This is a genomic window from Limimaricola sp. AA108-03, assembly GCF_050847355.1.
Classification (GTDB): Bacteria; Pseudomonadota; Alphaproteobacteria; order Rhodobacterales; family Rhodobacteraceae; genus Limimaricola.
In genome coordinates this window covers 1-53,798 of record NZ_CP193763.1, presented here as the reverse complement: position 1 = coordinate 53,798, position 53,798 = coordinate 1, and the positions used below count along the sequence as shown (strand labels likewise).

General features: G+C 62.2%; 60 protein-coding genes and 7 pseudogenes (1 of these 67 running past the window's edge). 26 read left to right on the top strand and 41 right to left on the bottom strand.

The features are described 5' to 3' along the window. The 4 genes and pseudogenes from ACRAQ3_RS21435 to ACRAQ3_RS21420 form a co-directional block, all read right to left on the bottom strand. On the bottom strand, positions 1 to 752 hold the 5' portion of the coding sequence (locus ACRAQ3_RS21435) for a cation diffusion facilitator family transporter (protein WP_253331591.1). The gene continues 163 nt to the left of window position 1, outside the view; the window shows 752 of its 915 coding nt (coding positions 1-752); it begins with the start codon at positions 750 to 752; the stop codon falls past the left edge of the window. Continuing rightward, a pseudogene (locus ACRAQ3_RS21430) lies at positions 742 to 1,478 on the bottom strand (transglutaminase-like domain-containing protein). Before ACRAQ3_RS21430 ends, ACRAQ3_RS21435 begins: the two are co-directional and overlap by 11 nt. Before the next feature lie 105 nt (positions 1,479 to 1,583). After that, entirely contained in the window at positions 1,584 to 1,940 is a 357-nt protein-coding gene (locus ACRAQ3_RS21425) for a YnfA family protein (RefSeq protein WP_216823340.1), read from the bottom strand. Further along, positions 1,907 to 2,335 carry a MerR family transcriptional regulator gene (locus ACRAQ3_RS21420; protein WP_432257193.1) on the bottom strand — a complete coding sequence of 143 codons (429 nt, stop codon included), beginning with the start codon at positions 2,333 to 2,335 and terminating at the stop codon, positions 1,907 to 1,909. Before ACRAQ3_RS21420 ends, ACRAQ3_RS21425 begins: the two co-directional genes overlap by 34 nt. A 177-nt stretch (positions 2,336 to 2,512) precedes the next feature. On the opposite strand from ACRAQ3_RS21420, the gene ACRAQ3_RS21415 reads away from it, so the two are divergent. The 13 genes and pseudogenes from ACRAQ3_RS21415 to ACRAQ3_RS21355 all read left to right on the top strand — a co-directional run bounded on the left by ACRAQ3_RS21415 (position 2,513) and on the right by ACRAQ3_RS21355 (position 11,701). Then, positions 2,513 to 3,079: an SCO family protein gene (locus tag ACRAQ3_RS21415; protein ID WP_099278725.1), complete on the top strand. Its 567-nt coding sequence runs from the start codon at positions 2,513 to 2,515 to the stop codon at positions 3,077 to 3,079. Between the two features lie 5 nt (positions 3,080 to 3,084). Beyond that, positions 3,085 to 3,507, top strand: a complete 423-nt coding sequence (locus ACRAQ3_RS21410) for a disulfide bond formation protein B (RefSeq protein ID WP_099278724.1) — start codon at positions 3,085 to 3,087, stop codon at positions 3,505 to 3,507. After that, positions 3,504 to 4,163: a DsbA family protein gene (locus ACRAQ3_RS21405; RefSeq protein WP_099278723.1), complete on the top strand. Its 660-nt coding sequence runs from the start codon at positions 3,504 to 3,506 to the stop codon at positions 4,161 to 4,163. Before ACRAQ3_RS21410 ends, ACRAQ3_RS21405 begins: the two co-directional genes overlap by 4 nt. 28 nt (positions 4,164 to 4,191) lie before the next feature. Beyond that, positions 4,192 to 4,659 (top strand): copper chaperone PCu(A)C, encoded by a 468-nt coding sequence (locus tag ACRAQ3_RS21400; protein WP_099278722.1) that lies wholly within the window; start codon positions 4,192 to 4,194, stop codon positions 4,657 to 4,659. Beyond that, positions 4,659 to 5,285: an SCO family protein gene (locus tag ACRAQ3_RS21395; RefSeq protein WP_099278721.1), complete on the top strand. Its 627-nt coding sequence runs from the start codon at positions 4,659 to 4,661 to the stop codon at positions 5,283 to 5,285. The genes ACRAQ3_RS21400 and ACRAQ3_RS21395 overlap by 1 nt, the downstream gene beginning before the upstream one ends. A 1,094-nt stretch (positions 5,286 to 6,379) precedes the next feature. Next, positions 6,380 to 6,838: a DUF411 domain-containing protein gene (locus ACRAQ3_RS21390; RefSeq protein WP_099278720.1), complete on the top strand. Its 459-nt coding sequence runs from the start codon at positions 6,380 to 6,382 to the stop codon at positions 6,836 to 6,838. A gap of 22 nt (positions 6,839 to 6,860) precedes the next feature. Then, positions 6,861 to 7,643 (top strand): ZIP family metal transporter, encoded by a 783-nt coding sequence (locus ACRAQ3_RS21385; RefSeq protein WP_099278719.1) that lies wholly within the window; start codon positions 6,861 to 6,863, stop codon positions 7,641 to 7,643. Continuing rightward, on the top strand, positions 7,627 to 8,121 hold the full coding sequence (gene lspA, locus ACRAQ3_RS21380; RefSeq protein WP_173812390.1) for a signal peptidase II: 495 nt from the start codon (positions 7,627 to 7,629) through the stop codon (positions 8,119 to 8,121). The genes ACRAQ3_RS21385 and lspA (ACRAQ3_RS21380) overlap by 17 nt, the downstream gene beginning before the upstream one ends. Further along, on the top strand, positions 8,118 to 9,689 hold the full coding sequence (gene lnt, locus ACRAQ3_RS21375; protein ID WP_173812389.1) for an apolipoprotein N-acyltransferase: 1,572 nt from the start codon (positions 8,118 to 8,120) through the stop codon (positions 9,687 to 9,689). The genes lspA (ACRAQ3_RS21380) and lnt overlap by 4 nt, the downstream gene beginning before the upstream one ends. Beyond that, positions 9,689 to 9,856, top strand: coding sequence for a hypothetical protein (locus tag ACRAQ3_RS21370; protein WP_099278717.1), 168 nt, complete (start codon positions 9,689 to 9,691; stop codon positions 9,854 to 9,856). The genes lnt and ACRAQ3_RS21370 overlap by 1 nt, the downstream gene beginning before the upstream one ends. A gap of 24 nt (positions 9,857 to 9,880) precedes the next feature. After that, complete coding sequence (locus ACRAQ3_RS21365) at positions 9,881 to 10,198, top strand: penicillin acylase family protein (protein WP_254050203.1); 318 nt, start codon at positions 9,881 to 9,883, stop codon at positions 10,196 to 10,198. A 217-nt stretch (positions 10,199 to 10,415) separates the two neighbouring features. Continuing rightward, positions 10,416 to 10,694 (top strand): annotated as a pseudogene (locus ACRAQ3_RS21360) (hypothetical protein); the annotation flags it as partial. After that, positions 10,691 to 11,701, top strand: coding sequence for a sodium:calcium antiporter (locus tag ACRAQ3_RS21355; protein ID WP_432257192.1), 1,011 nt, complete (start codon positions 10,691 to 10,693; stop codon positions 11,699 to 11,701). The pseudogene ACRAQ3_RS21360 and the gene ACRAQ3_RS21355, both read left to right, overlap by 4 nt. 237 nt (positions 11,702 to 11,938) lie before the next feature. Here the strand turns inward: ACRAQ3_RS21355 and ACRAQ3_RS21350 are convergent, their stop codons facing one another. The 14 genes and pseudogenes from ACRAQ3_RS21350 to ACRAQ3_RS21285 form a co-directional block, all read right to left on the bottom strand. Further along, positions 11,939 to 13,285 (bottom strand): dihydrolipoyl dehydrogenase family protein, encoded by a 1,347-nt coding sequence (locus ACRAQ3_RS21350; RefSeq protein ID WP_099278752.1) that lies wholly within the window; start codon positions 13,283 to 13,285, stop codon positions 11,939 to 11,941. Positions 13,286 to 13,967: 682 nt separating this feature from the next. Beyond that, positions 13,968 to 14,774: a glucose 1-dehydrogenase gene (locus ACRAQ3_RS21345; protein WP_099278754.1), complete on the bottom strand. Its 807-nt coding sequence runs from the start codon at positions 14,772 to 14,774 to the stop codon at positions 13,968 to 13,970. Positions 14,775 to 15,031: 257 nt separating this feature from the next. Then, a complete protein-coding gene (gene merA, locus ACRAQ3_RS21340) occupies positions 15,032 to 16,456 on the bottom strand; it encodes a mercury(II) reductase (protein WP_432257191.1) in 1,425 nt (474 codons plus the stop codon). A gap of 3 nt (positions 16,457 to 16,459) precedes the next feature. Then, positions 16,460 to 16,600: a hypothetical protein gene (locus ACRAQ3_RS21335; protein WP_162620627.1), complete on the bottom strand. Its 141-nt coding sequence runs from the start codon at positions 16,598 to 16,600 to the stop codon at positions 16,460 to 16,462. Continuing rightward, complete coding sequence (gene merF / locus ACRAQ3_RS21330; protein ID WP_099278756.1) at positions 16,597 to 17,016, bottom strand: mercury resistance system transport protein MerF; 420 nt, start codon at positions 17,014 to 17,016, stop codon at positions 16,597 to 16,599. The genes ACRAQ3_RS21335 and merF (ACRAQ3_RS21330) overlap by 4 nt, the downstream gene beginning before the upstream one ends. After that, the gene (locus ACRAQ3_RS21325; RefSeq protein WP_254050207.1) at positions 17,013 to 17,330 is read right to left on the bottom strand and encodes a heavy-metal-associated domain-containing protein; all 318 of its coding nucleotides are present in this window, start codon (positions 17,328 to 17,330) and stop codon (positions 17,013 to 17,015) included. The genes merF (ACRAQ3_RS21330) and ACRAQ3_RS21325 overlap by 4 nt, the downstream gene beginning before the upstream one ends. A 12-nt stretch (positions 17,331 to 17,342) precedes the next feature. Further along, positions 17,343 to 17,732, bottom strand: a complete 390-nt coding sequence (locus ACRAQ3_RS21320) for a mercuric transporter MerT family protein (RefSeq protein WP_089885471.1) — start codon at positions 17,730 to 17,732, stop codon at positions 17,343 to 17,345. Between the two features lie 152 nt (positions 17,733 to 17,884). After that, positions 17,885 to 18,649, bottom strand: coding sequence for an IS21-like element helper ATPase IstB (istB, locus tag ACRAQ3_RS21315; RefSeq protein ID WP_432257189.1), 765 nt, complete (start codon positions 18,647 to 18,649; stop codon positions 17,885 to 17,887). After that, positions 18,646 to 20,171 (bottom strand): annotated as a pseudogene (gene istA, locus ACRAQ3_RS21310) (IS21 family transposase). The gene istB (ACRAQ3_RS21315) and the pseudogene istA (ACRAQ3_RS21310) overlap by 4 nt, the downstream one beginning before the upstream one ends. Before the next feature lie 343 nt (positions 20,172 to 20,514). Further along, positions 20,515 to 21,873, bottom strand: coding sequence for a c-type cytochrome (locus tag ACRAQ3_RS21305; protein WP_216823331.1), 1,359 nt, complete (start codon positions 21,871 to 21,873; stop codon positions 20,515 to 20,517). Positions 21,874 to 21,970: 97 nt separating this feature from the next. After that, complete coding sequence (locus ACRAQ3_RS21300) at positions 21,971 to 22,348, bottom strand: hypothetical protein (protein ID WP_099278611.1); 378 nt, start codon at positions 22,346 to 22,348, stop codon at positions 21,971 to 21,973. 7 nt (positions 22,349 to 22,355) lie between these two features. Beyond that, positions 22,356 to 24,902, bottom strand: coding sequence for a cytochrome c oxidase subunit I (gene ctaD / locus ACRAQ3_RS21295; RefSeq protein WP_099278610.1), 2,547 nt, complete (start codon positions 24,900 to 24,902; stop codon positions 22,356 to 22,358). Further along, complete coding sequence (gene coxB / locus ACRAQ3_RS21290) at positions 24,899 to 25,870, bottom strand: cytochrome c oxidase subunit II (RefSeq protein ID WP_216823329.1); 972 nt, start codon at positions 25,868 to 25,870, stop codon at positions 24,899 to 24,901. The genes ctaD and coxB overlap by 4 nt, the downstream gene beginning before the upstream one ends. Before the next feature lie 27 nt (positions 25,871 to 25,897). Further along, positions 25,898 to 26,677 carry a cytochrome c oxidase assembly protein gene (locus tag ACRAQ3_RS21285; protein WP_269398769.1) on the bottom strand — a complete coding sequence of 260 codons (780 nt, stop codon included), beginning with the start codon at positions 26,675 to 26,677 and terminating at the stop codon, positions 25,898 to 25,900. Between the two features lie 397 nt (positions 26,678 to 27,074). Here ACRAQ3_RS21285 and ACRAQ3_RS21280 point away from each other — a divergent pair, with 397 nt between their 5' ends. Then, positions 27,075 to 27,404 (top strand): hypothetical protein, encoded by a 330-nt coding sequence (locus ACRAQ3_RS21280; protein WP_432257190.1) that lies wholly within the window; start codon positions 27,075 to 27,077, stop codon positions 27,402 to 27,404. 17 nt (positions 27,405 to 27,421) lie between these two features. Here ACRAQ3_RS21280 and ACRAQ3_RS21275 read toward each other — a convergent pair. From ACRAQ3_RS21275 to ACRAQ3_RS21265, 3 genes are all read right to left on the bottom strand, one after another. Next, positions 27,422 to 28,548, bottom strand: a protein-coding gene (locus tag ACRAQ3_RS21275; protein WP_099278606.1) for an IS3 family transposase whose coding sequence is annotated in 2 segments (ribosomal slippage) — positions 27,422 to 28,284 and positions 28,284 to 28,548 — 1,128 coding nt in all. Because the reading frame shifts where the segments join, the coding sequence is not laid out codon by codon here. Between the two features lie 92 nt (positions 28,549 to 28,640). Beyond that, on the bottom strand, positions 28,641 to 29,159 hold the full coding sequence (locus tag ACRAQ3_RS21270; protein ID WP_099278605.1) for a type II toxin-antitoxin system YhaV family toxin: 519 nt from the start codon (positions 29,157 to 29,159) through the stop codon (positions 28,641 to 28,643). Further along, entirely contained in the window at positions 29,156 to 29,482 is a 327-nt protein-coding gene (locus ACRAQ3_RS21265) for a type II toxin-antitoxin system PrlF family antitoxin (RefSeq protein ID WP_099278604.1), read from the bottom strand. Before ACRAQ3_RS21265 ends, ACRAQ3_RS21270 begins: the two co-directional genes overlap by 4 nt. Before the next feature lie 222 nt (positions 29,483 to 29,704). Between ACRAQ3_RS21265 and ACRAQ3_RS21260 the strand changes: the two genes are divergently transcribed. Continuing rightward, complete coding sequence (locus tag ACRAQ3_RS21260; RefSeq protein WP_367869652.1) at positions 29,705 to 30,091, top strand: Rap1a/Tai family immunity protein; 387 nt, start codon at positions 29,705 to 29,707, stop codon at positions 30,089 to 30,091. Positions 30,092 to 30,137: 46 nt separating this feature from the next. On the opposite strand, the gene ACRAQ3_RS21255 is transcribed toward ACRAQ3_RS21260, so the two are convergent. After that, entirely contained in the window at positions 30,138 to 30,833 is a 696-nt protein-coding gene (locus tag ACRAQ3_RS21255) for a hypothetical protein (protein WP_099278603.1), read from the bottom strand. Between the two features lie 197 nt (positions 30,834 to 31,030). Then, a pseudogene (locus ACRAQ3_RS21250) lies at positions 31,031 to 31,222 on the bottom strand (transposase); the annotation flags it as partial. A gap of 243 nt (positions 31,223 to 31,465) precedes the next feature. Between ACRAQ3_RS21250 and ACRAQ3_RS21245 the strand changes: the two are divergent. The 3 genes and pseudogenes from ACRAQ3_RS21245 to ACRAQ3_RS21235 all read left to right on the top strand — a co-directional run. Then, positions 31,466 to 32,551 (top strand): annotated as a pseudogene (locus ACRAQ3_RS21245) (Mu transposase domain-containing protein); the annotation flags it as partial. Then, positions 32,548 to 33,312, top strand: a complete 765-nt coding sequence (istB, locus tag ACRAQ3_RS21240) for an IS21-like element helper ATPase IstB (RefSeq protein WP_432257189.1) — start codon at positions 32,548 to 32,550, stop codon at positions 33,310 to 33,312. The pseudogene ACRAQ3_RS21245 and the gene istB (ACRAQ3_RS21240), both read left to right, overlap by 4 nt. A gap of 74 nt (positions 33,313 to 33,386) precedes the next feature. Next, positions 33,387 to 34,043, top strand: a complete 657-nt coding sequence (locus tag ACRAQ3_RS21235; protein ID WP_432257188.1) for a hypothetical protein — start codon at positions 33,387 to 33,389, stop codon at positions 34,041 to 34,043. Here ACRAQ3_RS21235 and ACRAQ3_RS21230 read toward each other — a convergent pair. The 8 genes and pseudogenes from ACRAQ3_RS21230 to ACRAQ3_RS21195 all read right to left on the bottom strand — a co-directional run bounded on the left by ACRAQ3_RS21230 (position 34,004) and on the right by ACRAQ3_RS21195 (position 36,894). After that, entirely contained in the window at positions 34,004 to 34,624 is a 621-nt protein-coding gene (locus tag ACRAQ3_RS21230) for a L,D-transpeptidase (protein WP_173812398.1), read from the bottom strand. The genes ACRAQ3_RS21235 and ACRAQ3_RS21230 overlap by 40 nt on opposite strands. A gap of 116 nt (positions 34,625 to 34,740) precedes the next feature. Continuing rightward, on the bottom strand, positions 34,741 to 35,190 hold the full coding sequence (locus ACRAQ3_RS21225) for an ion channel (protein WP_099278780.1): 450 nt from the start codon (positions 35,188 to 35,190) through the stop codon (positions 34,741 to 34,743). Positions 35,191 to 35,227: 37 nt separating this feature from the next. Next, on the bottom strand, positions 35,228 to 35,416 hold the full coding sequence (locus tag ACRAQ3_RS21220; RefSeq protein ID WP_269398937.1) for a metal-sensing transcriptional repressor: 189 nt from the start codon (positions 35,414 to 35,416) through the stop codon (positions 35,228 to 35,230). After that, a pseudogene (locus ACRAQ3_RS21215) lies at positions 35,382 to 35,618 on the bottom strand (FAD-dependent oxidoreductase); the annotation flags it as partial. The pseudogene ACRAQ3_RS21215 and the gene ACRAQ3_RS21220, both read right to left, overlap by 35 nt. A gap of 3 nt (positions 35,619 to 35,621) precedes the next feature. Then, positions 35,622 to 35,762 (bottom strand): hypothetical protein, encoded by a 141-nt coding sequence (locus tag ACRAQ3_RS21210; RefSeq protein ID WP_162620627.1) that lies wholly within the window; start codon positions 35,760 to 35,762, stop codon positions 35,622 to 35,624. Next, positions 35,759 to 36,178, bottom strand: a complete 420-nt coding sequence (merF, locus tag ACRAQ3_RS21205) for a mercury resistance system transport protein MerF (protein ID WP_099278756.1) — start codon at positions 36,176 to 36,178, stop codon at positions 35,759 to 35,761. Before merF (ACRAQ3_RS21205) ends, ACRAQ3_RS21210 begins: the two co-directional genes overlap by 4 nt. Continuing rightward, positions 36,175 to 36,492 (bottom strand): heavy-metal-associated domain-containing protein, encoded by a 318-nt coding sequence (locus ACRAQ3_RS21200; protein ID WP_254050207.1) that lies wholly within the window; start codon positions 36,490 to 36,492, stop codon positions 36,175 to 36,177. The genes merF (ACRAQ3_RS21205) and ACRAQ3_RS21200 overlap by 4 nt, the downstream gene beginning before the upstream one ends. A 12-nt stretch (positions 36,493 to 36,504) precedes the next feature. After that, entirely contained in the window at positions 36,505 to 36,894 is a 390-nt protein-coding gene (locus ACRAQ3_RS21195) for a mercuric transporter MerT family protein (RefSeq protein ID WP_089885471.1), read from the bottom strand. A 72-nt stretch (positions 36,895 to 36,966) separates the two neighbouring features. Here ACRAQ3_RS21195 and ACRAQ3_RS21190 point away from each other — a divergent pair, with 72 nt between their 5' ends. Continuing rightward, positions 36,967 to 37,383 (top strand): MerR family transcriptional regulator, encoded by a 417-nt coding sequence (locus ACRAQ3_RS21190; RefSeq protein ID WP_173812399.1) that lies wholly within the window; start codon positions 36,967 to 36,969, stop codon positions 37,381 to 37,383. A gap of 132 nt (positions 37,384 to 37,515) precedes the next feature. On the opposite strand, the gene ACRAQ3_RS21185 is transcribed toward ACRAQ3_RS21190, so the two are convergent. The 4 genes from ACRAQ3_RS21185 to istA (ACRAQ3_RS21170) form a co-directional block, all read right to left on the bottom strand. Then, positions 37,516 to 40,068 carry an NAD-dependent epimerase/dehydratase family protein gene (locus ACRAQ3_RS21185; protein ID WP_432257187.1) on the bottom strand — a complete coding sequence of 851 codons (2,553 nt, stop codon included), beginning with the start codon at positions 40,066 to 40,068 and terminating at the stop codon, positions 37,516 to 37,518. A gap of 252 nt (positions 40,069 to 40,320) precedes the next feature. After that, a complete protein-coding gene (locus ACRAQ3_RS21180; RefSeq protein ID WP_254050197.1) occupies positions 40,321 to 40,800 on the bottom strand; it encodes a CBS domain-containing protein in 480 nt (159 codons plus the stop codon). 274 nt (positions 40,801 to 41,074) lie between these two features. Further along, positions 41,075 to 41,839, bottom strand: coding sequence for an IS21-like element helper ATPase IstB (istB, locus tag ACRAQ3_RS21175; RefSeq protein WP_432256760.1), 765 nt, complete (start codon positions 41,837 to 41,839; stop codon positions 41,075 to 41,077). Then, on the bottom strand, positions 41,836 to 43,323 hold the full coding sequence (istA, locus tag ACRAQ3_RS21170; RefSeq protein WP_432256761.1) for an IS21 family transposase: 1,488 nt from the start codon (positions 43,321 to 43,323) through the stop codon (positions 41,836 to 41,838). Before istA (ACRAQ3_RS21170) ends, istB (ACRAQ3_RS21175) begins: the two co-directional genes overlap by 4 nt. A 399-nt stretch (positions 43,324 to 43,722) precedes the next feature. On the opposite strand from istA (ACRAQ3_RS21170), the gene ACRAQ3_RS21165 reads away from it, so the two are divergent. The 5 genes from ACRAQ3_RS21165 to ACRAQ3_RS21145 all read left to right on the top strand — a co-directional run bounded on the left by ACRAQ3_RS21165 (position 43,723) and on the right by ACRAQ3_RS21145 (position 47,026). Then, positions 43,723 to 44,301, top strand: coding sequence for a DsbE family thiol:disulfide interchange protein (locus tag ACRAQ3_RS21165; protein WP_236737094.1), 579 nt, complete (start codon positions 43,723 to 43,725; stop codon positions 44,299 to 44,301). Further along, positions 44,298 to 44,819: a TlpA family protein disulfide reductase gene (locus tag ACRAQ3_RS21160; RefSeq protein WP_067631003.1), complete on the top strand. Its 522-nt coding sequence runs from the start codon at positions 44,298 to 44,300 to the stop codon at positions 44,817 to 44,819. Before ACRAQ3_RS21165 ends, ACRAQ3_RS21160 begins: the two co-directional genes overlap by 4 nt. Positions 44,820 to 44,934: 115 nt before the next feature. Further along, positions 44,935 to 45,636, top strand: coding sequence for a cytochrome c biogenesis CcdA family protein (locus ACRAQ3_RS21155; protein ID WP_348348220.1), 702 nt, complete (start codon positions 44,935 to 44,937; stop codon positions 45,634 to 45,636). A gap of 4 nt (positions 45,637 to 45,640) precedes the next feature. Further along, on the top strand, positions 45,641 to 46,255 hold the full coding sequence (locus ACRAQ3_RS21150; RefSeq protein WP_067631010.1) for a class I SAM-dependent methyltransferase: 615 nt from the start codon (positions 45,641 to 45,643) through the stop codon (positions 46,253 to 46,255). A 111-nt stretch (positions 46,256 to 46,366) separates the two neighbouring features. After that, positions 46,367 to 47,026 carry a cation diffusion facilitator family transporter gene (locus ACRAQ3_RS21145; protein WP_082849320.1) on the top strand — a complete coding sequence of 220 codons (660 nt, stop codon included), beginning with the start codon at positions 46,367 to 46,369 and terminating at the stop codon, positions 47,024 to 47,026. Here ACRAQ3_RS21145 and ACRAQ3_RS21140 read toward each other — a convergent pair. The 3 genes from ACRAQ3_RS21140 to ACRAQ3_RS21130 are packed head-to-tail and all read right to left on the bottom strand — an operon-like array spanning position 47,010 to position 49,618. Continuing rightward, a complete protein-coding gene (locus ACRAQ3_RS21140) occupies positions 47,010 to 48,263 on the bottom strand; it encodes a cytochrome P450 (RefSeq protein WP_035714442.1) in 1,254 nt (417 codons plus the stop codon). The two genes, ACRAQ3_RS21145 and ACRAQ3_RS21140, sit on opposite strands and share 17 nt — an antisense overlap. Positions 48,264 to 48,266: 3 nt before the next feature. Further along, the gene (gene lspA, locus ACRAQ3_RS21135; RefSeq protein ID WP_035714444.1) at positions 48,267 to 48,767 is read right to left on the bottom strand and encodes a signal peptidase II; all 501 of its coding nucleotides are present in this window, start codon (positions 48,765 to 48,767) and stop codon (positions 48,267 to 48,269) included. Continuing rightward, positions 48,764 to 49,618, bottom strand: a complete 855-nt coding sequence (locus ACRAQ3_RS21130; RefSeq protein ID WP_035714447.1) for a cation transporter — start codon at positions 49,616 to 49,618, stop codon at positions 48,764 to 48,766. Before ACRAQ3_RS21130 ends, lspA (ACRAQ3_RS21135) begins: the two co-directional genes overlap by 4 nt. A 56-nt stretch (positions 49,619 to 49,674) precedes the next feature. Between ACRAQ3_RS21130 and ACRAQ3_RS21125 the strand changes: the two genes are divergently transcribed. Together ACRAQ3_RS21125 and ACRAQ3_RS21120 are read left to right on the top strand one after the other, a co-directional pair. Continuing rightward, a complete protein-coding gene (locus ACRAQ3_RS21125; RefSeq protein WP_035714448.1) occupies positions 49,675 to 50,019 on the top strand; it encodes an ArsR/SmtB family transcription factor in 345 nt (114 codons plus the stop codon). Further along, positions 50,016 to 50,204, top strand: coding sequence for a multicopper oxidase domain-containing protein (locus ACRAQ3_RS21120; RefSeq protein WP_035746442.1), 189 nt, complete (start codon positions 50,016 to 50,018; stop codon positions 50,202 to 50,204). Before ACRAQ3_RS21125 ends, ACRAQ3_RS21120 begins: the two co-directional genes overlap by 4 nt. A 570-nt stretch (positions 50,205 to 50,774) precedes the next feature. Here ACRAQ3_RS21120 and ACRAQ3_RS21115 read toward each other — a convergent pair. The 3 genes and pseudogenes from ACRAQ3_RS21115 to ACRAQ3_RS21105 all read right to left on the bottom strand — a co-directional run. Beyond that, a pseudogene (locus ACRAQ3_RS21115) lies at positions 50,775 to 51,185 on the bottom strand (class 1 fructose-bisphosphatase); the annotation flags it as partial. Between the two features lie 154 nt (positions 51,186 to 51,339). Next, complete coding sequence (locus tag ACRAQ3_RS21110; RefSeq protein ID WP_099278738.1) at positions 51,340 to 52,332, bottom strand: ParB/RepB/Spo0J family partition protein; 993 nt, start codon at positions 52,330 to 52,332, stop codon at positions 51,340 to 51,342. Then, complete coding sequence (locus ACRAQ3_RS21105) at positions 52,332 to 53,744, bottom strand: ParA family protein (protein ID WP_099278739.1); 1,413 nt, start codon at positions 53,742 to 53,744, stop codon at positions 52,332 to 52,334. Before ACRAQ3_RS21105 ends, ACRAQ3_RS21110 begins: the two co-directional genes overlap by 1 nt. Between the last annotated feature and the right edge of the window lie 54 nt (positions 53,745 to 53,798).

Genomic DNA, 53,798 nt, shown 5'->3' with positions numbered 1-53,798 from the left:
TCGAGAGCGACCTCATGCTCCTGCATTTGCCAAAGATGCACGTGGTGGACATCCCGAACGCCATCGGCGTCCCGCATTGCCTGAACAACGGCGTCACTGTCGATATCAGGCGGACTGCCGAGCATCAGGGTCCGGATTGGCCCGCTAATTTCGGTCAGTGCCAAGTAAAGGATATAGAACGCGATGCCGATGGTGATGGCGGGGTCGACCCAGCGCAGGTCGTATAGGAGGATCAGCGTGCCACCGATGATGACAGCCACCGAGGCGAGCGCATCCGAAAGATTGTGCAGAAACAGTGCCCGGATGTTCACGCTGCCCTTCTGCATCGAATAGGTAAGGCCCGCGGTCAGTGCATCGATGACCAGAGCGATCCCGCCAAGGATGACGACCGTCCAACCGCGCACCTCGGGCGGATCGATCATCCGCATGCCGCCTTCATAGATCAGGTAGAAGCCGACGAGAATGAGCGTCGTGTAGTTGATGAGGGCGGCCACGATCTCGATCCGCCCATAGCCGAAGGTCATCGTCGAATCCGCGGGCCGACGCGCGATCTTGCGGGCGACGAAGGCGATGACGAGCGAGGCCATGTCCGAGAAGTTGTGCAGCGCATCCGCGATCAGCGCGAGACTGCCGGCGAATATGCCGCCGACGATCTGCGCCACGGTCAGCAGAGCATTGGCCCATATCGCTATGGAAACACGCCGATCCCCGGATTCGGGATCGAGATGCGCGTGGCTGTGGTCATGCGGCATGTCCATGCTCCTTCGGTAGACCTTTCCTCCGGGCACCCAGTCCAGGCACCGGAGGGACACCACCATTCCGGATCTTGCGCACCCGCGCGTTCATCCAATGGCGGATCGCATGGCGATACAGCTGCTCCTTGAAGGGGCCGATCGCCTGTTTTCGGTTCTCGAAAAAATCGTCGGGTGAAGCGAAGGTTCCGAGATCACGGGCAATCCCGGTCTTCTGGATGTAGGTATCCTCACCGGTCCACCCGACCTGCGGCGCGTCAAGGCGATCCGTGCCGACACCATAGCCGCACAGACTATCCCGGTCCGGGAAAGCGGCTTGGATCGCCTGAAGATATGGGCTGTCGAGAATGAACCCTTCGAGGTTCAGCCAATCACCATCCAGTTCGACCTCGACCCAGGAATGCAGTATTTCCGCCGGAGCCCACGGATAGGCCGCCTCCGGCACCACGCCGCGCTGAAGCGCCTTGTGTATCGTGAACCCATGCAGCCTGCATGGCACCCCACGCCGCGCAGGAGCGCCATCAACAGGGTGGCCTTGGTGTTGCACTGACCATGGCCGTCCCGCAGCACGTCGCTGGCCGAGATGTCATCCGCCCGGTTGTAGCCAAAGGGAATGTCGTTGCGCACGAAATCGTAGATGGCGCCAATCCGATCGGCTTGCGGCAAACGTGACCAGCCCCGCGCCTCGATCAGAGCGGCGATGGCTGGGACCTTGAAATCCAACATCGGGGTGGTTGCCGTCAGGCAGGGGGAAGTTTGCACGAACTCTCTCCACGAATCGTCGGGAAAAGAGATAGTCCCTACAGTGACTGTAGCTTCAAGCGTTTCCGCTTACGTGCCGCGTGGCGCCGCGAGAATGATCATTGCGCCCGTCAGACTCACCATCGTCCCGATAAGATCCCACCGATCCGGACGATGTCCTTCGGCCAGCCACATCCAGAGCACCGAGGCGGCGATGTAGACACCGCCATAGGCCGCGAAGGCACGCCCCGCCGAGGACGTCTCGACCTGTGCGAGCAGCCATCCGAACAGTGCCAATGAGACTATGCCGGGTAAGAGCCAAAGCGGCGAGGCGCCAAGCCGCCACCAGGCCCAGACGGCAAAGCATCCGGCGATCTCGGCGATCGCGGCCAGCGGATAGGCGATGACGGCGTTCAAGTGCCGATGCCCTCGTGGTCCGTCAGGCATTCCGAGTGATCGCGCAGCACTTCGAGCACGCGGCAATCCGCCGCTCGCCCGCCACTGCATTCCTCGATCATGCGTTCCAGCTCCAGCCGCAGCACCTCGAGCCGGGCCATGCGTTGTTCGACCTGCTTGAGCTGGCGCCGGGCAATGGCGTCCGCCTCCTCGCAGGACCGGGCGGGATGATCGCTGAGGTCGAGCAGTTCACGGATCGCATCGAGCGAGAAGCCAAGCTGCCGGGTATGACGGATGAAAGACAGGCGGTCGAGCTCGGCATTTCCATAGCGGCGCTGTCCACCATCGGTCCGCCCCGGTTCGGGCATCAGGCCGACCTGCTCGTAATAGCGGATGGTTTGCACCTTCGTGCCCGTCTTCTTCGCCAGATAACCGATCGCCAGCATATCCACCTCTCCGCCTTACCTACAGTGTGTGTAGAGTTAAGCGCTATGCCGCACAAGTTCCGGTGAAATATCCCTTGAATCTACAGTGGCTAGAGGAGCTAAACACGCAGCAAAGTTAGAATCGACAATGGGCGGAGCGACGTGAAGCTTTCAGGTCTTCGGCGGGTATTATGGGTCTTGGCGGGCGCGGCTGTGTTCGCTTTCATCTGGCTGTTGCTGTGGTGGGACTACCGCGCCGACCGCGCCCAGAACACTGACGATCCAGCGTTTGTCGCGGAGTTCGAGCTGACTGATCACCAAGGCATGATCCGTACCGAGGAGGATTTCGCGGGGCGCTGGATGTTGGTGTTCTTCGGGTTTGCCAACTGTCCCGATGTCTGTCCGACGACGCTCGCGGAAGTAGCTGCCGTCGTGGATGGTCTGGGCGAGGATGCCGAAAAAGTGCAACCGATCTTCATATCGATTGATCCCGAGCGGGATACTCCAATGGCTCTCGCCGACTTCGTTCCGCGCTTTGACTCGGGCATTATCGGGCTCACAGGCACATCAAAGCAGATCGCAGAGACAGCCGAGACCTTTCCAATTTATTTCGAGCGGATCGAGGAAGCCAGCGCGCCGGATGGTTATACAATGGGGCATACATCTCACCTGTTCCTTTTTGATCCACAGGCGGGCTTTGTGGACTCCTGGTCCTACGGCACCCCGGCCGAAGAGATCCTTGCCGATCTGAGAAAGAGGATCTGATCGCCATGACCCGACTTTCCGGAGAAACGGCTCTTGGCCTGGCGTGGATCATTGCGTTCACCTCATCTCTCGCCGTGCTCTTTGTCGGCGAAGTGCTCGGACAAGCGCCTTGCGTGCTCTGCTGGTTCCAACGAGCCTTCATGTTCCCCTTGGCCATCGTTCTGGGGCTCGGATTGTGGTGGCAGGACCCGCGCGTGGGCCGATACGGAGTCGCGTTGGCCTTGGGTGGTGCCGCCGTCGCGTTTTGGCATATGGGCCTCTATGTCGGCCTAATCCCCGAGCGTATCCAGCCTTGCATGGCGACCGGCCCCTCTTGCACTGACGATAACCAGCTGCTCTTCGGCATACCGATTCCACTGATGGCGCTTGTCGCCTTTGCGCTAATCGGGCTGCTATCAGCTCTTTCACTCAAGGAAAAGCAAACATGAATCGACGCGGCCTCCTTTTGTCCGTTCTCGGCATTGGTGCCGCAGGCTTCGGCGGCGCGGCCTGGTATGCCACCCGTCCCCAACCCGTGGCCGAGGCAGGACCCCTCGCACCTGAGGTGAACGACGTGCTGATCCGGCCCTATTCCCCGATCCTCGGACCTGAGACCGCGCCGGTCACGATCGTCGAATTCTTCGATCCAGCTTGCGAGGCCTGCCGCGCGTTCCATCCCGTAGTCAAGGATATCATGGCTGAACACGGAGATGCGGTGCGTGTCGTGATCCGATACACGCCTTTTCACGGTGAAGCTTCGGTGGAAGCGATCCGTGTGCTTGAAGCTGCGCGGATGCAGGACGTGTTCGAACCGGTGCTCGAAGCGGTCTTGCGAGAGCAGCCCCGGTGGGCATCCCATGGGACCCCTGCACCTGGCTTGATCCTTGAGATTGCTGCAAGCGGAGGTCTGGATGTCGAAGCAGCCCGGACACAAATGCTGGCCCCCGGTGTCGTGGCAGTGCTCAACCATGACCGCGCTGATGTCGAAACGGTTGGCGTGCGGCAAACGCCCACGTTCTTCGTGAACGCCAAGCCGCTAGACCCGTTCGGTGAGGCCGAACTGCGGCGACTGGTGGCTGCGGAAGTTACGGCCAGCCAAAGTTGATGCGCGGACAGATACAGGAAGAATTGTCATGAAAAAGCGACCATACGTCAAGGGATTGGCCGTTATTTTTATGCTCGCGGGCTTGTCGGCCCCGGCATTTTCCGGCTCGGAAGATGTGAATGTCGAGAACGCGTGGTCCCGCGCCTCCATCGGCGCGAGCCGTCCGGGTGCCGCCTATATGATCGTGCGCAACACGGGTGAAGACGCGGTCACGTTGACCGGGCTTACAACACCTTTGGCCATGATGCCCGAAATCCATGAGACGAAAACCAATGCCGATGGCGTAAGTTCAATGACGCCTGCTGGAGAGATCACGATTGAAGCGGGCGAAAGCCTAGCATTGGAGCCAGGCGGGCTACACGTCATGCTGATGAACTTGCAAAACCCGATGACCGAAGGCGAGACTTTCCCGCTGACACTGACCTTCTCGGACGGCGACGAAGTGACTGTCGACGTCCCGATCCTGGACATTGCCGCGCGCGGGCCGGAGGGCTGATGCAGCGTCGGCATTTGCTTCGATACGGTGCAGCGGGTGCAGGCGCTCTCGGACTGATGCTTGGTGTCGGATGGTGGCGCGTGGACGGACCCGGTGCCTCGAAACCAGCTGGCCAACGGCCCCTAGCCCTGTCGGCAATGGACTTCCGTCTGACCGATCATGAAGGCAATGAAGTGGGCCCAGACACCCTGATCGGCCGCCCGACCATGGTGTTCTTCGGGTTCACCTACTGTCCAGACGTCTGCCCAACGACTCTGTCGGATATCTCCGGCTGGCTTGACGATCTCGGAGACGCGGCCGCGCAGATGAACGTGGCCTTCATCACGGTCGATCCGGAGCGGGACACGGTCGAGGCCATGGCCGAATACGTCGGCTATTTTCATCCGGCCATCCGCGGCTGGACGGGGCCGGAAGACCAAATTGCCCGCGCTGCAGAAGGATTTCGTGCCTTATACGAGCGCGTTCCAACCAAGGGCGGGGGTTACACAATGAACCATACGGCAAGCGTGTTCCTGTTCGATGCCGAGGGTGAGCACGTCACCATGATCGACTATCACGAGCCACGAGAATTCGCAGTGCCGAAGATCCGGCGCGCACTGCCAGAGGACGTAGCGGGGGCAACATGAAGAAGCGAGCTGTTTTGAGGACCGTGGCGGTCGCAGGCGCATGTTCGGTGACTACCATCGCCATCTCTGGAGTTCTGTCGAAAGAACCGATGCCCCAGCAATTGCCGAAACAACGCTTTGGACCCCCGATCCGCTCTCGGTACCGCAACTTGTCGACCACGTTGTGACGCTGCCTAAAGCACCACAAGCCGATGGGGGGTGCCCAATTCGACCTATCACTCTATTGCAGCCTGCCTTCGCCGAAACCTCGTTGCCCGGGATAGAGCTGCCTTTAATCGTTTGGACGCATGAGATCGCGTCGGGCGAGATACTGGATGTGGTCCTAGCGGACGCTGGCATTCCTGCACCTGCCCGCGCAGAGATCGCCCTGGCACTTGGTGTGGAATATGATCCCCGCCGATTGCGCCCATGGCATGCGGTCGCCGTGATCTCAAAAGCGGAGGGGAACCCAAGGCGCGTGGAACTGGCCGTCGACGACGGGGTGCAGATCGAAACGATCCTGGGTAGGGATCTTGTCATCGGCGTATTGGGGCCAGACCCCGAGATGGTAATTTTCGCAAGCGAGGCAGTGATCGAAAGTTCTGCTCTCGATACGCTTGACAAGGCAAGCCCCCCTGCACGCTTCTCGGGCGACTTGGCGCGAATGCTGGGCGGTACGAGGATTTTCGAAGCGAACTCTCCGGCGGCGAGTTGCTGCGGTTCCTTTGGCACGAGGCGCAAGACAGGAACGCTTCATCGGCCGTCGCGGTGGGTATGGTCGGGTGGTTGGGATGGCGCATGGCTTCGACGCGCTTACAAGCCCTGCCCATCCCTGCGAGGTGCCGGACGATCACGAACAAGGGCAGCGCGTGATGGCCGGCCATGTGATCGGTCGCGTTGATGCGACCGCAACTGCAACCGGCCCAACCTGCCTTATGAAGTGTTCATGGACGGTCGTCCCACCGACCCGCTTTCAGGCGACCGGGTTACAGAGGCGGCCGAGCGTGAGACAGACGACACGACCGCACTTGAGCGACCGAGTGAGGCGCGCCCGCTCTTGGCTGAACGTCTCACCAGCGAACTTATGCAAACAACAACTCGAAAGGCTTTATTCTATGAAACGACTAGCTCCCGCCCTTGCGGTCGCGTTCGCTTTGCTGCCTGCGGCACAAGCTTTCGCCGAGGCGATCCCGATCGATGTCCGCAAAACCAGCGGCTGCGGGTGTTGCCTGTCCTGGATGAAGCACCTTGAGGAAAACGGCTTTGCGCCGAAGGGCGAGGACATGTTCGGGGGACTTCTCGTACGTTTCAAAGTCGACAATGGCGTGCCGCAGCGCATGGTGTCCTGCCATACGGCTTTGGTCGACGGTTACGTGATCGAAGGCCACGTACCGGCGTCCGACATCCAGCGTCTGTTGGACGAGCGCCCGGATGCAGTTGGGCTGGCGGTGCCAGGGATGCCCTATGGCTCGCCCGGCATGGGACCGGAAGACGATCGCGAGGCCTATGACGTGTTCCTGATCCGCGGCGACGGGTCGACCGAGGTCTTTAGCAGTTACTCGGCCTCTGACTGACGTATCGACGAGACCTCAGCGCATGGAAACTTCCTTCCCAATAGCCCTCGGCTTTCTTGGAAGCCTGGCCGCCGGATCGCTGACAGCCGTCGGGGCGGTCCCCGTTCTCTTTGGGCGCATCCCCTCCCGAGCCACGCGCGATCTTCTGCTTGGCTTCGCCGCAGGTGTCATGCTCGCAGCCTCGTTCTTCTCGCTGATCATCCCGGCTCTCGACGCAGCCGAAGGACAGTTCGACAACGGTGCACTCCCCGCGGCCATCGTTTGTGTTGCGATCCTGCTTGGCATGGGCGCGGTCGCTCTGATGAACGAAAGGCTGCCGCATGAACATTTCAAGACGGGGCGGGAAGGCCCCGACGCTGCTTCGCTGCGCCGTGTCTGGCTCTTCATTTTCGCGATCACGATCCACAATTTTCCCGAAGGTCTTGCCGTTGGTGTCGGGTTCGGCGCTGACGGTTTCTCTGGCGGCTTGCCGCTTGCGATCGGCATAGGGCTACAAAACGCTCCCGAGGGTCTCGCCGTAGCGGTCTCATTGCTTGGTGAAGGATATTCTAGGCGCCGCGCGTGGGGGATTGCCGCCCTGACAGGTCTTGTCGAGCCGGTAGGCGGGCTTCTTGGCGCTGGCATCATCAGCATCTCGCAGCCGCTGTTGCCTTGGGGCCTCGCCTTCGCTGCCGGGGCGATGCTCTACGTCATCAGTCACGAAATCATTCCGGAGACCCACCGTTCCGGCCATCAAAACAGGGCGACTTTCGGTCTCGCGGTCGGCCTCGTGATCATGTTGTTCCTCGATGTATGGCTGGGATGATGAGATGAAACAGTCCCTTTTCCAAGGTTTCATTGCGGCTGGAACTGCTTTTATTGTCGATCAGGTGACAAAAGCAATTGTCGTCGCCAATGCGGCAGATTTGAGCGCCGGAATTCCGGTCTTTCCCGGATTCAATCTCATCTACCTGCGCAACGATGGCGTAACATTCGGACTATTTGGTGGAGCGCCATGGTGGAGCCTTACGGCGTTGGCCCTCGTTATCTGCGGCTGGTTGACGGTCATGTGGGTGCGCACTGCCAACCCGGTTGAGGCTATCGCCTATGGTGCGATTATCGGTGGCGCGCTCGGCAACGTTATGGACCGCATCCAGTTTCGGGGTGTGACGGACTTCCTCGATTTCTACGTCAGATCCACGCATTGGCCCGCCTTCAACATGGCGGATGTTTTCGTGGTCGGCGGCGTGGGCCTGCTGCTGATAGCGCTTTGGTTGAGCGCCAAGTTTCAGAATGGCCCATGATTACGGGCTTGCCATCACTGACTGGTCGGGGCCGTTACATTCCCCTGCGGTCCGGGATTAGCTTTGCGGCGGGCGGTCTGACGGTTCTGGCCCTTCCACCGTTCTCATGGCTCATCGTTGTTCCGGTCGCCTTCTCAGCACTCTTTCTCGTGCTCCGGCAGGTTTCGACAACGCCTGCCTTCTTCATCGGCTGGGTCTTCGGAATGGGCCAGTTCGGGTTTGGAATTTCCTGGATCGCCGAGAGCTTTTACGTCGATACCGAGCGTTTCGGTGCCCTCGCGATCCCGGCAGTCGCGGGACTGTCCGCCGGACTGGCCATTTTCCCGGCTATTGCGGCGATGTTATTTGCCACCATCATGCAGCGCCGTACTGTCAGCGGCATTTCGGCAGGCCTTCTGCTTGCAACCTGCTGGGTTGCCGCAGAATGGCTGCGTGGTCATGTCCTGACGGGGTTTCCCTGGAACCTTGCCGCTTATGCCCTTCTCGATCATGCCGCCTTGCGCCAACCCGCTGCTTGGGTCGGAAGCTACGGTCTGAGCTTTCTCACAGTCTTCATCGGCATATTGCCGGGTGTTTTGCTTGTGGACGCGCCAAAAAAACGCGCGTTCGTTCTCGCACTCTTCGGCGTTGCGGTGACGGGTCTCGGGGGTGGCGGTGTGCTTCGATTGAGGCAGGACGTGCCGCCGACGGACATTGCTTTGCGCGTTGTGCAAGGCAATGTGCCTCAAGTCGAGAAGTGGGCGCCGGGCAGCCGAGAAAGCACGTTGGAAAAATACCTGCGCTTGTCCGCGCCACCCGGACGTTTTGATCTGCTGCTGTGGCCGGAAACGGCCTTTCCCGGTTTTTTGGACGAGGACGCTGCGGCGCGCACGCGGTTATCCACGGTTTTGCCAGACGACAGGATCCTTTTGACAGGTGTGCCTGACCGCCTAGAGGGCGATGGGGGAACCCGATATTTCAACACGGTTCAGGCCTATGACAGCAGCGGCGAAATTCTGACGGGATATGCAAAACATCATCTTGTTCCGTTCGGGGAATATGTGCCCCTGAGAGGCTGGCTGCCGATCGAGCGGCTGACCGAAGGTTTGGGCGATTTCACGCCAGGACCAGAGCCACGCACGCTGGCGATCCCGGGTGCTCCTCCGGTCGCGGTGGCAATCTGTTACGAGATCATTTTTCCGGGCCATGTGGTCGATGATCTTTTCCGTCCCGATTGGATATTCAACGCCACAAATGATGCCTGGTTCGGAACCAGCATCGGGCCCGAGCAACACCTTGCATCCGCACGCATGCGCGCGGTTGAGGAAGGTCTTCCCGTGGTCCGCGCGGCCAACACCGGGATATCCGCGATCATCGACGCCAACGGAGAGATCGTCGCGCGCCTCGACACCGGGCAAACAGGGGTCATAGATGCCAACCTGCCGACAGCGCTAGCGCCCACGCCTTACGCACGTTTCGGCGATTGGACGTCGCTGGCGCTCATCTGTGCGGCCTGGGCCCTGATCTTTGCCGTCAGATTGACCAAACGACGTTCGAATACAAAATACTCAAGATCGGAGGAATCGTGATGCTGGTGCTCGCAGGCTTTGTCGGAGGGGCGCTCTGGGATGGCTATCTGGCGCGACGGCGGGAAGGGAACCGCCTGGATATACTTCAATACGCGACAAGCTTCGGTATTGCTTTTGGTCTCATCGCTTTTTTCACCTCGGTGATTCTCTTGCGCATCACGTCCTGAGATTACTTTGGCACCGGCAACGAATTGAGACGACTGTTCAACATATTATTTCGCTCGTTCCTGGCGGTTTGCGCAGCAGGCTTGGTCGTTTCCGGTGTCGCCTACTTTCTGCTGCGCGCCTCCGTTCCTAAGTATGAGGAGGACTTTAGCGTTGAGGGTATAGAAGGCCCGGTCGATATCCTGCGGGATACTTCAGCCATACCGCACATTTCCGCAGGCTCCGCTGCGGAAGCCTATTTCGCGCTCGGCTTCATTTACACGCAAGATAGGCTTGGTCAGTTGTTGAAGACAAGGCGCGCAGCACAAGCCCTGTTGCCACTTGAGCAGATGGGCGAGATTTAATCTCCGCCATCCGATGCACTCGAAGTATATTCCGCCGGTGTCAACGCGCGGCTTGGGCTAGTGTTCGAAGGCGGGCGCGGCAGAGGCTCACCCGAACGATTGATCGCGGATGAGAGAATGATCACGGGGTCACGTCCGTCATGTGTGGATGTCCCATGCGACCGATGACACTTGAATTGTTTACCGCCTCGCCAAAGTCCAGCCTGACTGCATTGGCACCATGGCAGACATCCGTCAGAACATCGTCATCGCTCTCGGCCTGAAGCTGGTCTTTCTCGTGACCACGATCCTCGGGGTCACCGGTCTGTGGATTGCCATTCTCGCCGATACGGGCGCGACCGTCCTCGTGACTCTGAATGCGCTTCGGTTGCTGTTCTTTCGGCCGGACAAGGGGAGCGTCACTGTAGGCCGTCCTGATCGAGAGACATCCAGAACCGGCGGAACCGTTCGCGGCCCCGAGGGCGTTGCCTCCCGGGAAGCGCAGGACATGGTATGAGTAGCAATCTTCTGATCTGGATACCGGTGCTGTTGGCTGCCGTCTGGGCCGCGCATTGGGGCGCGGAGCATCTGGCGGAGCCTCTGAAGAAGCTGCGCAAGCAGTGGGGCTTCTCTGTGGCCGCCGGCGGCGCCTTCGTCGGCCTGGCCGCGGCCTCTCCTGAGATCGGCATCAACACCACGAGCGCCCTGCGCGGTGTCGGTGATATCGGTCTGGGCGCGCTGCTGGGGTCGAACGTGCTCGCCATTCCCCTGATGGTGGTGACGGCCTACGCCGCGACGCGCAGGAAGCGCATTGAGGGGCATGACAATCACGCCGAACACCGGCGGGCGCATCTCCTGGAGGTGGATCGCCGGGCCGTCACGATGCAGGCCCTGCCCTATTTGGGGATCATCGCGCTCTTTGCCCTGCTGACGCTGCCCGCGCCCTGGCGTGGCCTCCAGCCCCTCGACGGCTGGCTCCTGCTGCTGGGCTATCTTGCCTATGTCACGCAGGCCTTGTTGCGCGGACGCGGCGACAGCGAAGAGGTCGAGTGGAGTTCAAAGGAGAAGCGGCTGGCAGCGGCCGGTGTGGCGTCCCTGGCCATTGGCGCCTACTTCACCGTCTTCTCCACCGAGAAGATCGTGGCCGCGTTCGGGCTGTCCAAGATCATCGGCGGCCTCTTCATCACTGCTCCCGTGGCGGCACTGCCGGAAATTTTCGCGACCTGGTATGTCGCCCGCAGCGGCCAGGTCACGTCGGGCGTGACCAGCGTCATCGGCGATCATGCCGTGACCATGACCTTGGCCTTCATTCCGCTGACGATCGTCGGGATGACGATCGATGATTTCCAGCTGTTCTGGGTCACGCTGAGCTTCGTGGCCCTGATGCCCGCGCTTTACACCGCCTTCATCTGGTGGGGGCGCAAGGGCTTCCGGCTGTGGCAGGTCCTTGCTCTGCCGGTCATCTACGGGCTTTACCTTGTCCTTCTGGTGGTCTGGGTGCAGCCCTTCGGCACGGGCGGATGAGGCATTCATCGTCGCAAAAAACGAGCGGAGCACCTCGCGGCGCTCCACCTGTCTCGTCAGTAGAAGCCCAAACGGTGTTCTTGACGAGATCCGCAATCTCCCCTCTTGGCACGTCTTCCTCTTGTCGCAGCAGGAGCAGACCTTGCGATCACCGCCCTGTGGCGCTGAAAAATTAGTCCCACACTCTGTGACCCGCAGAAGCCAGACAGGGACTGCGTTCCCCCACGTTACCTACCTTCACAACATCGACGAGATGTCGGACGCTCCAGTGGGATAGGCGAACATCGTGTCCTTGAGCTGGTCGGCCGTCAGCCCGTGCCGCACGGCAAGGGTAAAGACATTGATGACCTCATCGGCATGCGGTCCCAGCAGGTGCGCGCCCAGAATGCGCTCGCTGCCGTCCTCGACCAGAACCTTGTAGCCGGAGACGGATTCCGCCTGCTGGCGCGTCGAGAACCAGCCGGGTGTCCGGTCGCACTGCATGCGGAACTTCAACCCCTGCTCCCGGGCCTCGGCCTCGTCGAGCCCCACACGAGCAATCAGCGGCAGGGTGAAGGCGACCGAGGGCACGCCCTTGTAGTTCGGCGTGCTGTGATTGCCCTCAAGCAGGTTTGCCGCAACCACCTTTCCATCATGGTTGGACACGGGAGTCAGCGGCGGGCCCATCTGGGCCGTGTCGCCGGCGGCGTAAACGGCTGGGTTCGAGGTGCTTTGCAGGTATTCGTTGAGCGCCAGCTTGCCGTCATGCAGTTCGACGCCAGCCGCCTCAAGAGCAAGCGGCGCGAAATCGGGCTTGCGGCCAGCCGCGTGCACGACGAGATCCGCATCGAAGGTTCTCGATCCCCCTTCGCCGGTGGCGGTTACGCGAAAGGCATCCCCGGTCTTTTCGACGCGCTCGACCTCGGTGCCGGTATGCAGGGTGACGCCGATCTCTTCGTATTTCTCCATCAACCATCCGACCAGATCCGGATCGAACCCCGTCAGCATCCGATCCCCATGCTGGAGGATCGTCACCTCCGCCCCGGCCCGCGCCGCGATGTGGGAAAATTCCGCCGCGATATAGCCTCCACCGACCAGCACGATGCGGCGCGGCAGGCTCTCCATTTCGAGGAAGCGCTCATTGTCGATCAAATGCTCTTCACCGGGAATCCCCAGCTTCATCGCCTCAGAGCCGGTCGCCAGAACGATGTGCTTGGCCTCCAGGGTCTCGCCATCGACCTCCACCGCATTCGGACCGACAAAGCGGGCCCGCCCGTGGAAGGTCGCGATGCCGCTTTCGGAGAAGCTCTTCTCCTTCTTCTCCGGCACCGGGTCAGTGAAGCCGCGCTTGAATTCCAGCAATTCGCGCCAGTCGATCCGCACGTCGCCCTCGACCCCCTTGCCCTGCATTCGCCGGGCATGATCGGAGGCAGAGGTGCCACCGATCAGCATCTTCTTGGGATCGCAGCCGCGCAGGGCACAAGTGCCGCCATAGGGACGGAAATCAGTCACGGCCACGCTTCGGCCAGCGGCGCTGACACGCTTGGCCACGGTGGTCGCGGCGGTGCCGCTTCCGATGACGATGACGTCGTATGTCTTGCTCATTTCAAATCTCCTTTGATCGGGTTTTCCGACTGCCACGCGCGGCCAGCCAGCCCGCGAAAGCCCCGGCGCCGACAAGTCCAACAAGCATCGGGGCCATACGGACCATCATGCGGGCTTTCATTCGGGAGCTCGGCCCCATGGCGCATCTGTCGCAGCAGTAGTGGCGGCCTTGGTGCTCCACCCCGGGAGTGGGGAACCGGCTGCCGCAACGGGCACATTCCTCAATTTCATGAGAGCGGATCTCGCCGGATATCATTGCATCCAGCGGAACGCCCTGCTGTCCATTCGATGACACTTTCCGCTCTCCTGTTTCAGGTCGAGATCCAAGAGACCGGGTGGCGCGAGACAGCCCTGCGGCCTCGTTGCCTGAGTCAGGCTGAGCGCTTCGATCCCGCTCCGGTGCGGCGCGCGCTGTCCTGTCGGCGTGGGTCCCCAGAAGCGCGTCGCCGCCGCCAGTCTCGTAGAGATCGAGGTTGATGGCGCTGTTGGTCAGCGGCAGATGTGTGAAGGCCTGCGGGAAGTTTCCGAGGAAGGCATAGCGTCCAGCAGGCCGACTGCGCACCAAAGCGGACCGGGCAGAACCAGTCCATCGCACCGTCCCGGCCGACCAGGGCCGCGCCGTGGCAATCGCCGAGGAGAGCGTAGTCTCGCAACGGCAGGTATCCGGCATTGCGGGGAGCCATCAGCCGCCCTCGCGGAAGGCGGGGTAGAGCATCATGCCGCCATCCACGAAGAGCGTCGTCCCGACCACGTAGTCCGACGCGTCCGACGCGAGCCAGACCGCGGCCTCGGCCACATCCTCGGTTTCGCCAACCCGGCCATAAGGGATGAGTTTCAGAAGCTCCTTCCGGGCCTCCTCGTCCTCCCACGCGTCCCGATTGATGGCCGTCTTGATCGCCCCAGGCGCGATGGCGTTGACGCGGATCTTCTCGCAGGCCAGTTCCTGCGCCATCGTCTCCATCAGGAGCTTCACCCCGCCCTTGGCGGTGGCGTAGTTCGCATGGCCCGCCCAAGGTATGGCCTGGTGCACGGAGCTGGTGAAGATGATCTTTCCGAGCGCCGGAGACCGTTCCGGATCGAGACCCTGACAGCGGAAGCGTCGCACCGCCTCCTGAGCGCAGAGGAACTGGCCGGTCAGGTTGACGTCGAGGACCTGGCGCCAGTCTTCGAGGCTCAGTTCGGTGAAGGTGGCATCGCGCTGGATGCCGGCGTTCGACACGAGGATGTCCACCCCGCCGAACTGCTCATCGGCCGCTTCGAACAGTGTCCCGCAGCCCTCCGGCGTTGAGATGTCGGCCTGCACCGCCTCGGCGCGACCGCCGTTCCTGCGGATTTCACCGACGATGCGATCGGCCGCCTCCTCGTCGGAGCGGAAGTTGACGATGACCGAGGCGCCCGCCGCAGCGAAGGCCTGCGCAATCCCCTCGCCGATCCCGGAGCTTGCGCCAGTCACGATCGCGCGGGTGTTTTCGAGTGGCAACTGCTGCATGGTATCCTCGATCAGGCCAGGCGGTCAGGCCGCCGGGTTCGGTGAACAGCCTCACACGGACGCCCAGTGCGAGACGCGATGTCTTCCCTCGAGCCTCCTCGGCAACGCTCAAGGAACGTCAGGACCTCCTCCAACTCTGCATCAAACTACAGACACGCGATGCAGGTTCCACAGGAGCGGACACCGACAATCGGCACCTGCATATGGAGGGGTGATCCGGCCCACTGACGCAGGGCGGGCCGGACGAAAGGCCGATCTTACCCGGCACAGCAGCTCAGCATGGCCACGTCCTTGTCGAAGGTCTGCGCTGCGAGCTTCAGGCCCTCGACGGTCGTCAGATAGGGAAAGATCGTTTCGCCCAGTTCCTTGGTCGTCATGCCCGCCTTCAGCGCCATCACCAGCGTCTGGATGGTGTCGGACCCTTCGGGCGCCACGATCTGTCCACCGAGCAGCCGGTCTGTCTCCCGGTCGGCCACGAGCTTGATGAGCCCTCGCGTGTCGCGCGCTGCCTGGGCCCGGGGCACCTGGTCGAGCGACAGCACCGAGGTCTTCACATCGTGTCCCGCATCGCGCGCCTGTTGCTCGCTCAGACCGACTCCCGCCACCTGCGGATCGGTAAAGACCACCCAGGGCATCGTGCTGTTGTCATATCGCTCTTCGGCATCCGCCACGGCGTTGCGTGCCGCGATCTTGGCGCCGTAGGCTGCCATGTAGACGAACTGGTCGCGGTCGGTCACATCACCGGCGGCATAGATGCCAGGGCGCGAGGTCTGCATATCCTGTCCCACGACGATCCCGCCGCGACTGTCGGTCTGCACATCCGCCTCCTGGAGGCCGAGATCTTCGGAATTGGCACGCCGACCGGCTGTCACGACGATCCGCTCGGCGGTGACGTCCTTCGCAGTGCCCTCCTGCGTGATCCTCAAGGTGACGCCATCTTCCGACGCAGCAACGCTGTCATATTGCAGACCGGTCAGCAGCGTGATGCCCTCGGCTTCGAAAGCCTCGGTCAGGGCGTCGGACACCTCGGGCTCTGCGCCGGGCAGCAGGCGGGAGCGTGCCACGAGGGTTACCTTGACCCCCATCCGCGCCATCATCTGCGCCAGCTCCGCGCCGATATAGCCAGCCCCGACGAAGATCAGGCTCTCGGGCAGGGTCTCCAGCTCCAGAAGTGATTGGCTGTCGAGCGGTTCGACATCCTCAATCCCGCGGATCGCCGGGACAAGCGACCGGCTGCCCGTAGCGATCAGCGTTCTGGGCGCGGTAATCGTGCGATCTCCGACCTGAACACCGCCCTCGACCAACGTCGCGGGGCCTTCCTCGATGTAATCGACCCCCTCATAGTTGGGCAGCAGGTCAGCGTATTTCTTCTGGCGCAAAGTCGCGACAAGGTCGTCCTTGCCGGCGACGAGCCGGGACCAGTCATCGACCTGCGCAGCACCTGACAGGCCGGGAAATCGCGCAGCCGCGCTCGCACCATGCAGCGCCTCGGCCGCACGGATCATGACCTTCGACGGCACACAGCCAAAGTTGACGCAAGTCCCTCCGATCGTCCCATGGCCCACGAGCGCGACGCGCTTGCCAGCCTCGGCGGCGGTGATCGAGGCGGAGAACCCGGCGGAACCGGCGCCCACGACAATGAGGTCGTATGCTTTGTTTTCGTTCGAGCAGCAGTCATTCATGGTTCAGGTCACTTTCGTCGTCGGATCGGTCTTCGGTTTGGCGAGGACCAGGTAGAGAATGGCGCCGATCGCCAGCAAAGGCTCGGCCATCGAGAACAGGCCCGTGAAAAGGCCGATGGGAGAACAGCAGGCAGCCGCCATCATGGTCGGACCTCCCTGGACTTGCGGTTGAGAAAGAGAGCGTAGGCACCGGTCAGCGCCGCGGCGAGGAGCGTGAGGGTCAGCGCCCCGCGAAACTCCAGAACGATGATCAAGACCGAGAGCAGCACCGCAATGAGCGCGGCCCAGATCTTGGGGGACGGCCCGGGCCGTCCGGCACGCAGCCACAAAGCCTGCGCGACCACCGCGAGGCTGACGAACAGCAGCGGGAACAGCGCGTAGTCGAGCCACCCCGTCACCGCCGACAGGCCTGCGCCAGCCAGCGCCAGGACAAGGAGTGGCGTGAAGCAGCATATCGCCGCGAATATTGCGCCGCCGAGGCCACCCTTCAGCAGGCGGTTCGCCTCGGCCTGGTCCGGCTGCTCTCTCGGTTGATCGAGATGATCGAGACCCCGCTTCACGAACCCTCGCCACTCACCGGGTCTTCCAGAAGCGCCGCCGGGTAGCCGTTCTCTTCGACCGCCGCGATGAGGGCGTCAGTGGAGGTGACTTCGTCGTCGAAACGGACCGTATAAAGCCCCTCGCTCGGGTCTTCGCCCTCGGCGAAGTCCTCGATCACCACGCTCTCTACGGATTTCAGCGAGTTGCCGACGATGAACGAGCACGAGGGACACGTCAGTCCCCCGACCTCGAGGCGGACGACCTGTTCGGCGGCAAAGGCGGGGGCGGCGAAAAGCGCGGACAGCGCCAGGGCGCCGGAAAGGATGTTTCTCATGTCAGTGTGCTTTCAGAACGAGAGGATGTAGGGGGAGGCGTAGGGAAACAGCATGGCAATGAGGATCACTGCCGCCGCTATCCAGAGAACGGAGCGCATCGCGGTGCGGTTCATCGGGCGGGCACAGGTGCCATCGGCGCAGCGGACAGGCCGATAAGCCTTGTAGAAGCCGTAACCCAGGAACGCGGCGGCGATGCCGAAGGTATACCACTTGTAGGCATAGAGGGCGCCCATCTGGGCGATGAAAACCCCGCTGACCCCGAAGCTGACAAGCACCAGCGGCAGGATGCAGCAGGAGGTCATGGCCAGTGCACCGAGCGCCGCCAACGCGGTGGCCGTCCACCCGCGGCCTTCCGGGACGTCTGACGCGTCCCTCGGCAATGCAGAATCCGTGGTGTCCATGCATGGTGTCAACGGCGGGCCAAAAACCGGCCACGCGGCGGCGCAAAACCAGGCCAGTTGCGAGGCGGCAAGCGCCATGACGCGCTCGCTTGCCCCATAGCTGGGGCGTGGCATGGCGCATTGGCCCGCGGGGCCAATTCATCCGGCGAGGATCAGGTGGCGGCTACGGCCTTTCGAGCCCGGCTTTGGCCGAGCCGATAGCTGTCGCCATTCATCTCGAGGATATTGACGTGGTGGGTCAACCTGTCGAGCAGCGCGCCGGTCAGGCGTTCGGTGCCGAAGGTTTCGGTCCACTCATCGAATGGCAGGTTGCTGGTGATCATCGTCGAGCCGCGCTCATAGCGCTGCGAGATCACCTCGAACAGGAGCTCGGCGCCGGTCTTCGACAAGGGCACGAAGCCCAGCTCGTCGATGATGAGCAGCTTGACGGTGGCCAGCTGCTTTTGCAGGCGAAGCATGCGGCGCTCGTCGCGGGCCTCCATCAGCTCGTTGACCAGCGCAGCCGCCGTGATGAAGCTCACCGACAGCCCTTTCTGGCAGGCGGCCAGCCCCAGCCCGAGGGCCACATGGGTCTTGCCGGTTCCACTGGGCCCCAAGGCAATGACATTCTCGCGCCGGTCGATCCATTCGCCTCGGGCGAGGTCCAACACCTGCATCTTGTTCAGCTTGGGGATCGCCTTGAAATCGAAGCTGTCGAGGCTCTTGGTCGCCGGGAACTTCGCGGCCTTGATGCGGCGCTCGACCATCCTGCGCTCGCGGTCGATCAGCTCCAGCTCGACCAGGCGGGCCAAGAACTGGACATGGTCCAGCCCCTCGATGGCGCACTGGCGGCCGAGCTTCTCATGTTCCCGCAGGAAGGTGGGCAGCTTCAGCGTCTTCAGATGATCCGCGAGCAGGATCTTCGGCGAGTCGATCATGCCGCATCTCCCGACAGGAGCGACATGTAGCTGGCCACCTTCGTGGACGCGACATGAGCGCGCGGCAGATAGGGATAGACATCGAGGTCCAGCTTCGGCGGCCGTTTCTCGACCTGGCAGAGAACGAGATGCTTCACGGCATCGAAGCCGACCGCGCCCAAGTGCAGGGCTTTCTTCACGGCGGCGTGGAGATCGTCGATGTCGAAGGTCTCCAGCAGGCGCAGGACTTGCACATACTCCCGCCGTCCCGCCTTGGTCATTCGCGCCTCCATCAGGCGTCGCAGAGTCGCGAACGCCGGCGGCAGGTCCCATTCGGCCAAGGGGGCCGCCTGGTCCAGGCGTTGATCTTGCGCTCGATCAGCGGAAGGTAGTGGACCGGGTCGAAGACCATGTCCTCGCGGCCGTAGCAGCGGGGATGGCGTGCGATGACCTGACCGCCGCAACCGATCATGACCGCATCGACATACCCCCTGATCCAGACATCGCGGTGGCCATAGGCGACCGGCACCGAGTAATCGTTGGTCCTGTAGCGCACCAGGGCTTGGGAGCTGACCCGTCCGGTGGCCTGATCGCAGGCATCGAACGGCGCGGCCGGCAGGTCGGCCATCGCTGCCAGATCCCGCGCGAGCCGCTCTCCGATGGTCTCGGACTGGCCGCGCAGGACATCAGCCTGGCGCTTGCGGCACTGTCCCTCCAGATAGGCGTTGAACGCGTCCCAGCTTGCGAACCGCGGGATCGGCACCATGAAGTTGCGGCGCGAGTAGCCGACCAGACCCTCCGCGTTGCCGTTCGCCATTGGGCTCGAACCAATGGCGCCTTCAATGGCTCACTCGTTGCCCTTGCCGGGCCGGCCGTAGCGGTCGCGGAACAGGTAGTGCGACAGAAACCCGCTGAAGAGCGTGGCGCGCTTGCGCGTTCCGTCCGGCAGGATCTTCGCCACCAGGCAGCGGTCGTTGTCGTAGAGGACCGAGGCGGGCACCTTGCCGAAGAATGCAAAGGCATGAACGTGGCCATCGACCCAGGCTTCCGCTGTCGCCGCGGGATAAGCCCGCACGAAACAGGCATCGCTGTGCGGCAAGTCCATGACGAAGAAATGCGCCTTCTGTTCGATCCCGCCGATGACGACCACCGCCTCGCCGAAGTCGGCCTGGGCGTGACCGGGCGGATGCGCCAGCGGCACGAACATCTCGCGGCCGCGCCGTTCGCGCGCCCGCATGTAATCCTTCACGATCGTGTAGCCGCCGCGGAAACCATGCTCGTCACGAAGCCGCTCGAATACCCGCTTGGCCGTGTGCCGCTGCTTGCGATGAACCGCGCGATCCCCCTCCAGCCAGCCGTCGATGATCCCCGTATAGGCATCCAGCTTCGGCCGCTTCACGGGCGCCGTGCGGCGGTAGCCGGGCGGAGCAGAGAACGCCATCATCTTGGCTACGCTGTCGCGCGAGATGTTGAAATGACGCGCCGCCTTCCGCTGGCTCATCCCCTCGGCACAGGCCAGTCGAACCTTGCGATACAAGTCCACGGTGAAAATCCTCCCGCCCTCCCTGCCTCCAGAAAGGGTAAAGGTGGACGACTTTTACGCCGCCCGCAGCAGGCTCACCCCGCCGCTACCGCGGCCGACTTTCTCACCGCCGTTCTCACTGGGTCAGTTCTCGGTGACAGCCAACAGGTCCGGGGAAAATCCGGATGGATCAGGCAGCTTGGTGATGGTAGTCTCTTCTGTGGTTGCCGCCCGTAGTGCAAGAAGCTTTTGACAGTATTGGCTTGTGATCGATTGCGAACTTCTTGTCGCTGACCCTTTGCTTGGGGTCAGCCAACCGCGCCTGTCGCGCACCCCGCGTGGCGGGCAGGCGCAAGGGTATCTGCTAGGGCTTCGCTTTCGCGAGGCTGGAATACCACGCCGAGACCGCCTCGATCTGCTCCTCCGTCAGATTCCGGGCAATCTCGTCCATAACATGGGCGAAGCGCGTTCCGCCGCGGCGGCTTTCCTTCCAAAGCCGCAGATGCTTGCTGAGATACCATTCAGGCTGACCAGCCAGATACGGATAAAGCGGATTCCTTTCCCGGCCCGCCGGACTATGACAACTCTGGCAGGCGGGAACCTTGCGCTGTCCAAACCCTTCAACGGCGATGCGCTGCCCCAGTTCGAGGACGTCCTCGCGGGTCGAGGGCGGTCCTGCACTCGCCGTCAGCGGGATCTCGGCATAGGCAAGATCGCCTGCGCCCTCCAGGACCCCGGCCTCATCCTGAGGCGTATCCAGTGGCATGAGAAAGGTTTCCATCGCATCGCTGGCGAGCCCTGCATCCACGACTGGAGCGTCGTCGACCGGATCTACGGCCAGATTCGGAACCTCCGCTTCCGGGCCGAGAACCGCAGCATCGCCCGCTCTCTCCAGAGGCACAGGCTGATCTGCGAAATAGCGCGCGAGTTCCTCTAGGACCTCCGATGGATAGCGGCTCGCGGGCGGCTCCATGAATCCGCTGTCCCGCCGCCCGAGCGCAAAGGCACGCAACGTCGCGTAGAGATATGGTGCGGGCTGACCGGCAATGATCGGAAAGGCGTCCTCGGCGTCGCCTTCCCCGCGGCCCAAGCCGTCGCGTCCGTGGCAACGCACACAATCCGCGAGGGCGTTTTCGAAGATCCCGTCGAGAGCCGCGGTGGTCTCGCCACCTGGTTCGAGGTCGTTATCCGCGAGCCCTCCGCCCAAGGCGAGTTCGGCGTATTCGGTGCGTGTCATTTCGGGGAGGGCACGCAGGAACGCCACCTGGGCCCATACCTCGTCATCCCGCTCTTGCGCCGGCCAGGCCGGCATGCCGGAATACTTGATCCCGTTCTTGACCATCCAGAACAGTTCCTCGTCGCTCCACTCGTTCACCTTTTCCTCTAGGCGCGGAGGAGCGGGGGTCATCTCTTTCACGACCGGGGATTGCGGCACGCCCGGCGCGCCATGACACGCGGCGCAGCCCGTCGCATAGTGGCCGGCAGAGCGACGCACGAGCGCCGGATCGTCGAGATTGAGATCCTTGGGCTTCACAATCAGCATCGACTGCGTCTCGACGGCGTTCTCCATGGTCCAGCCAAGGTACCATCTCGTCACAGCAAAGTGCCCCGACGAAGCAGCAATCGAGACCAGCCCCGACCAACCGACAAGAAGCGCGCCAGCGATACCGATAACCGCCAGCCCCGCCACCCTCTTCCAAGTCAGGACGACCTTCAGTCGCATTGTAAACGCTCCCCGCTTCATGACGGTGCCAGTGACAATCCAACACTCAGACTCGCTGGCAATTGGGAGAGATTCCGCGAGCTTCGCCGGACAAGCTTCATCGGCAGTCCCAGATCAACAGGACCGGCATCGTTTCGAAGATCACGGCCACGAACGAAAGAGCGGCCAAGAGCAGGGTCGAGAACTCGAGGAACCTCTCCCGCGCCCTCACCGTATACTGGTCATTCCGGAAGCCGCCGCCGTCGGCGCGCCACTCGCGGAACGCTCGGCGTAGAATGAGCGCGATCAGCCCGAGTGAGACCACCGTAACGACGATGACCGCCACCCGCGTGCTGACGATCTCCTTGAAGGGATCGGCGTTAGGGGCGCAACGATAGGCGGCGAGAAAGTAGCTGAACAGAAAGTGGAATCCCCAGACAATCGGTGCGGCGATCAAGGTCCAGAGATTGTCCTGCGTCTTTCCGAAAACCTGCATTTCCGCCTCACGCCAGCATCGGGAAGAAAGCGATCGTTGCAACGGTCAACACCACAGTAGCGGCCATGAAGTGCCAGTATAGCACGACATTCCACAGATCCATGTCGTGCTCGGGCGTCAGCCGCCCGGTCAGGGACCGGGCCAGGCAATATGCGAGCATCAGGCTTCCCACGACGCCGTGAACAGCCGTCCAGATCGCCAGAACCCAGACCGTCGCCGGATAGACATGGACTGTCGGATTCAAACCGGTCACGAAGGGACCCCAGAGCAACGCCGCGCTGGCTCCGAAAGACAGAATGGCGCCGCTCGCCATCAGCGCGCGGGCCACACCGACTCGTCCGGCACGATTGAGCCTGCGCGCGAGCAGGCTCGCGCCCCATGTCGTCGCAAACAGAAACAGCGAGACGCTCGGCCACAAGATGCCCGGGCCGACCTCTGCCGACGGAGGAAAATCGATGTGGATCGTGAAAAAATAATAGTATCCGAAGATCAGGCCGATGAAAGCGGTCGCATCGCCGGTCATCGTGATGAACATCGCCCACCAGCCGATCGATTGCGGCCCCGACTTGTAGAGCGGAAGCGTGAGGCCGAGCCCGACGTCTTTCTCCGTCTTCTCTGGAATCTGCGCGGTGCCGCGCCAGAGCCAGACGATGATCGAGACGGCCGCGAGCCCCATTGAGATAATCGTGGCGGCCCACCAGTGGAATGTTGCGAAGATGAACACGGCGCCGGTGAAGACCGCGGCAATCATCGGCATAAAGCTGGGACCCGGCACCCGCAGGCATTGCAGCGGCTCGCCGTCGAGCACCGAGGTAATCAGAGTTTCGCGCTTCATCTCCTGGGCGTCAGGCAGGTAGAACCGTCCCTTGTCGACATCGTCTATGAAGTTCGGCTGCTCCCAGAGAGGATAGCGCGAGGTGATAATGGGGACCGACCGCACACCCCAGTCCTCGCCAGGCATCTCGGTCAGCCATTCGAGGGTTCCAGCGTTCCAAGGATTCCGCTTCGCGTAAGGCGCGTTGCCGCGCGGACGCAGCACGTCCCAGACGATCACGAGGAAACCGCTGGCGAAGACGAAGGCGCCGATGCTGGAGACGAGGTTGGCGGTCCCGACGCCCAGCTCCTCGGAGTAGGTCCAGACGCGGCGCGCCATGCCGGCCAATCCGGAGTAATGCATCGGCAGGAATGCGACGTTGAAGCCCACGAACATGAGCCAGAACGCCACTCTTCCGAGCTTGTCGGAGAGACGCCGACTGCCGACTATCGGCCAATAGTAATAGATCCCCGCCGCCAACGGAAACAGCATCCCGCCGATCAGCACATAGTGAAGGTGGGCGACGATGAAGTAGGTATCGTGCGCCTGCCAGTCGAAGGGGACCAGCGCGACCATGACACCGGTGAGCCCGCCGATCACGAACGTAGCAAGGGCCCCCGAGACGAAGAGCATCGGTACCGAGTAGATCACGCGGCCGGTGAGAAGGGTGGCCAGAAACACGAAGATCTGCACGCCTGTCGGTATCGCCACCGCCTCCGAAGCAGCCGAGAAGAAACCGAGCGAGATCGAAGGCAGGCCCGTGGTGTACATGTGGTGCACCCAGAGCCCGAAGGAGATGAACCCGGTCCCCACCGCCGCGAGCACGATCCACGAATAGCCGAGGATCGGACGCTGTGCGAAAGTGGGCACGATCATCGCGACCAGCGCGATGGCCGGCAGGAACACGATGTAGACCTCCGGATGGCCGAAAATCCAGAACAGGTGCTGCCAGAGGACCGGATCGCCGCCGCGGCTCGGGTCGAAGAACGGCCAATCGAACATCCGCTCGAGTTCGAACAGGATGTCGCCGGCAATCAGAGGCGGGAACGCGAACAGGATCATTCCCGCGACTACCAGAACGTACCAGGCATACAGCGGCATGAGGTTCAGCCGCATTCCCGGAGGACGGCATTTCAGCGTTCCGACGATCAGCTCGACCGCCGCGGCGATCGAGGCGACCTCGATGAAGGACAGGCCCAGCAGCCAGATGTCCGGCCCATAGCCCGGGGTGTACTGCTCGTTCGTGGTCAGCGGCGGATACATGAACCAGCCGGCGTTCGGCGCCGCGCCGAAGAAGATCGAGCCGCAGACGAAGACGCCGCCGATTAGGAAGCACCAGAACCCAAAGGCGGACAGACGCGGGAACGGAAGGTCTCGCGCTCCCAACATCTGCGGCAGGAGAATGATCGCGACAGCTTCGAAGATCGGCACGGCGAAGAGGAACATCATCGCCGTGCCGTGCAGGGTGAAGACCTGGTTGTAGAGAGTGGCCGACAGGAAATCGTTTTCTGGAACGGCAAGCTGCACCCGCACCATCAGCGCGAGAACACCGGCGAACAGCATGAAGCCGAAAGCCGCTGCCGTGTACCAGACACCGATTTCGGTGTTGTTGACCGCCGACCAATAGCGCCACCCCTTCGGCGCCGCCCAGACTTTCCGAAGCCGCTCTTCCTGGCCCCGGCGGACCTCCTCGTCCTCCTGGTCCGGCTCGGCCGGAGTTTCGATGGTGCCGTCAGTCATTCGAGGGACCCCAACCATTTCGCGATGCGGGCAATTTCCCCGTCCGGCAATACGCCGAATGCCGGCATCTCGACCCCCGGCTTGAGGTGGTCAGGGGAAGCGATGAATGCGGCAATGTTCTCCTCCGTGGCCGGGAGAAGGCCTGCCGCGATGGTGCGCCGGCTGGCCAGGTGCGTTAAGTCGGGGCCCACGTCCCCGTCGGCCGGCGTTCCCCGAACCGAATGGCACGCCGCACAGCCGTTCTGCATGAAGAGATCGAGACCCGGGCTGTCAGCGACCGCTGCAGGCTCGGCCTGCGCCCTGACATACGCTTCGAAGTCGGCGTTGGTCACGACGACCACGCGAAATTCCATCTGCGCGTGAGCCGTGCCGCAGAACTCTGCGCAGGCGCCATTGAAGACGCCGAGCTCGGTCGGTTCGAGTATCAGCCGGTTTACCCGGCCGGGTATCGCATCCATCTTTCCGGCAAGCGGCGGTACCCAAAAGGAGTGGATCACATCCGGGCTGCTGAGGAGAATCTCGGTGCGCTGATCCACCGGTATCCAGATCTCGTTGGCGCTGGGGATCCCGCCCTGCGGAAGGTTGCGCACCACACCGGGATCGCCCTCGACACCGTAGGCAATGCGCCACCAGAACCGCTCGCCCGAGACCGCGATGGTCGGGCCGTCGGCGGGGCGGCGCAATTCGGGCATCATCTTGAGGCCCCAGAACAGCAACCCCGCCAGAACGACGGTAGGAAAGATGCACCCACCCCAGATGATGAGGCGCAGGCCGCTCTTTTCGCTATGCTGCCCGGGCGTGGCCTTGGTCGCATAGTAGCTGATCCCGATCACGACGATCCAGATTGCGACAGCGCCGGCCAGCATGATCCAGAAGAGTGACAGCACCCGCTCCGCCTCGACGCCGGCTGTGTCGAAGGTTGATTGCGGGCCTTCGCAGGCGGAAAGAAGGAGAACGATGAGCAACATACTCGCGACGCTATGCCTGTTCATTCGCTAACGCCCTTCTGTGCCCCGCACGGTCGCTCGCCCGTTCGCCGGATGCGTCTTCTCCATTTTGCCGAACCATACAGCGACGAGGGCGACCATGGCCATGAGATACATCATCGCTCCGGCCGTCATCATAAGAAGCCCAGCAAGCTGCTGGTCTTCGAGCAGCGAAAAGCCCCATGCGGCAGGACGGGCACCGTAGCTTGCGTAAAATGCCGTCGGAGCGAAGGCCAGCAGGGCGCCGACGATCAGTGAAAATTTGAAGGTGATCACGAGCGCAATCATACCAGCTCCGAATTCTTGGCCGCGCATCTGGCAGATCGCGGTCCAGAAGAGTAAGGCGGAAACGAAGAGCGATGCATGCATGGTTGAATGTACGACGCCGTCATTCAGCGAGAGCGCAATCGCCGACGGGATATGCCAGATCAGGAACACGACCAGCTGCAGAACGGTTGCAACGCTGATTGCAGTCGCCCAACTCCAGCTCCTTCGCCACGAATTGGATGCAGCGAGGAGCGCGAGTTTCCTCTGCCAGCTCCTCGGCAGCGCGCGCATTGTGGTGGGAATGGGTAGACCGAGGACAAGAAATGGAGCCGCCAGACCCATCAGCACGATATGTTGGCCCATATGAGCAGCGAAGAGGTTCTCGCCCAAAGCATCCAAAGGCCACACTAGGGCCGCGATTAGGCCCATGATGCCCAGGAAGAACGAGCACACGCGCCAGACAGGGACTCCACGATTCCGCCCGGCCTTTTTCCAAGCCAGATGAACGCCTCTCGTATACACGGCCACGGCGATCGCGACCGGCAGAATGACGGAAGGTTGCAGAGACCAAGCCGTCCAGAGAGCATGCGGCGCCAGAGGCGTCCCATCGGTATGGGCTTGAAGTGGAGGCGCGGCGGCGATGAAGAATAGAGGCAGGCACGTCTTCCATCCGCTATCAAGTGTAAGGAGCTCCGAGCGTCCGCTCGACGCTGTTGTATGTAGCACGATTCTTTTGACCCCTACTTCCTGCACCTGTGCTAGTTCCTGACCCGCTCATGACCGCAACACGCCGAGGCGTGCTAGGCTTTCCGAGACCGCCCCCACCGTTGCCGCCAATGGCTTCTAACTGTCGAACCGTCTCGTCTCAGGGCGGGTGAGGTTATCCAATGTCCGGCTCCCACGTTGCAATTGTCTTAGAGTGCCGGTCAGTGCGAAGCGGGGAGAAGTCGTTGCGGTGAGCCGGGTTCATCTTCATGTCTTCCTGAAGCGCAGCCGCTCCGAGCTTCTCTTCGCAGGCGCTTGCGATGGCATATCATCGTCATTCAGAGCTTTCGTGAACATGATCTTTTCCATTTCTGTCCGCCTCTTGGTGACCGAACAGCTCTGCATTTGTGTGCGCATTACGGACATGTTCGAACTCGAGGGTGGAATGGTTGATGGCAAACTCCTGCTTCAGCTCCTTCTTGACCGCCGCCTTCACCGCCTCGAGGCGGTTCCAACCGTCGTCAGCTTGAGCTGCCCCAACTGAGTGCTCCAGGTTAATTGTTAATGCATGGTGGGCCTCCGGTCGATGGACACGATGCTTTCCGGCGCCGGCGGGCGATAGCCAAGGGCGCTGTGGGGCCGGACGGTGTTGTAGTGCCTCCGCCATCGCTCGATCAGGATCTGGGCCTCGCGCAGCGTGTAGAAGATCTCCCCGTCGAGCAGCTCGTTGCGAAAGCGGGCATTGAAGCTCTCGCAGTAACCGTTCTCCCAAGGTGATCCGGGTTCGATGAAGGCGGTCTTGGCACCCACGGCTTCGATCCAGTCTCGCACCTTCGTGGCTACGAATTCAGGTCCATTGTCGGAGCGAATGAACTCAGGCGGCCCGCGCAGGATGAACAGGTCCGTCAACGCATCCACCACGTCGGTGGAGTTGAGCTTTCGATCGACACGGATCATCAGCGCCTCCTTCGTAAACTCATCGATGATATTGAGGATGCGGTAAGCCTGGCCGTCATGCGTCCGGTCCTGGACGAAGTCGTAGGACCACACATGGTGGGGCCGCTCCGGTCGCAGACGAACGCACGAGCCATCGTTCAGCCACAGCCGGCTTCGTTTCTTCTGCTTCTGGGGGACCTTCAGCCCCTCGCGTTTCCAGATGCGCTCGACCCGCTTGAGGTTCACCTGCCAGCCAGACTGCTTCAGCAGCGCCGTGATGGGACGGTATCCGTAGCGGCCATACTGGCGCGCCAACTCGATGATGTCCGCCGTCAGGCGCGCTTCGTCCGGTCGGCCGCGTGGCACCTTTCTCTGCGTGGAGCGGTGCTGGCCCAGCGTGCGGCAGGCGCGGCGCTCGGACACCCCCAGCTCCTGCCGCACATGGTCGATGCATTGGCGTCGGCGCGAGGGGCTTAGAAGTTTCCCTGCGCCGCCTCGGCCAGGATGAGCTTGTCGAGCGTCAAATCGGAGACCGCCCGCCTGAGCCGTTGGTTCTCTTTCTCGAGCTCCTTCAACCGCTTCAGCTGGCTCCGGCTCATGCCGCCATATTGCCGGCGCCATCTGTAGTAGCTCTGCTGCGTGATCCCGACCTGGCGCACCGCATCGGCGACCGGCATGCCTTGCCCGTGCAGCACCTCGATCTGCCGCAGCTTCAGCACGATGTCCTCGGGCTTTTCGCGCTTTCCAACCATCCTGTAGTCCTCCTCCTGACGAGATAAATCTATCTCAGTGGGCGGAGCACTCCATTGGGGGCAGAACATAGGAGCTCTCCCCGACGCCCTCCTCAGCGGCCAGGCTCGGCCCCGAGGCCTCTCTCGAACCGCTCCGCCGCACCCATGGCCGCTTTCATCAACGCGTCGAAATCTTCTGGCGGGTTGCCGTCGTTCAACATCCCGGTGAAGGTCGCATAGGCATCGGTTTTGCTGCCATAGGCGCGCAAGGTCTTCTCGTCGTTTACCCACGCAAGCACGATGATCTTTGCCTCACTGCTGAACCGGTAGAACAACCGATACTGCTGGAAGAACTTTGCTCGGAACCAGTGCCGGCGGTGATCGCCAAGTGTGTTGCCCTGCCGGAAGTCTCGGGCGCCCGGATCAGCTGGTATCGCCTCGGTCACCAGCTTGAGAATTGCAGCCAATCGCTTCGTGCAGTTCTTCCTGTGCCAGTTCTGAGGGTCGCGCGCCTTACGGCCTTCGACCTCAGCGATCAGCGCTTCCAGCTGTTCAAGGAAGACTGGGTGCGCATAGATCGACCATCCGTTGATGACGAGCGGCGCTTCGGCGGGCGCAGCACCGCCAGTCATTCGTCCTCAGGCGACAGTGGCTCACCGAGATCGATTTCGACCTCTCTGACCAGTGCCTTCAAGCGGTCATGCAAGGCACCCTCGAACGCCTGAAGACGTTCCGGATGCGCTGTGATGTCAGCTGCGATGAAGTCGAGGAATGCACCAAGCGCGGGATCTTCTTCTTCGGCATGCACAGGCTCGATATAGACACGGCCGTTCGGCTCGGTGCAGTAGCGAATTGTATCACCCTTGTCCAAGTGCAGCTGCTTGCGCACGCCGCTTGGCACGGTCGTCTGATAGCGATCGGTGAGCTTCGAGACATCATGAGCGAGCGCGGTCACAGCAGACTCCTGAGCAGGTTGGCCGTTTCGACACCAGGTAGATAATGCATTTGCATTGTCATGTCAAGTTGGGCACAGATTCCCGCTATGAGAGAATGAGGAGTCGAGTTCTCACCCCAAGAGACGTTCCCTATGGTCATGGTCGGTCGCAGCTGGTTTGGCGATCGCGGTCCATGCCGCTGGTGCATGGTGCCGCTCCCATAAGCTGAGATTGAGTGAACTTTGCCTGTCAGAACCGCTTTGCTCGCAGTCTCCCTCGCCTCCGCCTACGCATCAGGCACCCACGCACAGGGCGCTCCCGGCGGGTCGTTGGTCGAACTTTGCAACAGTGAATCTCAGACGGATAACTTGGTGTGCACGGCGCTGATTATCGGGACGACCTCAGGCATGCGGTATGGGGTCGACGCTGGTGCCATGGCGATGGGCGCTGACGTCGAAAACCTTCACATAATCGGCCACGAAATTCTAAAGGCATGCACTCCACGAGACGCAACGGGTGGTCAGTTGCAGGCTATCGCTCTCAAATTTCTAAGAGCCCACCCCGAATTTTGGCATGAGCATTCCCCTGCCATCGTCCATCGAGCGCTGACGAAAACGTTTCCCTGCTGACCCACAAACGGTCCGCATCCAATCAGACAGTCAGTCAGGAACCCGATCAGGATCCCATCCAGCCCGGATAGGCTTCACGCAGAGCGTCCAGGTCAGCGCGGTAGTCGAGATACGCCTGCGCGCGCTTGTCTGGGAAATGACTGCCATGCTTCTGCACCTTGTCGAGCGCCTCGACAAAGCCCCGCACATAGGAGGCTCCGGCACCATAGAAGCTCTCGTAGCGGCCTGGCTTGAGCTTTGCCTCGGGCAGCTGGCGTTCGACATTCACTCCAATGTCTTTGGCGATGAGGAGCATATACTTCCTGACCGCGTTCGGGCCTCTCTTGGGTGCGTTCGGTTTGATCTCGGGTGCGGCAGGCTTGGAGGGCGCTGGCTTAGCGCCGAACTCGGGCGCGTCGGCGCGGTTCGCATAGTAGGCCAGGCCATCGCGGTCATAGTTGGCGAGGTGATGATCGCCGTTGTCGTCAATCCAATCGTTCTCTGCCTCGGCATCCCAGCTCCTGAGCACGGCAGAGGGAGCAGATCCGTTGCTGACGCCAAAGGAGCCAGTCGGTGCGTTCTTGTCTTCGATGATCGCAGCGTCGAGCTTCTTCCTCAGGTTCTTGTGGAGAACCCAGGCCCTGCGTTCCGGATTCCACTTCGCTGTTTTGAACTTGCGGCGAAACCAGCCCTTCTTGGCATAGGGGAGCCTGACGATGAGCGTGTCGCCCTCTCGCTCGTATCCGATCGCGTTTCCCAACATCGAAATCTCCTCGCAGCCTGTGTCTGTTCGCACTTAGAAGATTGTGCCCGATCGCCTAGATCGAAGCCTGATCGACAAGAAAGCTGCGGCACACCGCTCGCCCGCCTAAACATGCCAAGGAAGATTTGTCGGGAGGCATCCAGTAGTCCCGTAATGGGGGATCGGGATACTCGTGCCTAAGGTAAGAGAAGCGCTCTTAGGGTGTGCAGGAAGTCGGTCCAGAAGGTCTCGGCTTCCGAGGGACCAATGCTGAGACCGATGATTTCACGGCGCCCATCCGTGTTCACGGCCACGGCGATTATGGCCGCAGCCGAGACGATCCGTCCGCCCTGACGCACCTTCAGGTAGGTGGCGTCGAGCCAGAGGTAGGGCCAGTCACCAGCCAGGGGAGTAGGTGTCTGCGAAGAAGATGCGTTCAATCGCAGCAACCCGGAAACGAGCGATCCGCGCTGGCGCGGCAGTCCGTCCGCAGTCAGCCAGGCAGCCGGTCAGTATTTATCGGTATGCGCCCATCTATACCGGTATACCTCCAAAAATACCGGAGTATACCGCTGTTAAATCAACGCACTACGCTGCGCCTCACCACACTGATAGGGAAGAGACGCCACGGATGGGTCACTTAACGAACCAAACCGTTTTGTCGTTCCTGTCATAGAACCAAGCTTCCTCTCGAGGCGGCGACAGCGGAAGCCTGGGTCGATGGCCACGTTCATGCCTTTGCATTCTTCGGCAAGGTGCCCGCCTCGGTCCTCTACGACAACGACCGCTGCCTGGTGGCGAAGATCCTGCCGGACGGAACGCGCAAGCGCGCCACGCTCTTCAGCGGGTTTCTGTCGCACTACCTGTTCCGCGACCGCTACGGCCGGCCCGGCAAGGGCAACGAGTGAGCCATTGAAGGCGCCATTGGTTCGAGCCCAATGGCGAACGGCAACGCGGAGGGTCTGGTCGGCTACTCGCGCCGCAACTTCATGGTGCCGATCCCGCGGTTCGCAAGCTGGGACGCGTTCAACGCCTATCTGGAGGGACAGTGCCGCAAGCGCCAGGCTGATGTCCTGCGCGGCCAGTCCGAGACCATCGGAGAGCGGCTCGCGCGGGATCTGGCAGCGATGGCCGACCTGCCGGCCGCGCCGTTCGATGCCTGCGATCAGGCCACCGGACGGGTCAGCTCCCAAGCCCTGGTGCGCTACAGGACCAACGATTACTCGGTGCCGGTCGCCTATGGCCACCGCGATGTCTGGATCAGGGGGTATGTCGATGCGGTCATGATCGGTTGCGGCGGTCAGGTCATCGCACGCCATCCCCGCTGCTACGGCCGCGAGGACATGGTCTTCGACCCGGTCCACTACCTTCCGCTGATCGAGCGCAAGATCAACGCCCTGGACCAGGCGGCCCCCTTGGCCGAATGGGACCTGCCGCCGGCGTTCGCGACCCTGCGACGCCTGATGGAGGCGCGAATGACCAAGGCGGGACGGCGGGAGTATGTGCAAGTCCTGCGCCTGCTGGAGACCTTCGACATCGACGATCTCCACGCCGCCGTGAAGAAAGCCCTGCACTTGGGCGCGGTCGGCTTCGATGCCGTGAAGCATCTCGTTCTCTGCCAGGTCGAGAAACGGCCGCCGAAGCTGGACCTCGATGTCTATCCCTATCTGCCGCGCGCTCATGTCGCGTCCACGAAGGTGGCCAGCTACATGTCGCTCCTGTCGGGAGATGCGGCATGATCGACTCGCCGAAGATCCTGCTCGCGGATCATCTGAAGACGCTGAAGCTGCCCACCTTCCTGCGGGAACATGAGAAGCTCGGCCGCCAGTGCGCCATCGAGGGGCTGGACCATGTCCAGTTCTTGGCCCGCCTGGTCGAGCTGGAGCTGATCGACCGCGAGCGCAGGATGGTCGAGCGCCGCATCAAGGCCGCGAAGTTCCCGGCGACCAAGAGCCTCGACAGCTTCGATTTCAAGGCGATCCCCAAGCTGAACAAGATGCAGGTGTTGGACCTCGCCCGAGGCGAATGGATCGACCGGCGCGAGAATGTCATTGCCTTGGGGCCCAGTGGAACCGGCAAGACCCATGTGGCCCTCGGGCTGGGGCTGGCCGCCTGCCAGAAAGGGCTGTCGGTGAGCTTCATCACGGCGGCTGCGCTGGTCAACGAGCTGATGGAGGCCCGCGACGAGCGCCGCATGCTTCGCCTGCAAAAGCAGCTGGCCACCGTCAAGCTGCTCATCATCGACGAGCTGGGCTTCGTGCCCTTGTCGAAGACCGGCGCCGAGCTCCTGTTCGAGGTGATCTCGCAGCGCTATGAGCGCGGCTCGACGATGATCACCAGCAACCTGCCATTCGATGAGTGGACCGAAACCTTCGGCACCGAACGCCTGACCGGCGCGCTGCTCGACAGGTTGACCCACCACGTCAATATCCTCGAGATGAATGGCGACAGCTATCGGCTCGGCCAAAGCCGGGCTCGAAAGGCCGTAGCCGCCACCTGATCCTCGCCGGATGAATTGGCCCCGCGGGCCAATGCGCCATGCCACGCCCCAGCTATGGGGCAAGCGAGCGCGTCATGGCGCTTGCCGCCTCGCAACTGGCCTGGTTTTGCGCCGCCGCGTGGCCGGTTTTTGGCCCGCCGTTGACAGATCGCGGTGCCCAGGCTCAGGTACACCGCCCCGAAGACCAGCCACATGCCCGTCTGCACTCCGACAAGCCTCTGTCCAAGCAGAACGACCAGACCGCCGAAGCCGCCCATCACGACAATCCTCGCCATCAAGAAAACCAGTGCCGCACTCATCCTCTGCGCAGCGGGGCGGTGTCGCTGCCCCTCGAGAAACAGCACATGCGCCCCGAGTGTGCAGGGCTCGACGAAGCCGAGCAGCCCGAGACCGAAGGCAGGCAGCAGCGTCTGAAAGGTGATGTCCATGGTGCAATGGTATCGTTGAAACCGGTGGGCGAGGCAAAGCCTGGCCCCGCTAATGGCCGGGAACGCAGACATGGAAGGGCCGCAGCGCTATCTCGACAACGGCACCGCCCTCCACCGTACGAAAGCCAGCGGGTTCCGCCCCTGCCTGTCCTGCGGCATGACGCCCCCGGCCACATTTGGCACCACACCGACCGCGTGCTGCGCGAGATCATCCTGTGCGACATCGCTGCAATGGTCGGCAAGGGCTACGAAAGCCGTCCTATTCAACTGTGGTGGTCCATGCCGTGCTGGTCCGGGTTGTAGGGGTTGCCCGCCTTCGGGTAGAGATAGACCTTCGTGCCCAGAGGGACCTTCTCGTAGAGCTCGATGATGTGGTCGTTCACGAGCCGCGCGCAGCCGTTCGAGACCGCTCGACCAATGGTCGAAGGCTGGTTGGTGCCATGGATGCGCAGATAGGTGTCGCGGCCGTCGACGAAGAGATAGAGCGCCCGCGCGCCGAGCGGATTGTCGAGCCCACCGGGCATCCCGTCTTCCGCATACTTCTCATATTTTTCGGGCTCCCGCTTCACCATGGCCGGCGTAGGCTTCCAGCTCGGCCACTCTTTCTTCACCTGCACGACATAGCGTCCGGCATGATAAAGGTCGTTACGCCCGACGCCGACGCTGTAGCGGATGGCCCTGCCCTCCGGCAGCGTCCAGTAGAGCGCGAACTCGTCCGGCATCACGTGGATCTCCCCGGGGGCGATACCCGCCGCGATCTCGACTTCGCGCGGCAGGAACTTCTCAGGCAATTCCTGGCTGGAATGCGCCCATGCCGATCCGGGAAGCCAAGCGCTTGCCGCTCCAAAACCTGCGGCCCGTGTCAGAAACTGTCGTCTTTGCATGCCATTCGCCTCAATGCTCGACCGGTTACCATGACTGAAAGTCTGCCCGGCTCTGTGGGTTCATCACTCAAATCGATATGCCGGAAGAACCTGCTCCGGCGCCACACACGAACCAGTCAGCCACTCTCGGTCAGGGGCACCTTGCCGCCCATCACCTGAAGCATGAACGAACCCGACGCAGTGATCATCAGGAAGCCATGGAAAGCCTCGATCCCGGTGATGAACCGCAGATGGCCGTCCGGGTTCAGGTCGCCCCGCCCCAGCGTGGTGAAATTGACCAACGAGAAGTAGAAATAATCCATGATGCCTACGTCCTTGGTCTCAGGGCCCGGCACGTTCAGTTCGCCAATCCCCAGCCCCCGCGCCGCCCATAGGAAGATCGCCGTGTAGACCAGCGCTTCGATCACATGCGCAGTGGTAACCGCGCCGACGGTTAGCGCGAGGTGGCGACCACGCTTTGTGTTGCCACCGCGGGCGATCGCATCGGACACGGTCTTCAGCGTCCCGTAATGGATCGCGGTGCAGATCGCGACGACGAGGATCGAGAGCAAGATAGCCTGGATCATGCGGGCTCAATGAGGATCGGGGCAGATCCGTTCCCGATCAATCCCGCGCCTTCTCGAGCAGGGCGACCATCTCGCGGAACTTGGAGCGCTGCTCATCGGCGTCGCCCGACAGGATCGCCGCCTCCATGCAGTGGTTGGCGTGGTCTTCGATCAGGAGCCGTTCCACCGCCTTGAGCGCCGAGCGCACGGCGCAGGCCGGGAAATCGCGCAGCCGCGCTCGCACCATGCAGCGCCTCGGCCGCACGGATCATGACCTTCGACGGCACACAGCCAAAGTTGACGCAAGTCCCTCCGATCGTCCCATGGCCCACGAGCGCGACGCGCTTGCCAGCCTCGGCGGCGGTGATCGAGGCGGAGAACCCGGCGGAACCGGCGCCCACGACAATGAGGTCGTATGCTTTGTTTTCGTTCGAGCAGCAGTCATTCATGGTTCAGGTCACTTTCGTCGTCGGATCGGTCTTCGGTTTGGCGAGGACCAGGTAGAGAATGGCGCCGATCGCCAGCAAAGGCTCGGCCATCGAGAACAGGCCCGTGAAAAGGCCGATGGGAGAACAGCAGGCAGCCGCCATCATGGTCGGACCTCCCTGGACTTGCGGTTGAGAAAGAGAGCGTAGGCACCGGTCAGCGCCGCGGCGAGGAGCGTGAGGGTCAGCGCCCCGCGAAACTCCAGAACGATGATCAAGACCGAGAGCAGCACCGCAATGAGCGCGGCCCAGATCTTGGGGGACGGCCCGGGCCGTCCGGCACGCAGCCACAAAGCCTGCGCGACCACCGCGAGGCTGACGAACAGCAGCGGGAACAGCGCGTAGTCGAGCCACCCCGTCACCGCCGACAGGCCTGCGCCAGCCAGCGCCAGGACAAGGAGTGGCGTGAAGCAGCATATCGCCGCGAATATTGCGCCGCCGAGGCCACCCTTCAGCAGGCGGTTCGCCTCGGCCTGGTCCGGCTGCTCTCTCGGTTGATCGAGATGATCGAGACCCCGCTTCACGAACCCTCGCCACTCACCGGGTCTTCCAGAAGCGCCGCCGGGTAGCCGTTCTCTTCGACCGCCGCGATGAGGGCGTCAGTGGAGGTGACTTCGTCGTCGAAACGGACCGTATAAAGCCCCTCGCTCGGGTCTTCGCCCTCGGCGAAGTCCTCGATCACCACGCTCTCTACGGATTTCAGCGAGTTGCCGACGATGAACGAGCACGAGGGACACGTCAGTCCCCCGACCTCGAGGCGGACGACCTGTTCGGCGGCAAAGGCGGGGGCGGCGAAAAGCGCGGACAGCGCCAGGGCGCCGGAAAGGATGTTTCTCATGTCAGTGTGCTTTCAGAACGAGAGGATGTAGGGGGAGGCGTAGGGAAACAGCATGGCAATGAGGATCACTGCCGCCGCTATCCAGAGAACGGAGCGCATCGCGGTGCGGTTCATCGGGCGGGCACAGGTGCCATCGGCGCAGCGGACAGGCCGATAAGCCTTGTAGAAGCCGTAACCCAGGAACGCGGCGGCGATGCCGAAGGTATACCACTTGTAGGCATAGAGGGCGCCCATCTGGGCGATGAAAACCCCGCTGACCCCGAAGCTGACAAGCACCAGCGGCAGGATGCAGCAGGAGGTCATGGCCAGTGCACCGAGCGCCGCCAACGCGGTGGCCGTCCAGCCGCGGCCTTCCGGGACGTCTGACGCGTCCCTCGGCAATGCAGAATCCGTGGTGTCCATGCATGGTCTCCTTGCGATCATCTGCAAGGAGGCCTAAGGTCTGTAGCAGATACAGGCTCAAGGACTTTCCGAATGGGAAAAGATCACCCTTCCGTGAAGCCGATGCAGCGAGCCGCCCTTGCCCGGGCCACCGGATGCAACCTTGAGACCATTCGCTACTACGAGACGGTCGGCGTCATGCCCGATCCGCCGCGGGACCCGAACGGCTACCGCAGCTACGGTGAGGATCATGTGCGCCGATTGCGCTTCGTCATGCGCGCGCGTGATCTCGGATTTTCTCTCGAGGAGATCAGAGGGTTGCTCAGCCTCGTCGACAGCCACAACCAGACTTGTGCCGAGGTGAAGGAGATCGCCTCGGCCCATCTCAAGGATGTGCAGGACAAGATCGTCGATCTGCAACGGATTGAAAGAGCATTGAGCGACACGGTGGCGCAATGCAGCGGAACCGAGGTCCCGGAGTGCCCCGTGCTGGACGCCCTGCTGGACTGAGCGCCGGTTACTCCTGCGCGGTCGCCTCACAAACACGGCTGCCAACAGACTCAACGCCGACCCAAGCGCTGAGATATCCGCCTCGTCAACTCGACCGCATCTCGGTCCGGCGCGCAGGGATCGCCGCGAGTTTCAGACCACGTATCGGTCCCAGCTGCCGTAATGCTCCGCGCTACGCCGACCCCGAGGCAGGCTGAGAATGATCAGCGCCAAGCCGGCCAGGATGCCAACGAGGCTTCCCGGGACCGTGCCGCCACCCAGCAGCCAGGGCGCGATCACGAGCCATAGTCCGAAGCCCAGATTGAGGAAGCGCAGCGGTCGCGCGACCTCGGCCCACGCGATCACGGCGGTCGTCAGGACCAGCGCGCCTACCAGATGATCACTGCCCGCCAAGGGCATCTCGTTGCCGAAGATGGCGCGTGACAGCATCAAGAAGGCGCCGAGGGCGGCGCTGAGGCCAAGGGTCCATGGGACGGTGACACCGCGCGCGCTTTGCCGAAGCAGCTTCGTAGGCACGGCATCGAAGCTCATCGAACCTCCGCTTGTCGACCCCGGCAACGCATCGCCTTGGAAGAAGGCACGCCAGAATGGGCGGCCGCGCCGCGTATTCCAGATCATGAACTGGATCATTGCCACGATCTCGTCGAGCGAGAACGGGATCATGATCAGCATCGCCGCCGCCGCCAACAGGCAGATCGTGCAATAGGTGCCAATCGTGATCGGCTGAATGATGATGAAGTAGATGCTCACGATCCCCAATGGACCGACGACGATGCCGAAGAGCGCGACCATCCATGGCATCGTGCGCCACCGCTTTCGACTTCCCATCACCCCCATCAGGATTTCGAACATGTAGCTCATGGCGCCCAGCCCCCCGTCGGCCACCGGCCAAGCCTTGGAGACGTCGGAGGTGACGATATATTCGCTGCCGTTCAGAGCCGAAGGAGAAGAGAAGAATGGCTCCCAGATGCCGTCGACATGACCCAGCTGGTAGGCAGACAGGATGCGCGACAGAAGAAAGCCCACCACTCCGAGCGCGATGATCGGCAGTCGTTGCACGTAGGTGGACGGACAGTAGGTCCAGCCTGGCGGTATGTCGCCTTCATCCATCATGCCTTCGCGCGACATGCCGGGCATCATCGGGATCAGGATGGTCAGCGCGATGACGAGCGCGCCGATCAACGTGTCGTTCGCATAAACCGCCGGGTCCGGCGTCCAGAAGACCAAAGGCGCCGTCAACAGCCAGACCCCCAGCGCGGCGTTGGCCCATTGCGCCCAACCGTTGCCAGGCCGCATCGAGATCAGCGCCAGGGCAGTGATCGCCAGTCCTGTGAAAACGTCATTCCAGGCCGTCAACCAGCTGCGCGTTGCCGCGGCCCAAAGTCCACGATCTTCGGTGACACGCTGCACGGCGGCGCTGAACTCGGTCTGGTCGAAGGTGCCGAAAACGGAAGGCGCAGTGGCCAGCCAAAGACCCAGCCCGGCCACCAGCCAATGCACCCAGAGCATCTGGAAATGCATCATTCGCATGTGGTTGTCGTGCTCGCGCGCGGCCGAGTCCGCTTCGGCGGGGCTGTCGTCCTCGCCGTGCTGCTCGGCATTCGCCTGCACGACCTTGGTCGCGGAAACCCGCGCGGCATTCAGCCCGTTTTCCGAATACCAGTGATAGGGATCATCCTTCAGATTTCGCAGGATGCGCGGCATGTCTTCCCGCAGGCCGTGCTGCGGCTGCCAGCCCAACTGCTCCCGGGCGGTCGAAAGGTCCAGCTCGTAGTGATCGGAGGATATGTCCACCATCCAGGCTCGGATAAAGGCGTCCTCGCCGAAGATCCGGTTCTCACCCCAAGCGCCGGTCTTGGCGAGTTTCGGCGGGATGTTCCAGGTGATCCAATCCTCTCCATGCAACTCGTGCCCGATCAGGCGCTGCAACTCTCCGAAGGGAATGGGTTCGGCTTCGCCCAACAGAACCGGAAGCACATCCGGGAGATCCATCCGACGATCCACGATGCGTTCGATCGCATCCAGCAGGTCTTCGAGATGCAGAAAGGCCTGTCCGCGTGACAGATCGCCCGGGTAGACTTTGCCGCTGAAGCGCTTCTCGTAAATGCGCGCGATCTGGTGAGCCAGGAACGTGGAATGCCCCTGGTCGTCGTAGATGCCGGCAGGGCGCATCAGGACAAGCTTTTCTTCGCCCTTCTCCTGTCTCAACATCGCCTCGGTGCGCACCTTCGAGGCACGGTAGGGAAGCTTCGTATCGAACGGCACGTCTTCATCGATTGGCTGCCCCGGCGAAGTCGGCGCATGCGCGAGCATGGTGGAGGCAAAGACGAACTGCTCGAGCTGGAACTCCTGCAATCCCTTCAGCAGCCGCTTCGTCCCCTCCACCGTCACGGCGTCATATGCGGGGCTGTCCTCACCCGTCAGATCGAAATAGGCCGCGAGATGAATACACACGGCAATGCGATCGCCATAGGCAAGCCGCACCCTCGCCAGAGCTTTGTCTACGCTTTGCTGATCGGTGATATCGAAACAGACACATTCCGCTTGGTGAGGCGGGTGTGGTGGCGAATGGCGATCAAGCCCGACAACGCGGTAACTCTGATGCAGGCGTCGCACGACCGCTCCGCCAAGATAGCCGCTGGAGCCGGTGACGAGAACGACGGGTTTGTCCGGTGTCTCCGTCATTCCTCACCTATTTGCGCAGATACTTCACCAGCGCCAAGATCGCGAGGATCACCAGCACAAGGATCACCAGCCACCAGATCCCCATGCCGAACATCATTCCGCCGTCCATCATCTATGTCTCCTGTGCTGTAGCCGCACCGATACTCGTAAGGCCTTCGACCCCCTCAACCTCCGGCATGGACGACGGGTCCAGACATCGCCGCCGAGACGGAAAAAAGAGGCGGAGCACCTCGCGGCGCTCCGCCCGTCTTGTCAGCAGCAGCCCGAACGGCCTTCCGGCTGCGAGACCTTCTGGACGAGATCCGCGGTTTCCGCGCCCTGCGCCTCACGCGCCACGTCGGCCTGCGCCACCATCCCGCAGCACTTGCCTTCGCCATCGGTCACGACGGCGCGGCGCACCTGGCGCTCTTCCATCTTGTTGCAGCAGGAGGAGACGTCCTCCTCCGGCGAGGTGGTCAGCACATCCGTCGACATGACCTCGGAGACGGCCGTATCCCCGGACTTGCCTTCGGCTACGCCGCCGCAGCAGATGTCGCGATCCGTCACGATGCCCATCGGCTCGCCCGCGTCGTTGAGCACCGGAAGCGCCCCGATGGAGTGTTCGGCCATCAGCTTTGCGGCCTCCTGAATGGTGGTGTTCCCGCCGCAACAGACGGGATCGCTGGTCATGATGTCCTGGACTTGCATATTTCGCTCCTCTGTTGAGTGCGGGATGACAACGAACAGACCCATAGCCGCGTTCCCGCTTCGCGCGCGCCTCGGCGACGATCCGCAAGGTGACGGTTTCGTGAGCGAATTTCCCCTTCGGGCAGTAGACAGGCGGCGCGCCCGTTCATAGATCGGTGCCATGCGCCTCTGGGTGTCAACGGCGGACCAAAAATCGGCCACGCGGCGGCGCAAAACCAGGCCAGCGGCGCGGCGGCAAGCGCCATGCCGCGCCCGCTTGCCCCGTAGCTGGGGCGTGGCATGGCGCATTGGCCCGCGAGGCCAATTCATCCGGCGAGGATCAGGTGGGGGCTGCGGCCTTTCGTGCCCGGCTTTGGCCGAGCCGATAGCTGTCGCCATTCATCTCGAGGATATTGACGTGGTGGGTCAGCCTGTCGAGCAGCGCGCCGGTCAGGCGTTCGGTGCCGAAGGTTTCGGTCCACTCATCGAATGGCAGGTTGCTGGTGATCATCGTCGAGCCACGCTCATAGCGCTGCGAGATCACCTCGAACAGGAGTTCGGCGCCGGTCTTCGACAAGGGCACGAAGCCCAGCTCGTCGATGATGAGCAGCTTGACGGCGGCCAGCTGCTTTTGCAGGCGAAGCAGCCGGCGCTCGTCGCGGGCCTCCATCAACTCGCTGACCAACGCGGCGGCCGTGATGAAGCTCACCGACAGCCCTTTCTGGCAGGCGGCCAGCCCCAGCCCGAGGGCGACATGCGTCTTGCCGGTTCCACTGGGCCCCAAGGCAATGACATTCTCGCGCCGGTCGATCCATTCGCCCCGGGCGAGCTCCAGCACCTGCATCTTGTTCAGCTTGGGGATCGCCTTGAAATCGAAGCTGTCGAGGCTCTTGGCCGCCGGGAACTTCGCGGCCTTGATGCGGCGCTCGACCATCCTGCGCTCGCGGTCGATCAGCTCCAGCTCGACCAGGCGGGCCAGGAACTGAACATGGTCCAGCCCCTCGATGGCGCATTGGCGGCCGAGCTTCTCGTATTCCCGCAGGAAGGTGGGCAGCTTCAGCGTCTTCAGATGATCCGCGAGCAGGATCTTCGGGGTGTCGATCATGCCGCATCCCCCGACAGGAGCGCCATGTAGCTGGCGGCCTTCGTGGTCCCGACAGTCGCGCGCGGCAGATAGGGGTAGACGTCGAGGTCCAGCTTCGGCGGCCGTTTTTCGACCTGGCAGAGAACGAGATGCTTTACGGCATCGAAGCCGACCGCGCCCAAGTGCAGCGCCTTCCTCACGGCGGCGTGGAGATCGTCGATGTCGAAGGTCTCCAGCAGGCGCAGGACCTGCACATACTCCCGCCGTCCTGCCTTGGTCATTCGCGCTTCCATCAGGCGGCGCAGGGTCGCGAACTCCGACGGCAGGTCCCATTCGGCCAAGGGGGCTGCTTGGTCCAAGGCGTTGATCTTGCGCTCGATCAGCGGGAGGTAATGGACCGGGTCGAAGACCATGTCCTCGCGGTCGTAGCAGCGGGGGTGGCGCGCGATGACTTGGCCGCCGCAGCCGATCACGACCGCGTCGACATACCCCCTGATCCAGACGTCGCGGTGGCCATAAGCGACCGGCACCGAGTAATCGTTGGTCCTGTAGCGCACCAGGGCTTGGGAGCTGACCCGCCCGGTGGCCTGATCGCAGGCATCGAACGGCGCGGTCGGCAGGCCGGCCATCGCTGCCAGATCCCGCGCCAGCCGCTCTCCAATGGTCTCTGATTGGCCGCGTAGGACATCAGCCTGGCGCTTGCGGCATTGCCCCGCCATGTAGGCATTGAACGCGTCCCAGCTCGCGAACCGCGGGAGCGGCACCATGAAGTTGCGGCGGGAGTAGCCGACCAGGCCCTCTGCGTTGCCCTTATCGTTTCCCTTGCCTGGACGGCCGTAGCGGTCGCGAAGCAGGTAGTGCGACAGAAACCCGCTGAAGAGCGTGGCACGCTTGCGCGTTCCGTCCGGCAGGATCTTCGCAACCAGGCAGCGGTCGTTGTCGTAGAGGACCGAGGCGGGCACCTTGCCGAAGAATGCAAAGGCATGGACGTGGCCGTCGACCCAGGCTTCCGCTGTCGCCGCCGGGTAAGCCCGCACGAAACAGGCATCGCTGTGCGGCAAGTCCATGACGAAGAAATGCGCCTTCTGTTCGATCCCGCCGATGACGACCACCGCCTCGCCGAAGTCGGCCTGGGCATGACCGGGCGGATGCGCCAGCGGCACGAACATCTCGCGGCCGCGCCGTTCGCGCTCCCGCATGTAATCCTTCACGATCGTGTAGCCGCCGGTGAACCCATGCTCGTCGCGAAGCCGCTCGAACACCCGCTTGGCCGTGTGCCGCTGCTTGCGGTGAACCGCGCGATCCCCCTCCAGCCAGCCATCGATGATCCCCGTATAGGCATCCAGCTTCGGCCGCTTCACGGGCGCCGTGCGGCGGTATCCGGGCGGCACAGAGAACGCCATCATCTTGGCTACGCTGTCGCGCGAGATGTTGAAATGACGCGCCGCCTCTCGCTGGCTCATTCCCTCGGCACAGGCCAGTCGCACCTTGCGATACAAGTCCACGGTGAAAATCCTCCCGCCCTCCCTGCCTTCAGAAAGGGTAAAGGTGGACGACTTTTACGCCGTCCGCAGCAGGCTCACCCTGCCGCTACCATGGCCGACTTTCTCACCGCCGTTCTCATATAGAGCGCTGGATACAGGAAGTGCCAAAGCGGACGCAGACCCGGATTAGGTCCGCTGGCTGCTATGCGGGACGAAGGGGCCGTTCAGAGGTCTGAATTCAACGGCCTCTTCAGATACCGACCTTTCGCTGATTTCTTAAGAATCTAGACAGTAAGTATGGCTCGGGTCTGCGAAGCCGCGGCCAAGCCTCCCCCATCGTTCGGCATTGTGATCGGCGACGGCTTGCTTCATATCAGCGGTTGCTGATACCTTATTCCTTCCAAGCATTGATGGCAGGCTATGAGTTCGAAGGATAACCAAGAACAGCGGCGCCGGAGCGGACGGCCGCTCATGATTTTGCCTATTCTTCTGTTTGGGTTGCTGGGCGTAGTCTTCTACTGGGGCCTCTGGAACAACGACGACCGGTTGCCCTCGACGCTGATCGGAAGACCAATCCCGGAATTCGCGCTCCCGCCCATCGAAGGGCGGCAGGACGGCCTAGCCTCGGCGAACCTGCTAGACCAGGTTTCTCTCGTCAACGTCTGGGCGTCGTGGTGCGTCCCCTGCCGCACGGAGAACCCGCTTCTCGTCGATCTTGCCGAAGCGGGCACCGTTCCGATCTACGGTATCAACTACAAGGACAATGCCGAGGAGGCGCTGGGTTTCCTCGAAGAGCTCGGCGATCCCTTCACCCGCATCGGCGCGGACCGATCAGGCCGCGTTGCGATAGACTGGGGCGTCTATGGAGTGCCGGAAACATACATAATCGACGCCGAGGGGCGCATTGCATACAAGCATGTCGGCCCCTTTGATCAGGCCTCGCTTGAGGAGGACATTCTGCCGGTCGTGCGCCGGTTGCAGGCTGAGAGCGACCCGTGAGGCGACGTGACGTCCTTGCCGGAGTCTTGGCGCTTGCGGCAAGCCCTGCCTCCGCCCGACCACCGATCCCTAATCACGGGACTCCGCGTGATCTCCTGTCGCCGCCTTTCGTGGATGGAGATGGACGGGATCTGACGCTGGCGGACTTCGAGGGACGTGTCGTGCTTCTGAACATTTGGGCGACTTGGTGCCCGCCTTGTCGCGAGGAGATGCCGACGCTCGACGCGCTGCAAGCGCGCCTCGGCGGATCGGATTTTCATGTTCTGCCGCTGTCGATCGATCGGGCCGGTCTCGAACCTGTGCGCCGCTTCTACCGAGAGACCGGCATTCGCAACCTCGATCTCTATATCGCGGAGGATACGCGCGCGATGCTGGCCTTGGCCGTGGTGGGTCTGCCGACAACGATTCTGATCGACCGCATTGGGCGCGAGCGGGGGCGCCTCGCAGGCCCGGCCGAATGGAACAGCCCCGAAGCCGTTGCGCAGATAAGCGCTCTTATTGACGAACGTAAGCAATAGGACATGGAAAAGCACGACGACCGCGCCAGCCGTTCCGCTCCGTGCGCACACGTGGTGGCGGTCTACCGATCAGTTTGGAGATGTGGATTTGATTGAACTTTCCGTTCTTGGACTAATGGCGGCATTGCTGGCCGGTGCCGTTTCCTTTCTGTCGCCCTGCGTGCTGCCGCTCGTGCCCGGCTACGTATCCTACGTTGCCGGACGTACGGTCACCGGCAGTGCAGCGCCTTCGAAGGGGCGGGCCGTCTGGCTCAGCTTCTGTTTCGTCCTTGGCTTCTCCACGATATTCATCGCGCTTGGGGCCTCTGCCACCGCGCTCGGTCAGACGCTGCTGCAGTGGCGCTACGAACTCAACCTCGTCGGCGGCGCGATCGTGATCCTGTTCGGTCTGTTCATGATCGGGGCAGCGCGCCTGTCGGCCATGGAGCGCGACCTGCGTTTCCATCTCGACCTGCCGGGCGGGCAACCGGTCGCCTCCTACGTGCTCGGACTCGCCTTCGGTTTCGGCTGGACACCGTGCATCGGGCCGATCCTCGGTGCCATCCTAACCGCCAGCGCGACAAGCGCGACGATTGGCGAGGGCGTCGCATTGCTTGCCGTCTACTCGGCCGGCCTTGGGATCCCGTTTCTGGTCGTCGCGGGGTTCACCGACAGTATTGCCGGCAGGCTGCGCGGCATCGGTCGTTGGGGTCGCCGCCTGCATCAGGCTGCGGGCGGCGTCATGATCCTGATGGGCCTGGCGATGATGACCGGGCGGTTGAGCGCACTGGCCTACTGGCTGCTGGACACCTTCCCTGTCCTTGCGCGGATCGGGTGAACAGATGCGACTGTACGAGAAACATATCCTCCCTCGGCTGACGCATCTGGCGATGGGCCAGGATCAACTTCTTCCCTACCGGCGCCGCGCCATCTCCGGGCTGCATGGGCGTGTGCTGGAGATCGGAATCGGCTCGGGCCTGAACATTGCGCTCTACCCCGAGGCCGTGCGCCAGATCATCGGTATTGATCCGTCGCCCGAACTCCTCTCTCGGGCCGCGCAAACCTCCCATGGACTGATGCCCGCGGCCGAGATGATCGAGGGCGTGGCCGAAGCATTGCCGCTCGAAGATCGCAGCGTCGATTGCGTCGTCGCCACCTGGACACTCTGCAGCGTTTCGGAACCGGAGAAGGCTCTCGCCGAGATCCGGCGCGTTCTCAAGCCGGATGGCGTCTTCCGCTTCGTCGAGCATGGCCTGGCGCCCGGACCCCGTATCCGGCGCTGGCAACGCTGGCTGACGCCTGTCTGGAAACACTGCGCCGGGAACTGCCATCTTGACCGCCCGACGGCCGACTTGATCGAGACAAGCGGCTTCCGCATGGAGCGGCTCAACACCGGTTACGCGACAGGTCCGAAGCCCTTGGTTTTCATGTATGAGGGACAAGCTCGCCTCTACTGAGGAAGCTTGGAAACAGGACAATCTCGGCTTTCGATCCGTGGCGCAACTGATGGCAAGGTAGCCAATTCTCGCCTCGAACTTTCGCCGAAAATTTTGCGGTGATGAGGTGTTATGAGCAGTCATCAAGATAACCGGCAGGCCAATCTGACGCGCGGCATCCGGGTCGAGATCGCCAGCCTCGTCTACAACATCATCGAGGTCGTCGTATCCGTCACCGTGGGACTTCTGACCGGCAGCGCAGCGCTGGTGAGTTGGGGCCTCGACAGTACGGTCGAGGCCACCTCGGCTGCGACTCTGATCTGGCGCTTGAAGAGTGAGGTGGACGGTGCCGACAAGCGCACGGTCCTGCACCGCAAGAAGGTCGCGCTCTACGTGGTTGCCTGTGCCTTCTGGATCGTCGTCGCGGCGATCCTCTACGAGGCGGTCTCCGCCTTCATTTCGCAGAAGGCGCCGGGCTTCAACTGGTGGGGTATCGCGATTCTGGGTGCTTCGCTCGTGGCCAACCCGTTCCTCGCCTGGGGCAAGTATCGCTACGGCAAGCGGCTCGATGCGCCCGCCCTGAAGTACGATGCCAAGGACACCATGATCTGCCAGTATCAGACGATCGTGGTGTTGGCCGGGATCGGTCTGACGCAATGGATGGGCTGGTGGTGGGCCGACCCGGTGGCGGCGCTTCTGATCGTGCCCTACGTTGCATGGGAGGCGTTCGAGGCCACGAAGGATGCGCGGTCGGTCGATCCGGACGAGGGCGAAGCTACTGCCGAGGCCTGACGTTACGCATGATGAACCGAGATTTGGGCATGGGCGGCAGTTCTCCGGTTTCCAGATCCAGATCCAGATCCTGATCCGGCACTTCGTAGTCGATGGCGTTCACGAAGAAACTGCAAAACGCCTTCATCTGGCTGATCGCGATCCACTCGCCCGGACAACGGTGGTTCCTGTGGTGATCGCCACCGCCCTGCGGAATGAACTCGTAGGGAGTGACCTCCCGATCGTGAAACCGCTCGGGCCGGAACTCTTGCGGCGCGTCCCACGAACGAGCGTCGGTATTCGTGCCGTAGAGGTCGAGCAGAACCCTGTACCCTTTGGGAAAGCGATATCCGCGCCACTCGAAATCGCTCTTCACCCGTGCCGCAACCGCGGGAAAGAACGGATACAGACGGCGGACCTCTTGCACGAAAGGTTCGAGCTGTCCCTCGTCGTCCTTCAGCTTTTGCCGCCACTCGGGATGCCGATGTAAAGCATGCGCCGCCTGAACTATGAACACGGATACCGCGACGGTCGGGCGCAGGACATTCAACAGCTCTACGGCGGCCACCCTGGGGGTCAACAACTCCCCATCGAGATCGCGCCATGTCGCGATGATATGAAGGGCACTTTCCTGCGTCGGCTGAAGCTCACCATCGCGGACCTGTTGGATTAGCCGTGCTGCCCATTTTTCCAGGCGGTGGCGCGCCAGACGCGCGCGCCAGTGTTTGGGGCCAAGGGCCCCGGCGTCCTGAAAAAGCGCTGTAAGCTGCGCCCTTCGGGTCGCCACCTCAGCTTCATCAAGCGGCACCCTGGCCCAGGCGCAGACAGCTCTTGTGAGCATTTCGCGCACTTCGTCATAGAGGACGACCTCGTTCCTCGCCTCCCAGTCCGGCGCATATTTGTCCAACATGTGAAGCGACGTGCCCTGAAGCGCGGCGATCCGCTCGGTCCCCATGAGTGACATGAACATCTTCTTGCGGTGCTGGTGGGCAGCGCCGTCCAATCCCTGAACGCCGCCTTCGCCCAGCAGGGTCTTCTGTATGCGGCCCGGCATCGAGCCCGCGCGGATCAGTTTATCCTCGGAATAGAAAACTTCCGCTGCCGCCGCGCCGGTCATGCAGATCGTCTCTTGAAGGAGGATGCGGGTTTCGAACAGGTCTGTGTCGAGTGCGCGGCAGGTCTCCGAGATGAACCCATATGGGTTGCGCAGCAGGGCGAGTGTGCTGTCAAAGCCTTTCGCAGATGGTATGCCGAACATGGGTTACACCCCCGTTGTGTTTTCCTTGCGTTCACTCTGACCAGGCTTGTCCTTCGCAGAGCGGAAGCTGTCCCAGAACAGCAGGGCTGCGCCGCAGAAAATCGTTACGTCCGCGAGATTGAAGGACGGCCAGTGGTATGATCCGTAATGGAAGTCGAGAAAGTCAGGAACGGCCTGATAGCGTACGCGGTCAAGAATATTGCCGAGTGCGCCGCCGATGATCAGACCGAGAGCGGCAGCTGTCAGCCTGTCCGGCGCGCGCCATAACCAGATCAATAGCCATGCCACGATCACGCCAGCAAGCGCGATGAGACCCCACCACGGTACGAACCCGCCGAGCATACCGAAGCTGACCCCATCGTTCAGAACCCGCACGAGGTTAAGAAAGGGTAAAACCTCGACCCCGCTCTCGAGCGCCGGTGTGGTCAGGGCGAGCGCCTTGGTGCCCTGATCGAGACCGAGCGCTGCGATTGCGCAGAGCCCACCGAGAACGCGACCGTTCATGCCGTCGCCTTCAGATCGCCCCGCGCGTCGCGGATGATGGCCCAAGCGGAGTGCAGGAACAGTCCGGCGATACCGAAGGCGACGATAAGGTCGGGCCACGCGCTGCCCAGCCACGCCACGAGACCGGCGGCGATGACGACCGCCGCATTGCCGATAGCGTCGTTGCGCGAGAACAGCCAGACAGCCCGCATGTTCGCGTCGCCCTTGCGGAATCGCAGCAGCGGCAGAACGGAGACGACGTTCACGACAAGGGCGATCATACCGAGCAGGCCCATGAGACCTGCATCCGGCGTCGTCTGTTCGAAGACCCGGACGATGGTCGTGCCGAGGACGCCAAGACCGAGGAGCCCGAGGAAGATGCCCTGGATCAGAGCCGACCGTGCCCGCCAAGCGAGGCTCCAGCCGATGGCCAGCAGGCCGAGGAAGGTGATCGCGCCATCGCCGATGAAATCGAGCGCATCGGCCTTCACGGCCTGCGATCCGGAAATGAAACCGCCGATCATTTCGAGGACCCCGTATCCCACGTTCAGGATCACGACGATCCAGAGGGCACGGCGGTAGGCCGGGTCCTGATGGGCAGGATTCGGCGGAATGTCTTCATCGCCCTCGATCCGGTCGAAGCCATAGCCTGTCACCGCGACTGCCTTTTCGATGTCCGGCAGGCGCACTTCGGGTGCAGTCAGTGTCATGATGTGCGTCGCGGCCGACACTTTCACATCGCCGGGCGCGACCCCGGCTGCCTGTGCCGCCCGCTCGATCTGCGCGGCATCCTTGGCGCAATCCATACCGGAAACCCGGTAACGGACGGGCGGGACATCTGCCGTCGATCCGGCATTTTCGGTGTTGGCCATGGTCGCGCTATTCCTGCTAGGATGAATCGAAGAACAACATATCAGCGAGGAGTGATATGGCGCAATTGGTCGATGACCGCAAGAGCGCAACCATCGAGCGACGGGCGAAGCTGTTCCGCGGCTTCGCGGACCCGAGCCGCCTGGCCATCCTCGGTGCACTTTGCAACGAGCCATTGGCCGTTCACGAGCTCGTCGAGCGGACGGAACTATCGCAACCCAACGTCTCCAACCATCTGAGGTGCCTGCTGGAGTGCGGGCTTGTCGCCAGCGATCGCGATGGGCGTTTCATCCGCTACCGTATCAGCAGCCCGCGCATCACGGTTCTTCTGAGCGATGTGGACGCACTTCTCGACGTGGTCGCAGAGGGCGTTGAGGCGTGTGACAATTATCGTGAGGCGTGAGTCAGAACGGACGGCCGGTCGACTCGGCGCAGATCGGTTGGAAAGATGTTGTCCGTGTGCAGGGTCCGACCGGAATCCTGCTGAGGTTCGACAAGCTGGCTTCGGAAGAGACACCATTCATGTATCACTGCCACATCCTCGAACACGAGGATGCGGGCATGATGGGGCAGTTTACGGTCACATAACAGGACCCCACCCGCTCGACACCGGGCGTCGTCAAGAGCTTACGTCTTCTTGCGGCGTTCTATCAGGTGCCGGTGTCGCCTTGTTGAAACGCATTACGGAGTATGTCTAGACCCGAACGGAGAACACCTCGCTAAGCTGCGGGTCCGCCGAAGCGGCCGTCCAGTCGCTCGGCAGCATTCGTCAAAAAGGGCTCCCTCAAGCCGTTCGCTGCGATCTGCGCGAACGGCTGCTTCGACGCTGCGGCCGTTCACTGAACCGTCTGTGACAGGCTGCTGAACTTATTTGTGAAAAACGACACACAGCCCGGCCCCAGTTCGTTTTAGTGTCCGATAAGCCCCCTTATCGAACATGAGCGTGATAGGCTCTTCGGCATTCCAGACACGCCTGAAATCCCTGCCCCGATCTCGCTGCCTACCCACGTCGCGGGCTCCGGCCGGCTTGACCGCCTCGTCGGCACCGCCCGCGGCTACGCCGACCACGCGGTCTCCGAGAACACGCGTAGGGTCTTCGCCCTCTCGTATTGTTTAAGGTCCCTCCCCTTGCCCGAACCGGCGTGACTAAGGTTGTCCTTAGGCAGGGGCCCGCGCACTACGTGACTGTGATGCTCCATCGAAAATGCGGTGCAGTTCGATAATCCTATCCACCTCGCACGCCGATCCCAAGATAACCGGAACCCACTGATGTGGTCCTTCGGGCGCAATCTCGAGAAGTCGCGCCCGCCCAGTGCTGGCCATGCCCCTTGCCTGTTCGATCAGTAAACTCATCGGATTGGCCTCGTAAAGCAGGCGCAACTTGCCCCCACTCTCCCGAAGCGTTCGGTCGATGGGATAGAGGAACACACCGCCTAGAAGCAGGATGCGATGTACCTCGGCCACCATCGAGGCAAGCCACCGCATGTTGAAGCTGCGCTGGCGCATCCCATCGACGCCGGCGAGGCATTCCTCGACATAGGTCCGGACAGGGTCCTCCCACAGCGGTGACACTATAGCGCCCTCGGAGTCGCAAGGTTAAAGCGCGCCGCCACAATAAATCTACAATCAACCCCCTGATATTTATAAGAAATACAATTAAAGGATAGCGGTGCCAGCCAACCTTGCGCTGGGGATATCGGATTATACCGATCGGTATAATCGGTTAGCCATCTCGGTATCGCTGAATGAGATCCAACAGCTCTCGTTCGAAGTCCTCTTGCTTCACGGGTGGGATGGAGATGCCCTTAGCGGTGAGGCTGACCTTTTTACCGTTCCGCTCCAGCTTATATGTCCCCCCACCTGGGATCGTCTTCTGGGCGCGTTTCGCGGCGGTCCCCCTACCCTTCTCTCTCTTCTCGGCCAGCGCCATTTTCGCCTCAGCAAGCGTTTCCCTCTTGTCGAGGAATGGCGCGAGATCCCGGATCATGTCCATGCTCGCCTTCGGGCCGAACCAGTCGAGCGCCTTATCGGCGTTCTGGGCACACTTCACACCGACAGATACGAGCGGCTGCGCAACACCCAAGCGCTCTGCGATGTGCGCCTGGGTCGCATCCTCTTCGTGCTTCAGCCTGATCGCGATCTGCCCGATCGACAGGATGCGTTCAAACGGCGTCAGGTCTTGCCTAATGGCATTCTCGGAGTAGCGCTCCTCGAGGTCCGAGATGGTGAGGTCTTCGTGCCCGTCCAGTGCGCTTTTCATGTCAGGCGCGATGATGGCTTGCACCTCATCCACACCCAATTCCTGCAGCGCCCGGAGGCGACGCCGACCGGACAGAAGAAGGAACTGCGCAGCTCCATTGATGACGGTCGGGTTCTTGTGGTTAGGGCGCCAGTCCGGATTCATTGGGCGAACACGGATCGGCTGGGTCTGCCCGCGCGCAGCGATGTTCTCCTTTAGCAGCCTGAACTCCGAGTCCTCTACCCAGTTGCCTTTGCGGTCGCTGCCGAGGGCGTCCTCGATCTGCGAGGTCTTCATGACCACCGAGACCCTTCCGTCCATCACCTTCTTGAGGATGTCGTTGGTGGCATGGCCCATTTGGTGGCCAACCAGCCCGCCGCGCGGCTCCTCGTAGCTCTCGAAGGTTTGCGCCGTCGCTTGCGGCACTCCCCTCTCCTCGTCCGTCATCGGTGCCGAGTTCAGCTTCCTCTTCGCCATCACACCCACCTCTCAGCGATGAATTTCTCGGCGTGGCCGCGCGATGGAAGCGCCCCACCCCACACCAGTTTGGCCAGTGCATCGTTCACGGCATTCGCATTCTGAATAAATGCCTTCGCAGAAGGTCGTCTGCTTCGCGGAGGATCGTACTCGTAGATGGACTTGTATTCCTCAGCCGCGTTGGCGACGGCATCTGATCTCGAATACCAGACCTGAGACACGAGGCCCGGGTGGCGTCTATGAATGTCGACGATCTGATCGACGTCCTTCTCGTTGGCCTCTTGGATGATGGTCGGGAGCACGATGTGGTTTCCGCCACCGATCACTCGATCCTCGATCGCCATCTCGGAGAGGTAGACCTGCACGTTGTCGGCGTAGGTGCTGAGCGTTTTGAGGTCGAAACCTTTCATGGTCTGCGGCACGATCAGGTTGGTCGCGGCAACCAAGCCGTTGAGCTGCACAAGCGTGAAGGATGGCTGCTGGTCGATTACGATCACGTCGACCGTCTCGTGAAGGGCTTCCTGATACTTCTCGACATCGAAGCTTCCATCGGACTTGCGAAGCTCGGACCCCAGGGTATTCGGGCCATACGCGGCGTCCCAGCGAGCAATGGCATCCTTGAGGGCCGCATGCACGGGAGCGGTGCCGCCGGACTTCTGCGACAGCATGAGGAGCGCGAGATCAGCGTCCTGAATGTTTGCGCCGCCAGGAATGAGCCGGGTGCCCGGCCACTGGGTGGTCTGCCACATCCCATTCAGATCCTCGGCCGACTTCTCCACGATCTGGTGTGCATTGAACTGGTCGAGGTCGAGCCCCATGAACGATGCCACGGTATTGCGGTTTCGCTCGAAGAGCTTGGTCTGCTTGTCAGCGAAATAGAGCGACACAGTAGCCTGCGGATCGCAGTCGAGAATGCCTACGCGCAGACCGTAGTTCATGGCCACATACTGCGCGAAATGAGCAGCAGACAGGCTCTTCCCGGTGCCGCCTTTCTGGGCGGAGAAACTCACAACGGGGAGCGGATCACCCGGCTTGCGCCAGTGCAAGTACTCGTGCTTCCGGTGCGTGCGAGATTGAAGGTAGGCCCGCATCATCATGATCTCGGAGATCGAGTAGTGGGCTGTATGTCCACTTTGCCCGACGGTCTTCCGCCCCACAGGGAAGCTGTCATCGTCGCTTGTAGCTTGGTTGAGCACACGGATGGTGTAGGCATTCCCCAGCCCGAGAAGCTCTCCGACTTCGCGTGTGCTGAATGTCTTCTCAACACGCTTCTTCATCGTGTCGTCCTGACGAACCTGCCCGGCGATATCCCTCATGCCGTGGGCGAGGCGCTTGATAAAGTCGATCATCTGCGGCTTCGATGCGTCATTATACCGGTCGGTATAATCGGTCGTTTGCTTGTCTGCCTGCACTTTGCAGTCTCCTCGTTCTCTGCTCTCCGGCTCCTAAGCGGGATTATACCGATC

Coding starts and splice junctions, on each gene's coding strand:
- ACRAQ3_RS21425 (WP_216823340.1), bottom strand. CDS start 1,940: ATGCCTGACGGACCACGAGGGCATCGGCACTTGAACGCCGTCATCGCC.
- ACRAQ3_RS21420 (WP_432257193.1), bottom strand. CDS start 2,335: ATGCTGGCGATCGGTTATCTGGCGAAGAAGACGGGCACGAAGGTGCAA.
- ACRAQ3_RS21410 (WP_099278724.1), top strand. CDS start 3,085: ATGACCCGACTTTCCGGAGAAACGGCTCTTGGCCTGGCGTGGATCATT.
- ACRAQ3_RS21405 (WP_099278723.1), top strand. CDS start 3,504: ATGAATCGACGCGGCCTCCTTTTGTCCGTTCTCGGCATTGGTGCCGCA.
- ACRAQ3_RS21400 (WP_099278722.1), top strand. CDS start 4,192: ATGAAAAAGCGACCATACGTCAAGGGATTGGCCGTTATTTTTATGCTC.
- ACRAQ3_RS21395 (WP_099278721.1), top strand. CDS start 4,659: ATGCAGCGTCGGCATTTGCTTCGATACGGTGCAGCGGGTGCAGGCGCT.
- ACRAQ3_RS21390 (WP_099278720.1), top strand. CDS start 6,380: ATGAAACGACTAGCTCCCGCCCTTGCGGTCGCGTTCGCTTTGCTGCCT.
- ACRAQ3_RS21385 (WP_099278719.1), top strand. CDS start 6,861: ATGGAAACTTCCTTCCCAATAGCCCTCGGCTTTCTTGGAAGCCTGGCC.
- lspA (WP_173812390.1), top strand. CDS start 7,627: ATGTATGGCTGGGATGATGAGATGAAACAGTCCCTTTTCCAAGGTTTC.
- lnt (WP_173812389.1), top strand. CDS start 8,118: ATGATTACGGGCTTGCCATCACTGACTGGTCGGGGCCGTTACATTCCC.
- ACRAQ3_RS21370 (WP_099278717.1), top strand. CDS start 9,689: ATGCTGGTGCTCGCAGGCTTTGTCGGAGGGGCGCTCTGGGATGGCTAT.
- ACRAQ3_RS21355 (WP_432257192.1), top strand. CDS start 10,691: ATGAGTAGCAATCTTCTGATCTGGATACCGGTGCTGTTGGCTGCCGTC.
- ACRAQ3_RS21350 (WP_099278752.1), bottom strand. CDS start 13,285: ATGAGCAAGACATACGACGTCATCGTCATCGGAAGCGGCACCGCCGCG.
- ACRAQ3_RS21345 (WP_099278754.1), bottom strand. CDS start 14,774: ATGCAGCAGTTGCCACTCGAAAACACCCGCGCGATCGTGACTGGCGCA.
- merA (WP_432257191.1), bottom strand. CDS start 16,456: ATGAATGACTGCTGCTCGAACGAAAACAAAGCATACGACCTCATTGTC.
- ACRAQ3_RS21335 (WP_162620627.1), bottom strand. CDS start 16,600: ATGATGGCGGCTGCCTGCTGTTCTCCCATCGGCCTTTTCACGGGCCTG.
- ACRAQ3_RS21325 (WP_254050207.1), bottom strand. CDS start 17,330: ATGAGAAACATCCTTTCCGGCGCCCTGGCGCTGTCCGCGCTTTTCGCC.
- ACRAQ3_RS21320 (WP_089885471.1), bottom strand. CDS start 17,732: ATGGACACCACGGATTCTGCATTGCCGAGGGACGCGTCAGACGTCCCG.
- istB (WP_432257189.1), bottom strand. CDS start 18,649: ATGATCGACTCGCCGAAGATCCTGCTCGCGGATCATCTGAAGACGCTG.
- ACRAQ3_RS21305 (WP_216823331.1), bottom strand. CDS start 21,873: ATGCGACTGAAGGTCGTCCTGACTTGGAAGAGGGTGGCGGGGCTGGCG.
- ACRAQ3_RS21300 (WP_099278611.1), bottom strand. CDS start 22,348: ATGCAGGTTTTCGGAAAGACGCAGGACAATCTCTGGACCTTGATCGCC.
- ctaD (WP_099278610.1), bottom strand. CDS start 24,902: ATGACTGACGGCACCATCGAAACTCCGGCCGAGCCGGACCAGGAGGAC.
- coxB (WP_216823329.1), bottom strand. CDS start 25,870: ATGTTGCTCATCGTTCTCCTTCTTTCCGCCTGCGAAGGCCCGCAATCA.
- ACRAQ3_RS21270 (WP_099278605.1), bottom strand. CDS start 29,159: ATGACTGGCGGTGCTGCGCCCGCCGAAGCGCCGCTCGTCATCAACGGA.
- ACRAQ3_RS21255 (WP_099278603.1), bottom strand. CDS start 30,833: ATGTTGGGAAACGCGATCGGATACGAGCGAGAGGGCGACACGCTCATC.
- istB (WP_432257189.1), top strand. CDS start 32,548: ATGATCGACTCGCCGAAGATCCTGCTCGCGGATCATCTGAAGACGCTG.
- ACRAQ3_RS21235 (WP_432257188.1), top strand. CDS start 33,387: ATGGCGCTTGCCGCCTCGCAACTGGCCTGGTTTTGCGCCGCCGCGTGG.
- ACRAQ3_RS21230 (WP_173812398.1), bottom strand. CDS start 34,624: ATGCAAAGACGACAGTTTCTGACACGGGCCGCAGGTTTTGGAGCGGCA.
- ACRAQ3_RS21225 (WP_099278780.1), bottom strand. CDS start 35,190: ATGATCCAGGCTATCTTGCTCTCGATCCTCGTCGTCGCGATCTGCACC.
- ACRAQ3_RS21220 (WP_269398937.1), bottom strand. CDS start 35,416: ATGGTGCGAGCGCGGCTGCGCGATTTCCCGGCCTGCGCCGTGCGCTCG.
- ACRAQ3_RS21210 (WP_162620627.1), bottom strand. CDS start 35,762: ATGATGGCGGCTGCCTGCTGTTCTCCCATCGGCCTTTTCACGGGCCTG.
- ACRAQ3_RS21200 (WP_254050207.1), bottom strand. CDS start 36,492: ATGAGAAACATCCTTTCCGGCGCCCTGGCGCTGTCCGCGCTTTTCGCC.
- ACRAQ3_RS21195 (WP_089885471.1), bottom strand. CDS start 36,894: ATGGACACCACGGATTCTGCATTGCCGAGGGACGCGTCAGACGTCCCG.
- ACRAQ3_RS21190 (WP_173812399.1), top strand. CDS start 36,967: ATGGGAAAAGATCACCCTTCCGTGAAGCCGATGCAGCGAGCCGCCCTT.
- ACRAQ3_RS21185 (WP_432257187.1), bottom strand. CDS start 40,068: ATGACGGAGACACCGGACAAACCCGTCGTTCTCGTCACCGGCTCCAGC.
- ACRAQ3_RS21180 (WP_254050197.1), bottom strand. CDS start 40,800: ATGGGTCTGTTCGTTGTCATCCCGCACTCAACAGAGGAGCGAAATATG.
- istB (WP_432256760.1), bottom strand. CDS start 41,839: ATGATCGACACCCCGAAGATCCTGCTCGCGGATCATCTGAAGACGCTG.
- ACRAQ3_RS21165 (WP_236737094.1), top strand. CDS start 43,723: ATGAGTTCGAAGGATAACCAAGAACAGCGGCGCCGGAGCGGACGGCCG.
- ACRAQ3_RS21155 (WP_348348220.1), top strand. CDS start 44,935: ATGGCGGCATTGCTGGCCGGTGCCGTTTCCTTTCTGTCGCCCTGCGTG.
- ACRAQ3_RS21150 (WP_067631010.1), top strand. CDS start 45,641: ATGCGACTGTACGAGAAACATATCCTCCCTCGGCTGACGCATCTGGCG.
- ACRAQ3_RS21145 (WP_082849320.1), top strand. CDS start 46,367: ATGAGCAGTCATCAAGATAACCGGCAGGCCAATCTGACGCGCGGCATC.
- ACRAQ3_RS21140 (WP_035714442.1), bottom strand. CDS start 48,263: ATGTTCGGCATACCATCTGCGAAAGGCTTTGACAGCACACTCGCCCTG.
- lspA (WP_035714444.1), bottom strand. CDS start 48,767: ATGAACGGTCGCGTTCTCGGTGGGCTCTGCGCAATCGCAGCGCTCGGT.
- ACRAQ3_RS21130 (WP_035714447.1), bottom strand. CDS start 49,618: ATGGCCAACACCGAAAATGCCGGATCGACGGCAGATGTCCCGCCCGTC.
- ACRAQ3_RS21125 (WP_035714448.1), top strand. CDS start 49,675: ATGGCGCAATTGGTCGATGACCGCAAGAGCGCAACCATCGAGCGACGG.
- ACRAQ3_RS21110 (WP_099278738.1), bottom strand. CDS start 52,332: ATGGCGAAGAGGAAGCTGAACTCGGCACCGATGACGGACGAGGAGAGG.